Below are 52,610 nucleotides of genomic sequence, written 5' to 3' on the forward strand. Positions count from 1 at the left end.
GCGCAAGGCATTTTCAATGCCGCGGCGGCGGGCGGGAGCGCTTGTTGCCGGCTGGCCTTGCCCTGCCTGCCGCGGCATTCCAATGTGCTTTGAAACATCCCTCAGGAGGTCTTGATGCTGCGTTCTGCCCTGATCGGTTCCCTGCTGCTGGCCAGCGCCTGCACCGGGGATGAGAGCCTGTCGGCCTATGGTGCCGCAGGCAAGGTGTGGCGCCTGCAGAGCGTCGATGGCGCGGCCTTTCCAGCCTCCGCCAGCCTCAGGTTTCCGGAACCGGGCAAGATCGCCGGAAGGGGGCCTTGCAACAGCTTTAGCGGCATCCAGACTGCCCCCTACCCCTGGTTTGAAACCGGGCCGCTGGCGGTGACGCGCATGGCCTGCCCGGGATTGGCGGCGGAGGACGCGTTTCTGCAGGCACTGCAGGAGATGACACTGGCGGAAGTGTCGGGTGACGTGCTGATCCTCAGCAATGAGGCAGGCCGCGAGATGCTGTTCACAGGCGGCGGCTGAGCAGGTCCATGAGCCGGCCGCGCGCCTCTGGCAGCGGATGGTTGCCCAGCGAGGGCGCCAGATGCGCCTCCAGAAAATGGCCCGTTGTGCGCAGGGCCTGGACGATTTCGGCGTCTCCGGCATCACCGTGGCCCAGCATCACCGGCGGCAAGGGCAGCAGCCGGTCCGCCCACTCCCCCGCGCCTTCACGTGAAACAGCCCGGCCCGTTTTCGGCGACACAAAGGCAAGCCCGAAACGGCTGCCGGTCACGGCGCAGGCCGACAGGTCGAGGCCAAAGCCCATTTCCTCCAAGAGCGCCAGTTCCCAGCGCAGATAGGCGAGCGGCCAGAGGTCTTCATTCGCCAGAAGGTCCAGCAGCTGTTCGCTGCGGGTAAAGAGGTCCGGATGCGGCTCCCGTTCGGGCAGGCAAAAGGACAGCAGCGCGGTAACCGTGTTGAGCCCGGAGAGTGCCAGCCGCCCCGAAAGCGCCGCAGCGGCCCGGCTGCGCAGGGGTTCTGCGTGGTAGCTGCCCAGGTGATCCTCCAGCCGCGCCCGCCAGGTCACGTCCAGCTGAGCGCCGGGTTGCAGGATCGGGGCCATTCTGCGGCCGGCGCCGCCGCGGACTACACCGGCATGGCGGCCGTGTTCTTCGGTAAAGACGTCGATGATGGCCGAGCTTTCGCCATGGCGGCGCACCGAAAGCAATATGCCGTGATCACGCCACTCCAACACCGGGCCTCCCTGTCCTGCGGTCCGCCCTACCAGACCGCATTGCCGGAGGGGCTGCAAGCCGCGGGATCATTCCAGGCCGGGTTCGTCCAGCAGGTGGCGGCCCTGCCGGTCCTCGACCTCGATCACCCAGAGGTCCGGGTCAAAGCTGCGCTGGCGGCTGATCGAGGCATCGACGTCAGTCTCTGCCCCGGTGGCCAGCTCATCCCATTTGCGGTCGCCGCTCATCAGGTCATAGGTGCGGTGAAAGGCACGGGCCTGGCCGTCCAGGGTGTTGAGCTTGACCAGAACCGCGCCCGCGGTGTCGTCGCCGTGGGAAGTGATGAAGGCCGGGATATCCTGAAACCGCAGGCGGGTCAGATATGCGTCGACCCAGAAGCGGGCGGTGAGGCGGGTCATGCCGCGCACCTGCCAGCTTCGGCGCCCATGGGGAGTGCGGGAGCCTCCGGCGGGAGTATTTCCACAAAGGTGAAAAGCATGGGGGGCTTCAGTTGCCGTCTTTGAAGTCGAGGCCCATTTCCGAGTAGCGCTCTGCCTCTTCCAGCCAGTTCGGGCGCACCTTCACCTGCAGGAACAGGTGCACCTTGCGGCCCAGGAACTCCTCCAGCTCGGCGCGGGCGGCTTGGGAAACGGATTTAATGGTCTCGCCGCGCTTGCCCAGAACAATGCCCTTGTGGCCGTCGCGGACCACATAGATGATCTGATCGACGCGGGCAGAGCCGTCCTTGCGCTCTTCCCATTTCTCGGTTTCGACGGTGAGCTGGTAGGGCAGTTCCTGATGCAGGCGCAGGGTCAGCTTTTCGCGGGTCATCTCCGCCGCGATCATCCGCATCGGCAGATCGGCGATCTGGTCTTCGGGGTAGAGCCAGGGGCTTTCCGGCAGCTTGCCTGCCAGCCACTGGCGCAGGTCGTCAACACCATGGCCGCGCTCTGCCGAGATCATGAAGGTTTCGGCAAAGCCGTAGCGGCTGTTCAGCTCCTGGGTAAGGCCCAGCAGTTTTTCAGCGGGCACCTTGTCGATCTTGTTGATCGCCAGCGCCACGGTGCGGCCCTTGCCGATTTCCTCAAGACCTTCCAGGATGGTTTCGACGCCTTCGGTGATGCCGCGGTGGGCCTCCACCATCAGCACAACGACGTCGGCGTCTGCAGCGCCGCCCCAGGCGGCGGCGACCATCGCGCGGTCCAGGCGGCGGCGGGGCTTGAACAGGCCCGGCGTGTCGACAAATACCAGCTGCGCGTCGCCCTCCATCGCCACGCCGCGGATGCGGGCGCGGGTAGTCTGCACCTTATGGGTCACGATCGAGACCTTGGCCCCGACCATGCGGTTCAGAAGGGTGGATTTGCCCGCATTGGGCTCTCCGATCAGGGCAACGAATCCGGCGCGTGTGGTCATCAGTACTGGTCCTGTTTGCAGAGCCGATCCCCTACAGGATTTTACCCACAGGGGCCAGAGGTGTTTTCTTGGGCGCTTGGGGCAGCGTTGCACAGCCTTGCCCTATGTCAAAGACCTGTGGCAGATCCCGTGTGAGAACCGCAGCGCCAAGCCAGTCCCGCAGCCAGGCCTTTCTTTGATTGCATGACAGGAGGCCTGCCTGATGAACCGACGTGATTTTCTGCTTGGGAGCGCTGCTACCGCCGGGGTGCTTGGCGGAGGCGGATGGAGCTTGGCCGGTGCCGCAGCGGCGCAGCAGCTGACAATTCAAACCGCAAGCTTCAGGTTCCGGGACCAGCCGACGAAGGGCATGGTGAGCCTGTCGCCGGATGCGCCGCCGCCGGTTCTGTACGGCACCCAGGGCAAACCCATGCAACTGCAGGTCGTCAATGGCACCGAAGATTACACCGCAATGCACTGGCACGGGCTGCGGATCGGCAACGCAATGGACGGGGTGCCTTACCTGACCCAGATGCCAATCGCGGGCGGCGAGGCGTTTGAGTATGAATTCACCCCGCCGGATGCGGGCACCTATTGGTATCACCCGCACTGCATGACCATGGCGCAGATGGCGCATGGGCTGACCGGGGTGATGGTGATCAAAGAGGCGGAAGATCCCGGTTTTGACGCCGATCAGGCGGTCAACCTGCGGGATTTCCGGCTGTATGAGGATGGCGCCTTCCTGCCCTATTACACCGCGCGCGGGGCGGCCCGCGCCGGGACCCGCGGCAATGTGCTGACCGCGAACTGGCTGCAGGCGCCGGTGTACGATCACCCGGCAGGCGGGCTGGTGCGGCTCAGGGTGGTGAACACGGACACCACGCGGATCTACAAGCTGCATCTAAGCACAGATCAGGCGCGGATCATTGCCCGGGACGGGCATCCGGTGGAGTTTGAGCTGCCCCTGCCCTCTGCCGGTGAACCGCTGCTGGTCGGCCCTGGCCAGCGGGTGGATTTCGCGGTGCGGATGCCCGCGGAGGAAGGGCAGACGGCGGGTCTGCTGGCGGAGCTGCCGGGGCAGCCCACGCGCACGATGGCAACACTACGCTCGGTTGGTGCGGACCTGGCGCGGGAATTGCGGGAGCTGAAGCCGCTGCCTGCCAATCCGGTTGCCCGGCCGGACCTATCAAAGGCAGAGGTGCATGATTTCGTGTTTGGCTGGGCGCCGGAGGGCGGGCCGCCGAATGACGGCTATTGCGGCTCTATGGGGTACAGTTTCTGGTCGATCAACCGCACGCCTTGGGCTGGAGACGCGGCCAAAGGGACCGGGCCGCTGGCCGTGTTGAAACAAGGCAGGAGCTACGTGCTGCGGCTGAGGAATGAATCGCCGAACCTGCACCCGATCCACCTGCACGGGCTGGCATTTGTGCCGATAAGCTCAAACCTTCGGAAATTGCCGCCGCTGGTGACGGACACCATGCTGCTGATGAAGGACGAGGTGGCCGAGATTGCGCTGGTGGCCGACAACCCCGGCGACTGGGCGTTCCACTGCCATGTGATCGAGCATCAGAAAACCGGGCTCGCGGGTTACATCCGGGTGGTTTGAAACCTCAGCCGATCTGTTCCAGCAGCGCCCTCGCCGCCGCTTGTTCCGCTTGCCGTTTGGAACCCGCCGTGGCCTGAGCTTCAGTGCCGTCCTGAAGCCTTGCCGCAATGGTGAAGACCGGCGCGTGGTCGGGGCCGCTGCGGGACACCTCGACATAGGTGGGCACCTTCTGCCCGCGGGCCTGCGCCCACTCCTGCAGCGATGTCTTGGCGTCGCGCGCGTCGCTTTCGACCTTGTGGATGCGGCTGCCCCACAGGCGCAGGATCATCTCGGCAGCGGCGTCAAAGCCTGCGTCCTTATAGACCGCGGCAATCACCGCCTCCATCGCGTCGCCCAGGAGTGCCTGTTTGCGGCGGCCGCCGGACATCATCTCTGAGCGGCCCAGCTTCAGCACAGCGCCAAGGTCGATCTCCTTGGCGACATCGGCGCAGGCTTCCTTGCGCACCAGCGCGTTGAAACGCGGCGCCAGCTGGCCCTCGGTGGCGGTTTTGTCATGCTCCAATAGGGCGGTGGCCATCACCAGCCCCAGTACCCGGTCGCCCAGAAACTCCAGCCGCTGGTTGTCCTGGCGGGTAGCGGAAGAGACGGAGGCATGGGTCACGGCGCGCTGCAGCAGGTCGGGGCGGGCAAACTTATGCCCGATCCGATCCTCGAACGCGCGCAATTCCTTGGACAGTTTCACTCGATCCCCTTGAAGAAACGGTCGCCGCGCCAGGTCCAGAAGTAGAGCATGGACCGCCCGGCGGAGGAGAACATAATCCGGTCGGCCCGGCCGATCAGGTTTTCGTAAGGCACAAAGCCAACCCCGCCGGCAGACTGCGGCAAGCGGCTGTCGGAGGAGTTGTCCCGGTTGTCGCCCATGAAGAAATAGTGCCCTTCCGGAACCTGGTAGACGCCGGTGTGGTCCATGCCCTGGTTGGTGATGTTAAGCACGATATGCTCATTGCCGCCCGGCAGGGTCTCCAGCTTGCGCGACTTCTTGCAGACGGCGCCCTGGCCGACAGGCGCATTTTCACAGCGCGGGAAGGAGCCCTGCGGCCCCTGGCGTTCCATCACTTCCTCGAACTGGCCCGCATCCTGCAGCTTGACCGGCGCGCCGTTGATGAACAGCACGCCGTTCTTCATCTGAATCTTGTCGCCCGGCAGGCCGACCAGCCGCTTGATGAAGTCATTGCCGTTGACCGGGTGGCGGAACACCACCACGTCGCCGCGTTCCGGCTGTCCGCCCATCAGGCGGGTGTTGTCACCGTCCAGAAAACCGCAGATGTCCTTGGCGTCGATGTTCAGCCCGACCGCCCCGATACGCACGCTGGGGCAAGAGGCATAGGAATAGCCATAGGCCATCTTGTTGACGAACAGGAAATCCCCGATCAGCAGGGTTTCCTTCATCGATCCGGAGGGTATCCAGAAGGGCTGAAAAAACAGGGTGCGGAAGACACCGGCGATCAGCAGCGCGTAGACGATCGTTTTGATCGTCTCAAGGATCGAACTGCCGGTCTTTGCTTTGGCCGTCATCAGGCTCTCCGGTTTGGAAACAAGGTCCGGGGCTACATGCGGGCCTGAGGGGGCCAAGTCAAGTTCCCGAAGCCGATTCCGCCGGGTCGCTGGCGATCGGACGCGCTTCGATCACCACAAAGGCCTGCGCCCAGGGGTGGTCGTCGGTCAGTGTCACGTGGATCACCGCCTCATGGTCGGGCGGGGTCATCTCGCGCAGCCGGTCGGCGGCCCAGCCGGTCACATGCATCACCGGCTGGCCGGTGCGCAGGTTGGAGACCGCCATGTCCTTCCAGGCGATCCCCATGCGCAAGCCGGTGCCCAGCGCCTTGGAGCAGGCTTCCTTGGCGGCCCAGCGCTTGGCGTAGGTGCCCGCCACATCGCGGCGGCGCTCAGCCTTGCGCTGCTCTATTTCGGTAAAAACCCGGTTGCGGAACCGGTCCCCGAACCGGTCCAGGGTGCGCTGGATCCGCTCGATATTGGCAAGATCGGTTCCGACGCCCAGGATCATTCTTGCAGCCGTTTCAAACCCAGCTTGATGCCATGGCCCAGAAACAGCCGGTTGACCATCAGGATGACCGCCAGCAGCAGCACACAGACACCCGCCAGGAACAGGACCGGAACCGTCTGCCGCGCCTCCACCACCACCGGATTGTCCCAGTAAAGCGGCAGCTGCACAACCGTCAGCACTGCCACAACCCCGGTCATCGCTGCCGCGTTGACCCAAGCTGCCTTGCCTGACAGCGGCGCCCGGGTGGCTTGCGCAATGCGCATCCCCTCCAGCACCGAGGCAAACATCGGCGGCAGCACGGTCGCGAGCCCGGTCGGCAATTCAACACCGAATTGCGCCAGCAGCAGTCCCAGCAGCAGCATCGCGACAGAGGCCGCCATCCACAAGAGCCCGTAGCGGATCAGATTGACGTGCATGGCTCCGTCACCCCCGCGCTTCATCCATCAGGCGGCGCATCTCCTGCACTGCCGGGGGCAGGCCGCGAAAGATTGCCTCGCCGATCAGGAAGTGGCCGATGTTGAGCTCCTTCACCTCCGGAAAGGCCGCAACCGGCTTCACCGTGTCATAGGTGAGGCCATGGCCTGCATGCACCTCCAGCCCCAGCGAATGGGCATAGGCAGACATGTCCCGCAGCGCCTCCAGCTCGCGGTCGCGGTCCTCGAACCGGCCTTCGGCGTGGAAGTCGCAATAGGCGCCGGTGTGCAGCTCGATCACCTCGGCACCGATCCGGTGCGCGGCCTCGATCTGCTTCTTGTCGGCGGCAATGAAGATCGACACCCGGCATCCCGCATCCCGCAGGGGGGCAATGTAATGCGCCAGGCGATTTTCCTCGCGGGCCACTTCCAGCCCGCCTTCGGTGGTGCGCTCCTCGCGCTTTTCCGGCACGATGCAGACCGCATGCGGCTTGTGGCGCAAAGCAATCCTCTGCATCTCCTCGGTTGCTGCCATCTCGAAGTTCAGCGGCACCGTCAGCGCCTCCATCAGCGCGTCGATATCGGCGTCGGTGATGTGGCGGCGGTCTTCGCGCAGGTGCGCCGTGATGCCGTCGGCGCCCGCCTCCTCCGCCAGCTTCGCGGCGCGGACCGGGTCCGGATAGGCGCCCCCGCGGGCGTTGCGCACCGTGGCAACATGGTCGATGTTCACGCCCAGGCGCAGTTGGTTCTGTGTCATGACAGCTGTCTCATCCGTCTGAAGTCAAAGCCTTAACCCAAAGACTAGACAGACAGCGGGCAAGAGCAAGCCTGCAGGCGATAATGGTACAATCCGGCAGCCCCGCTCAGGAGCCGGTGCTGACCTCGGCGCGCTGCTTGATCGCCTCGAACTTGGCCTTGATCTTGGCCCGGCGGCGCTGCTGGTAGACCCGGATCACCGGCAGGCTGAGCATGTAGCAGACCGTGGCGCAAATGATGCCCGGGATGATGCCGCCGATCATGTAAGGATAAAACACCTCGTTATAAAACAGATGCAGCCCCTGCCAGTCGGCGGGCTTGTCCATGAAGAGCGCAAACAGGTTGTCCTTCAGGTCGCCGCCAGCGGCAAGGAACTTGCCCACCAGGGATTTGTCGACCTCCTCGTCAAACTCGGTGCCCAGCAGCCAATGGCCGGTCTGCAGGCTGGCCACCCCGATCGGCACATAGGTCAGCGGGTTGCCAAAGAAGGTGGCGCTGAGCGAGGCCAGGATATTGCCGTTCATCATCCGGGCGATGATTGCCGCCACCAGGAAGTGCAGCCCGTAGAACGGCGTGAAGGTGGTGAACACCCCGGCCCAGATGCCGCGGGCGATGCGTTCGGGCGAATCGGGCAGCCGCCGCACCCGGTGTTTCACGTACAGGAAGGCCCGGCCCCAGCCGCCGCGCGGCCAGACAAAATCCGCCAGCGCCCGGAGGGGCGAACGTCTGTCCCGGCGCCTGAATACCAAAGCTGTCCGTCCTTCCCAGTTCCGGCTCAGAGTTTCAGCGGCTTACCCCGGAAAATGGCGCTCTTCCGGCTTATTCCGGAACCGCGCCACCGCGGCAACATCGCTTTCCGCCTCAAGCGTCAGCATCAGCGAGTGCAGCTGCTCCACATCCCGCAGCTCCACATTGATCATAAGCCGGTAAAAGTCTGGTTTCCTGTCAACAAATTCAAGGTCCGAGATATTGGCCTTTTTCTCGCCGATCAATGTGCAAATGCGCCCCAGCACCCCGGCATCGTTGCCGATGGTCAGCTCCAGCGTGGTGCCGTAGACAGCCGGGTGGGTGCCGCTGTGCCACTGCACGTCCATCCAGCGCTCCGGCTGCTCCTCGAATTCGCCGAGCTTGTCGCAATCGGCGGCATGCACCACCACGCCGCGGCCGCGGTAGGTGATGCCGATGATGCGCTCGCCCGGCAGCGGTTGGCAGCAGGGCGCGCGCTCGAAGCTCTGCCCCGGCTCCAGGCCGATCACCGCCCGGCGCGGCGAGATTTCGTCGCCATCGCCAGAGGTGGTCAGTTCAGGATAGACAGACTGCACCACGTCATGCGCGGTGATCTCGGCCGCGCCCAGCCTTGCAAGCAGCTCATTCACGCCGCTGGCGCGCAGCGCGCGGGCTGCGGTTTCCAGCGCCTTGTCAGTCGCCTTCTTGCCGACGTGCTCAAACGCCGAACGCGCAAGCTCATGACCCAGTTTCACAAACCGCGCCCGGTCCGCCTCGCGCAGGGCGCGGCGGATGGCGGTGCGGGCCTTGCCGGTGGTGGCGATCTCCAGCCAGCTGACCTGCGGGGTCTGGCCCTCGGCAGTGATCACATCCACCGACTGGCCGTTGCGCAGCCGGGTCCACAGCGGCACCCGGATACCATCGACCTTGGCCCCTACACAGGCATGGCCGATGCGGGTGTGGATGGCATAGGCAAAGTCGATCGGCGTGGCGCCTTTGGGCAGCTTGATCACATCGCCTTTGGGAGTGAAGCAGAACACCTGGTCCGAATACATCTCAAGCTTCACGGCTTCGAGAAATTCGTCGTGATCATCCTCGGCATCGAACTGTTCGGTCAGCGAGGCGATCCACTTGGCCGGGTCTACGGCGAAGGGGTTTTCCGAACGCACGCCATCGCGGTAGGACCAATGCGCTGCGACGCCGGTTTCGGCCACGTCATGCATCTGGCGGGTGCGGATCTGCACCTCCACCCGCTTGCCGTCTCGGCCCGACACCGTGGTGTGGATCGACCGGTAACCGTTGGATTTCGGCTGGCTGATGTAGTCCTTGAACCGGCCCGGCACCGCCCGCCAGCGCTGGTGAATAGCGCCCAGCGCGCGATAGGCGTCTTCTTCAGACCCGGTAATCACCCGGAAGCCGTAAATGTCCGACAGCCGGGAGAAGCCCTGGTCTTTGGCCTGCATCTTGCGCCAGATCGAATAGGGCTTCTTGGCGCGGCCAAAGACCTCTGCCTCGATCCCGGCTTTTTCCAGCTCCAGCCGCATGTCGCCGGTGATCCGGTGGATTACGTCGCCGGTTTCGCGCTGCAGGGTCACAAAGCGGCGGATGATCGACTGGCGCCCTTCCGGGTTCAGCACGCGGAAGGCCAGATCCTCCAGCTCCTCGCGCATCCACTGCATGCCCATGCGGCCTGCCAGCGGCGCATAGATATCCATCGTCTCGCGGGCCTTCTGGGCCTGCTTCTCGGGGCGCATCGCCTTGATGGTGCGCATGTTGTGCAGACGGTCGGCGAGCTTAACCAGGATCACCCGCAGGTCCTTGGACATCGCCATGAACAGCTTGCGGAAGTTTTCCGCCTGCTTAGTCTCGCGGCTGGACAGTTGCAGGTTGGTCAGCTTGGTGACGCCATCGACCAGCATCGCGACCTCGCCGCCAAAGCGGCGGGCAACTTCCTCGTACGAGGCCTTGGTATCTTCGATGGTGTCGTGCAGCAGCGCGGTGATGATGGTGGCATCATCCAGACGCTGTTCGGTCAGGATCGCGGCAACTGCCACCGGATGCGTAAAATAGGGCTCGCCCGAGTGGCGGAACTGCCCCTCATGCATCCGTTCGCCAAAGGCATAGGCCTCGGCGATCCGTTCCGCATTGGTCTTGGGATTGTAGTTGCGGACCAGAGCAATCAGGTCGTCAGGGGAAATCATGTCCGGTCCGCAGCCTCAAATTCCAGACGCGCGCCTCAGCCCTGGCCTTGGGCCTCCATCAGCGCGCGCAGCAGTTTCTCTTCCGACATGTCGTCTTCGGCGGGCTTGTCGCCATCCGCGCCCATCAGCAGAGCCATGGAATCCTCTTCCGGCTCATCAACCTCGATCTGGGTCTGGTTGCTCTCGATCAGACGCTCGCGCAGCTCGTCGGCGCTCTGGGTCTCTTCGGCAATCTCGCGCAGGGACACGACCGGGTTCTTGTCGTTGTCACGCTCAACGGTGATCGGGGCACCAGCCGAGATCTCGCGGGCACGGTGCGCTGCAAGCATCACCAGCTCAAAGCGGTTGGGCACCTTGTCTACGCAATCTTCAACCGTCACGCGGGCCATCAGCGACTCTCCAATTCATTCCTGGTCCAGAAGGCAGACATTTACGCCCAAATCTTTCTCTTGACAAGGGCGGAAAACACCGCATCGCGCGGGTTACAGAGGGACAACCTCCGCCACCTCTTCCGGCGGCAGGTCTGCCAGCATCTGCGTCACGGTTTTCTGCAGCACCGGATGCCGCCAGCGCGGTGCGATATCCTTGAGCGGCACCAGCACAAAGGCCCGGTCCTGGATGCGCGGATGCGGCAGGATCAGCTGCCCCGGCGCCTCCTGCATCTGTCGCTCCAGCGGCAGCCCCTGCCAGCGGGCATACCCCGCGGCGTCCGGCAGAACCGCGCCGCCGTGATCCAGCAGATCCAGATCCAGCGTGCGCATGCCCCAGCGCTGCTCCCGCACCCGGGCAAACTGCGCTTCAACTTCATGCAGCCGCGCCAGCAGATCGCCCGCGGACAGGGCTGTTTCGACCGCCACCGCGGCGTTCACATAATCAGGACCTGCACCGGCCGGAAAGCAGGGCGTGCGGAAGAACCGCGAGACGCTGCGCAGCCTCACATCCTCCGCCTGCAGGGCAGCGATGGCCTTTGACAAGGTGACTTGCGGCGCATTAGCGTCAACTGGCAGGTTACCGCCAAGTGCGATTAGCGACAGTTTCCGGTTTGCGGCCATTTTTGACCCTATTTCAGAATGGCAGTATACTTGCGGCAGATGACAAATAACTTACATTAAGTCCACCCGTTTCGCCGATTTCAAGCTCACACTCACGGAACTCAAGGCTGAGGCGGATATACCGGAAGGAACATTTGATGTTTTACAAAGACGAACGGCTTGCGCTGTTCATAGACGGGTCAAACCTGTACGCCGCGGCCAAGGCGCTCGGGTTCGACATCGACTACAAGCTTCTGCGGCAGGAATTCATGCGCCGCGGCAAGCTGCTGCGCGCCTTTTATTACACTGCCCTGCTGGAGAATGACGAATATTCTCCGATCCGGCCACTGGTTGACTGGCTGCATTACAACGGCTTCACCATGGTCACCAAGCCTGCCAAGGAATACACCGACAGCCTGGGCCGCCGCAAAGTCAAAGGCAACATGGATATCGAGCTGACCGTCGACGCCATGGAACTGGCGCCGCGGGTGGACCATATCGTGCTGTTCTCGGGCGATGGCGATTTCCGGCCGCTGATTGCCAGCCTGCAGCGCCAGGGCGTGCGGGTTTCGGTGGTCTCGACCATCCGCAGCCAGCCACCGATGATCTCTGACGATCTGCGCCGCCAGGCCGACAATTTCATCGAGCTGGAAGAGCTGCGCGACGTGATCGGCCGCCCGCCGCGCGAGCAAAGCGATCAGCGCTCGGCAACCGTCGCGCACGGCTAAGCAGGTCCAACTGCTTCATATCCGGAGCAAGGCGCCAGATGGGGCGGCGCCTGTTCCGGAGCAAATCAATCGCCTGCCTGGCTGTTTAACTGGTTGTGACGGGCGATTACCTCAGCGGGCCAGCGGCTTTTGATATAGGCCAGCACCGCCAGCATCTCCTCCTCAGTCAGCACACCGGCATAGCCGCCCATGCGGCTGCGGTAGCCATTGCCGACCAGCTGCGCAACGCCGTGCCTAGTGATCTGCAGCAGCTGCGCGTCCGTGTGATGCCAGGTGTGGCCGCTTTCGTCCTGCGGCGGCGCAGGCAGATAGCCCTCGCTGTCCCGCTGCTGCCAATTGGGCTCGCCTTGCAGGTCCGCTCCGTGGCAGCTGGAACAGTGGTCCAGATACACCGCCTCGCCCAAGGCCACCGCTTCCGGATCCTGATAGGGAAGGATCCCGGCGGCCTGCGGATCGCTCTCCGCCAGCCAGTAATATGCAGCTGCCGCTACCGCGGCCGCAGCAGTAAAGGCAATCATCTGCTTCATGCTGCCCTCATGCCTGTTGCTGTCCCTGTTGCTGTCCAAGGCGGGCTTTTGCCGCCTTCCCCCGCGGGAACCTCCAATCACAAACCTGTGATGCCGCCCGGGCACTGGACCTTGCCGCCTGAACCGCTTACCTCTGGCGCGCAAGGAGACGCCTATGACCAAGCCAGCCCTGACCCTCTACCTCGCCGCGCCGCGCGGCTTTTGCGCCGGTGTGGACCGCGCCATCAAGATTGTCGAAATGGCGATCGGCAAATGGGGTGCGCCGGTCTATGTGCGCCACGAGATCGTGCACAATAAATACGTGGTCGACAGCTTGCGGGAAAAAGGCGCGGTGTTTGTCGAGGAGCTGGACGAATGCCCGGACGACCGGCCGGTGATTTTTTCCGCGCACGGGGTGCCGAAATCGGTGCCTGCCGCGGCTGAGGCGCGCGAGATGATCTATGTCGATGCCACCTGCCCGCTGGTCTCCAAGGTGCATATCGAGGCCCAGCGCCACGCGGAAAACGGCCTGCAGATGATCATGATCGGCCACAAGGGCCACCCGGAAACCATCGGCACAATGGGCCAGCTGCCGGAGGGCGAGGTACTGCTGGTGGAGACCGTCGCGGACGTGGCCACGGTGGAGGTGCGCGACCCGGACAGTTTGGCTTATGTGACTCAGACCACCCTGTCGGTCGATGACACCAAGGGCATCGTCGCGGCGCTGGAGGAGCGTTTCCCAAACATCATCGGCCCGCACAAGGAAGACATCTGTTATGCCACCACCAACCGCCAGGAGGCGGTGAAGTCGGTAGCCCCCAAAGCAGACGCCCTGCTGGTGGTCGGCGCGCCGAACTCCTCCAACTCGCGCCGCCTGGTTGAGGTCGGCGCCAAGAACGGCTGTGATTATGCCCAGTTGGTGCAGCGCGCCGAAAACATTGACTGGCGCGCCCTGGAGGGCATCCGCTCCGTCGCCATCACCGCCGGCGCCTCCGCCCCCGAACTGCTGGTCAATGAAGTGATCGACGCCTTCCGGGCACGGTACGACGTGACCGTGGAAATCGTGGAGACCGCGGTGGAAACGGTGGAATTCAAGGTGCCGCGCGTCTTACGGCAGCCTGCGTAAACGCACGCACCCTGAAAGCGACCCAGGTTACAGAAAACACTCCCGCCGCGGGCTAATCGTGTTACGCATTAGTCCCGGGGCATTTTCTGGAGCCGCATACATGGTCACTCTGCACTTTCTGATTACCGCCTTTGTCGTCGTCCTAGCGCCCGGCACGGGTGTCATCTACACGCTGGCGTTGGGACTTGGCCAAGGCTGGCGGGCCTCCATCTGGGCCGCCGCCGGCTGCACATTCGGCATCGTCCCGCACTTGGCCGCTGCCACGCTGGGGCTGGCGGCGGTGCTGCACAGCTCTGCGCTGCTGTTCCAGATCGTCAAGGCCGCAGGCGTTGCCTATCTGCTGTACCTTGCCTGGCAGGCCTTGCGCAGCGGCGGTGTGCTGGCGGTGGATTCGAAACGCACCAGCCAGCCGGGCTGGAAAATCGCCTGGCGCGGCGCGCTGATCAACATCCTGAATCCCAAGCTGTCGGTGTTCTTTCTGGCGCTGCTGCCGCCGTTCCTGAGCGGCAACCCAGCCAGCGCCACGCTGGAAATGTCCGTCCTGGGGCTGGTGTTCATGGCGATGACCTATGCCATCTTTGTGCTCTATGGGCTGTTTGCATCCCAGGCCCGCACGTACTTCCTGAGCAGCGAACGGGCGCTGAAGTGGATGAGCCGCGGCTTTGCCGCCGTGTTTGCGGGCCTTGCCGTCCGGCTTGCGGCAGAACGCGCCTGACAGCTAAACGCGGAGATGGCAGATGAGCGACCGGCAAACACTGGAGGTCTATGCCCAGGCAGCGCAGGCATACGCGGATGGTTTCGCGCGGTCCGATGACAGGTTCCACGATCCGGATTTTGAAGCCTTCACTTCCCTATTGCCGGCCGCCGCCCGTGTCCTGGATCTGGGCTGCGGTCCGGGCCATTGGGCGGCACGCTTCAAGGCGCAGGGCTTTGAGGTTTCGGCCATGGATGCCTCCGCTGAAATGGCCGAACTGGCAAAATCGGATTTCGGGATTGAGGTGGAAGTTGCCGAATTCGAAGCGCTGGAGAGCAAAAGCGGCTTTGATGGCATCTGGGCCAACTTCAGCCTGCTGCATGCGCCGCGGGCCGATCTCCCCGGTCATCTGACCCGCATCCATCGTGCCTTGAACCCCGGTGGCATCTTCCATATTGGCATGAAGCTCGGAGACAGCGAGGGGCGTGACAAACTGGGACGTTTCTACGCCTATTACAACGAGGACGAATTGAAAAATCTGCTTCAAAACGCGGGCTTCACCGTGACCCGGTCCCGCCGCGGCAATGGCCAGGGCCTGGCCGGCGGAATGGAAACCTACGTGATCCTGACCGCCCATGGCTGAGCTGTTTGCCTATACTGACGGCGCCTGTTCCGGAAATCCCGGCCCCGGCGGATGGGGTGCACTGCTGCGTGCGATGGATGGCGGCACCGTCGTCAAAGAGAAAGAGATGAAGGGCGGCGAGGCCGAGACCACCAACAACCGGATGGAACTCTTGGCGGCGATCAACGCGCTGGAGAGCCTCGCGCGGCCTTCCACGATCACCGTGGTTACCGACTCTGCCTACGTGAAGAACGGCGTCACCGGCTGGATCCACGGCTGGAAGAAGAACGGCTGGAAGACGTCCAGCAAGAAACCCGTAAAAAACGTCGAGCTGTGGAAGCGCTTGGATGAGGCCCAGCGCCGCCACAAGGTGACATGGGAATGGGTCAAGGGCCACGCAGGACACCCTGAAAACGAGCGCGCCGATGAACTGGCCCGCGCCGGCATGGCCCCCTTCAAGAGGAAAAGCGCCTGATGCGCGGGGCTGCCGCATGAGCTTTCTGACCCTGCTCGATTACGCCTCGGTGCTGGTCTTTGCCCTGACCGGAGCGCTGGTCGCCAGCCGGGCGCAGCTCGACATCGTGGGCTTTGCCTTCGTCGCCTGCCTGACGGCGGTCGGCGGCGGCACGGTGCGCGATCTCCTCTTGAACCGGGATCCGGTGTTTTGGGTCGGTGACCCCAATCACATCCTGCTCGCAGCCAGTGCCGCAGTGGCGGTGTTCTTCACCGCGCATCTGGTGGAAAGCCGGATGCGCTGGGTGATCTGGCTGGACAGTTTCGCCTTGGCGATTGCGGTGTCGGCAGGCACTGGCGCAGCGATTGCGCTGGGTAAGGAGCCGGTGATCGTGGTGCTGATGGGCATGGCCACTGGCTCGCTGGGCGGGCTGATGCGCGATGTGGTCTGCAATGAGGTGCCGCTGGTCCTGAAACAGGGCGAGCTGTACATCACCTGCGCAATGGCAGGCGCCATCACCGCCGTGCTGGCAATTTCAGCGGGGCTTGAGCTGCGGTTTGCCCTGCTTGCCTGCGCCGGTGTCTGCTGGACCCTGCGTGCGGGCTCCATCCTGTTCGGCTGGCACCTGCCGGTTTACAAAAGCCGCCCGCCGCGCAGCTAAGCTGGTTCAGGCGTCTTTACGGCTGTCCTCCATGGCTTTCAGAAACGCCTGCCCTTCTTCGCTGATCCGGGCCTTGCGGCCGCGGCGGCGGTGCCAGACCAGCGCCGATTCATGATACTCGCGCAAGCTGGCGTCGCGCAGCAGGTCTTCCTTGATCTCCAGCGCGGCAGAGAAATTGTCAGCCAGCCGCCGGTCCTCTTCCTCGTTCCGGTCAAACTTGTGCCAGTAGCCCGGTTCGATAGAGGCTGTGAAATGGTTGGCCCGGCCGCGGGCTTTCTTGTTCAGGAACCCATCGCGCGAGCGCAGCGCATAATGGTTGAGCTGAGCTGCCGAATATCCATAGCTGCCGCGCACATACAGCGCGCCTTCCAGCTCATTCTGCGGCAGACGAGTGCCATCGGCCAGCTGCCAGTTCACTTCCTCCGGCGGAACGGCCAGAAAGGGGCGGTGAACGCCCATCCGCTCAAACTTCCCGTTGTTGCGGAAAGCCGTTTTAAAGAACCGGTGCTCATCCGACTGGCCTGCCTCCGGCTCAGCCCGAACAAAAGCCTGCGGCACGGCAGGGTGGTCCGCAGTCCCGACGCCCGCGTTGCCGAATATCCGCCAGACAAAGGAGACAGCGTCCGCGTCCTCCCGCACCGCCAGCAGCCCTGGCAGCGTGCCGTCAGCGGCGTTGATCTGCAGAAATTCGTCGACATCCGCCACCAGCACCCAGTCGGCCCCGGCCACCTTGGGCTCGTACTCTGCCCACATCAGCGCGCTTTTGTGCGGCCCGCGCCGCATCACCCGGTTAAAGCGGTGCTCAACCACCCCCATCCGGTGCAAGCAGCGCAGGATGTGGTCGGTCGGATCAGAGCAATCATTGGTGAAAACCACAAAGTCACTGACACCGATGGACTTGTAGTGGCTGATCCAGTCGAGAATATAGGCGCCTTCGTCCTTCATGGTGGTCACAATCACCACATTCGGCGTGCCGCTCCGGCCGGTGTCCTGTGTCATTCTCTGATGCTCTCTGCCTCGGGTCCCGCCGCATTTTGCTGCGATTGCGCTATCTTATCGAACAAGCTTCGCTGCGCAGCATGAATTGCGCTTTCCCGCTCCGGCTGTGTCCCGCGCGCCTCAGCCCCGGTTATCTGCTTACGTAGCGCTGCCAGAGCCAGATCAGCACCAGCGCCCCCAGCACCGCGCCGACGAACCCCGCCATGAACCCCATCACTGCAAGCAGCCCGCGCAGCACAAGCCCGCCGACCAGCGCGCCGGCCATGCCGATACAGACCGTGGTGATGATATCGGTTTCCAGCCGCATCAGCCGCGTGGCCAGGAAGCCTGCCGCGGCACCGATGATGATCAGGGCAATTATGGGCATGCCGGCCTCCGGTTACAGGCGGCTGCCCTTCGGAACAGGGAAGCCGCGCAGGAATACATCCGGATCCTGCGCGCTTTTGCCTGCCCGTTGCAAGCGCAACAGCTGCACCGCACCGGTCCCGCAAGCAATGGTCAGCGCGTCATCCAGCACCTCGCCGGGCGCGCCCTGGCCTTCCGCCAGGCGCGACGCCAGCAGCTTGACACGCTGGCCTTCGATCTCGCACCAAGCGCCGGGGAAAGGCGACAGACCGCGGATCTTGCGGTCCACGTCCGAGGCCGGGCGGGACCAATCGATCTGCGCCTCGCCCTTGTCGATCTTGCCGGCGTAGGTGACGCCCTCTTCGAGCTGCACCTGTGGCGTCAGCTCCGGCAGGCGCCGCAGCGCCTCGACGATCAGCCCTGCGCCCATGTCCGAGAGCCGGTCATGCAACTGGGCAGTTGTTTCCTCAGCCCCGATTTCCGTCGCCTCGCGCAGCAATACCGGGCCGGTATCCAGCCCCGCCTCCATCTGCATGATGCAGATGCCGGTTTCGGCGTCGCCCGCCATGATCGCCCGGTGGATCGGCGCCGCACCGCGCCAGCGCGGCAACAGGCTGGCGTGGATGTTCAGGCAGCCGTGCTTTGGCGCATCCAGAATGGCCTGCGGCAGGATCAGGCCGTAGGCGACAACCACAGCGATATCAGCGTTCAGCGCCGCAAAAGCCGCCTGTTCCTCCGCGCCTTTCAGCGAGACCGGGTGGCGCACCTCGAGCCCCAAGGCCGCGGCGCGGGCGTGGACAGGGGTTGGACGGTCCTTCTTGCCGCGGCCCGCAGGCCGGGGGGGCTGACAGTAGACGGCGGCAATCTCGTGCCCGGCCCCCACCAGCGCGTCCAGCACCGGCACCGAGAAATCAGGGGTTCCCATGAAGATAATGCGCATATCGTGCTCCTGCTCCCATCAAGGTCCCGCTATTGAGCACAAAGGGCTGCGCAGGCCTGCGGGGTGGCGCAATCGTGCTGCCCCAAGGGGCGGGTCATGCCGGAGGCATGCTTCCAGCATGACGCGGCCCGGCCTGCGGCCGGGCGGTGTTGTCTATCAGCCGGTCAGCTTCTTCGCCTTGCGGATCAGCATGTCGCGCTTCACCTTGCTCAGGCGGTCAAAATACATCCTGCCGTTCAGATGCTCGATCTGGTGCTGCACCGAGGTCGCCTCGATCCCGACAAAATCGCGCCGGTCAATCATGCCCTGCTCGTTCAGGTAGCGGACGGTGACAGCCCGCGGCCGTTTGATCCTGGCGGACACACCCGGCAGGTTGGGGCTTGCCTCGTCATGCTCGCGCAGCTCAATCGAGGCGTGCAGAATCTCCGGGTTGGCAAGCTTCACCGCCTTGCCGCGCTCCGTGGAGCCATCGACAACGGCCAGCCGCAGCATCACGCCGATCTGATTGGCAGCCAGCCCCACGCCCGGCATCGCGTCCATGGTATCGACCATGTCATTCCAGATTTCGCGGATTTCATCGGTGATCTCTGTCACCTCTTCAGCCTTTGTGCGCAGGCGCTTGTCAGGCCAGGGCAGGCAGGTGCGGACGGTCATGTCTGTAGGTTTCCTCAGGCGCGGGCGCGTTCGCGTTTCAGCTTCTGCATCTTGCGGGTGATCATCTGGCGCTTCAGCGGCTTCAGGTAATCAATGAACAGCTTACCGTTCAGATGGTCGATCTCATGCTGCACGCAAGTCGCCCACAGCCCGTCAAAGGTCTCGCGCCGCGCATTGCCGTCGCGGTCCATCCATTCGACGTCCACCACCTTGGGGCGGGTCACCTCGGCATACTGGTCCGGGATCGACAGGCAGCCTTCCTCATAGACATTTGTTTCATCCGAGGAGGAGATGATTTCCGGGTTGAACATCACCAGCGGGCGCGGGTCGCCGTCCTCTTCCTTGACGCAATCCAGCACGATCAGCCGTTGCATAATACCGATCTGCGGCGCCGCCAGGCCGATGCCGGGGGCTGCATACATGGTTTCCAGCATGTCATCCGCCAGCACGCGCAACTCGTCGCTGAGGTCCGGCACAGCCGCACAGACCTTTTTCAGGCGGGGATCGGGATGGATCAGGATCTGTCGTTTCATGAGGTTCATGTATGCGATCAGCCGCCCCATCGCAACGCCCCCCTTGCGCATGCCGCTGCAGCGATTAGCTTCGCTGCCAACCACAGGGGAGTTCACCATATGGATTTTGACACGATCATCGACCGCCGCGGCACCCACAGCTCGAAATGGGACAAGATGGAAGCGCTGTTCGGCGTCTCCCCGCAGGACGGCCTGGCGATGTGGACTGCGGACTCCGATTATCAGACCGCGCCTTGTGTGATCGAGGCCGTCAAAAAGGCCGCTGAGCATGGCGTCTTCGGCTACTCCTGGCAGCATCCGGAGTATCTGCAAGCGGTGCAGTGGTGGATGAAAAACCGGCACAGCTGGGAGATTGAGACCGATTGGGTGCTGACCACCCAGGGTTTGGGCAACGCCATCGCCCTGAGCCTGGATGTCTGGAGCCAGCCCGGCGACGGCGTGGTGATCTTCTCGCCCGTCTACCATGAGTTTGCCCACAAGGTGAACAAGGCCGGGCGCAAGGTTACCGAGTGCCCGCTGGCGCGGGACGGCGACACCTACAACCTGGATCTTGACGATGCGCAGTCGCGCCTGAACGGGAGTGAAAAACTGCTGCTGTGGTGCTCGCCGCAAAACCCCTCGGGCCGGGTCTGGACCCCGGAGGAGCTGCGTGCGGTGGCCGCGTTTGCCAAGCGCAACGATCTGATCCTGGTTTCTGACGAAATCCACCACGATCTGGTCTATCCCGGCAGCACCTTCGTGCCGATGGATGTGGCGGCGCCCGAGGCGCGCGCCTGGACCGTTACCCTGACGGCGCCCTCCAAGAGCTTCAACATAGCGGGCCAGCGCACCGGCAACATGATCATACCCGACCCGGACCTGAGGTCCGCGATGCGCCATCGCCAGGCGACACTGGACTATGACCCCAGTGCCCTTGGCGTGGCGATGATCACCGCCGCCTATTCTCCCGAAGGCGCCGAGTGGGTCGACGCCCAGATCGCCCATCTGCAGGGTAACCGCAAACTGTTCGACGAGGCGGTCAACGCCCTGCCCGGTCTGAAATCCCTGCCGCTGCAGTCGACCTATCTGGCCTGGGTCGATTTCTCCGGCACCGGCATGAGCCGCGCGGAATTCATCAAGCGCCTGCGCGAGGACGCAAAAATCGCCACCTCGCCCGGCGACGGCTTCGGCACCGGCGGCGAGTTCATGGAACGCTTCAACCTGGCCACCCAGCGCGCCCGGGTCGAAGAAGCCTGCCGCCGCCTGACCGCAGCCTTCTCGGACCTGCAGTAACAATGAAACGCCTGCTGCGCCTGCTGGCGCTGGTTTTTCTGACCGGCGCCGCCTGGGCCGCCTGGCAGGCCTTTGCCCCGCGCCCCGTACCGCCGCAGGCCACGGCGGTGGACCGGATCGACCGCATCCTGATCGAGAAATCCGCCCGCCGCCTGACCGCCAGCCGCGGCGGCGAAACGGTGCTGGAATTTCCCATTGCTCTTGGGTTCGAGCCTAATGGTGATAAGGAACAGGAAGGCGACGGCAAAACCCCTGAGGGCACTTTTCAGATCGACCGGCGCAACCCCAACAGCGCCTATCACCTGTCATTGGGGATCAACTATCCCCAGCCCGAAGACCGGGCCCGCGCACAGGCCGCTGGGGTCAGCCCCGGCGGCGATATCTTCATTCACGGACAGCCGAACGCGGCGGGCAATCTGAGCACCCTGCCCGGCGACTGGACCGCCGGCTGCATTGCTGTCAGCAATCAGCAGATGGAAACGCTCTGGCGTCTGACGCAGGTCGGAACTGAGGTGGAAATCCGTCCCTGACCTGCCGCCTCAGATCTTGCCCTGCGACTGGTCGAAGGGGATCAGCCCGGCAGGCGCGTCCGGCGACTTATAGAAATCCAGCGGCGCTTTGTCGGAGGCAAGCGTCGAGCGCTTGAACTCATACCGCATCTCGCCGCCATCTTCCTCACTGGCGACAATCAGACATTGCGACAGATGGCGTGCGCCTTCGTAGATATCGACCAGCCCGCGCAGCATCGGTGCGGTTTCCGCCTCGACAGAGAACCCAGTCTTCCAGATCCGCAACACCGGATACAGCTCATTATCCGCCATCACCCGCAGCCGGCTCTTCTTTCGCATCCCCCGCAGGCGGGCTGTATCGAGCGCTTCCTGCACGGCTTTGGGAACGTAGGTATTCATAGCGGCAGCCTTCCAAATGCTTGGGTTTCCACGGATCTATTTATTCAACGGTGCGTCACAAAAAGATAAAATCAAGTGAACTTTTTCGGAAATTTCACGGCAGCGCAATTTTGTTGCGCCTGTGCAGTGGCGCAGAGGCCTTGCGCGCTGCGCTGCATAGGCGCAAGGCCCCGCCGGGCCTATGTTTGAACCGCACAGCAGCAGGAGCAGATACGATGGGCCTTTTGATCGACGGAAAGTGGCGCGACCAGTGGTATGACACCGATTCCACCGGCGGCGCCTTCAAGCGCAGCGAATCGCAGTTCCGCAGCTGGATTACCGCCGATGGCAGTGCCGGCCCCTCGGGCGAGGGCGGCTTTGCGGCGGAAAGCGGGCGCTACCACCTGTACGTGTCGCTCGCCTGCCCCTGGGCCCACCGCACCCTGATCTTCCGCAAGCTGAAGGAACTGGAAGACCATATCTCCGTTTCTGTTGTGCATCCCGACATGCTGGGCGAAGGCTGGACCTTTGAGACCGACAGCCACGGCGCCACGGGCGATACCCTGTTCGGCAGCTCGCATCTGCACCAAGTCTACACCCGGGCCGACTCCGTCTACACCGGCCGGGTGACTGTGCCTGTGCTGTGGGACAAGTTGCAAAACACCATCGTCTCCAACGAAAGCTCCGAGATTATCCGGATGTTCAATTCAGCCTTCGACGGGATCACCGGCAACACGGATGACTACTGGCCGGAAGAACTGCGCGAGCCAATCGAGGCGGTGAACGCCCGCGTCTACAGCACCATCAACAACGGCGTCTACAAATGCGGCTTTGCCACCTCGCAAGAGGCCTATGACGAAGCCGTTGTGCCCCTGTTCGAAAGCCTGGACTGGCTGGAGGACCTGCTGTCGCAGCACCGTTACCTGCTGGGCGGCCGCATCACCGAAGCCGATTGGCGCCTGTTCACCACCCTGCTGCGCTTCGACCCGGTCTACCACGTGCATTTCAAATGCAACCGCAAGCGGCTGGTGGATTACCCGAACCTTTGGGCCTACAACCGCGAGCTGTACCAATGGCCCGGCGTGGCGGAAACCGTCGGGATGGACCACATCGTGCGCCACTATTATTACAGCCACGACACCATCAACCCGCACCGTATCATTCCGGTCAATCCCGCGATCGACTGGATGGAACCGCACCGCCGCGGCTGACGCCTGCGACGTGACGCCGCCTGGCGTCAGATCCGCCTCTCCTGCATCAAATAGGGAGTTCACGCACTGAACCGGTTGCGTTAAGAAACGGGGAATCTCATATGGCATTCAACCAGCCTGGAGAGAAATATCCACCGGTGACAACCGCGATGCCTGAACGCCCGCTTGATAACGCATCACCGCCCCGCGACCACGGCGGCAACCTCAGCGCAGCGATGGCCGAATTCGGCGGGACACGCAGCGGCTGGATGGACCTGTCCACAGGCATCAACCCGCATCCCTACCCGCTGCCGGAGTTTGCCGCAGGCGATTGGCGCGCACTGCCTGACGCCGATGCCCTGGCGGACCTCGAACAGGCGGCCCGAGCGTTCTGGAACATCCCCGGCGAGGCGGCGGTCCTCGCCGCGCCGGGCGCTTCTGCGCTGATCGCAGCCCTGCCCGCCCTGGCCGCGCCGCGCTGGGTTCAGATCACCAAACCCACGTACAACGAACACGCCGCCGCCTTCGAAGCCCGCGGCTGGAAAATTCGCGTCGACGGACCGGCCGAGGCCCGTGTCGTGGTCCACCCGAACAATCCGGACGGCCGCCTGTGGAGCGAAGAACATCTTTCCTCTCCGCTCACCATCGTCGACGAAAGCTTCTGCGACGTCTGCCCCGGCCAGAGCCTGATCCGCGCGGCTGAACGCCCGGGTGTCATCGTGCTGAAAAGCTTCGGGAAATTCTGGGGTCTTGCCGGCATGCGGCTGGGGTTTGCCATCGGTGACCCCAAGCTGATTGCCAATCTTGCCACCTGGCAGGGCCCCTGGGCCGTATCCGGCCCTGCTTTGCGCACCGGGGCGCTGGCCCTGCAGGACCGCCCCTGGGCCGAAGCCACCCGCACCCGCCTGAAACAGGATGCCGCCCGGCTGGATGAGCTGGTTCTGGCCAAGGGCGCCAGCCTGGCCGGCGGCACCGACCTGTTCCGGCTCTACACCGTGGAGGATGCTGCCGCCTGGCAGCGCCGGCTGGCCCGTGCCCATATCTGGAGCCGCATCTTCCCCTATTCCCGAACCTATCTGCGCCTGGGCCTGCCGCCTTCGGACGGCTGGGACCGGCTGGAGGCGGCGCTATGAGCACGGCCGCTATGCTGTCCCTGGCCCTGCTGCTGGATGCCGTCTTCGGCGAGCCGGAATGGCTCTGGTCCCGCCTCACCCACCCCGCGGTGCTGATGGGCAAGGCGGTCGGGTACCTGGACCGCAAGCTCAACACTGGCGGCAACCGCCGCGGCAAGGGCGTGCTGGCAGCTCTGGCGCTGGTTCTATGCGGCTATTTCGCGGGCAAGCTGCTGGCGCTGCCGGGGGCGCTGGTGGAAATACTGGTGGCTGCCGTCCTGATCGCCCAGCGATCGCTGACCGAACATGTCGCCGCGGTCGCCAAGGGGCTGCGCAGCAGCCTGGCGGAAGGCCGCGAGGCGGTGGCGATGATCGTCAGCCGCGACACCGCTGCGATGTCCGCACCGCAAGTTGCCCGCTCCGCCATCGAAAGCGGGTCGGAGAACCTGTCCGACGGCGTCATCGCGCCTGCCTTCTGGTTCCTGATCGCCGGGCTGCCGGGGCTGATCATCTACAAGATGGTCAACACCGCCGACAGCATGATCGGCTACCGCAATGACTGGTACAAGGACTTTGGCTGGGCCGCCGCCCGGCTGGACGACCTGCTGAACCTGATCCCGGCGCGGCTGACCGGCCTGCTGATTGCGCTGCCCGGCGGCCAGCTGCGCCACTGGAACGCCATCGCGGCAGATGCCCGCAAACACCGCTCCCCTAACGCCGGCTGGCCCGAGGCCGCCATGGCGCGGGCGTTGAACACCGCTTTGGCCGGCCCGCGCTCCTATGACGGACAACTGAGGGACTTCCCCTGGGTTCATGCCGACGGAGCCAAAAGCGCCAGCGCCGAAACCATCAGCCGCGCCGTCACCCTGCTTTGGCAGACCTGGGCAATTGCCCTGGCACTGACCATTGCCATCGCCGTGTTTTTCTAGCACATAAGACCCTGTGGGAGCGGAATGACAAGGAGCGCCAGAGTTATGCGCCTATTGCCCTTTGCCCTCGCGGTGAGCCTGCTGCCAGCAGCGGCGGCGGCCCAATGCGGCGGCGGCTTTCAGAATTTCGTCAACCTCTTGAAAGACGAGGCGGTGCAGGCCGGCTATGGCGTCACGACGGTCAATGCCTTCTTTGACGGCACCCGCCAGGACCGCCGCGTGCTCAAGGCCGACCGCGCCCAAGGTGTTTTTCAGAAACCCTTCGTCGACTTTTCCCGCCGCCTGATCTCGCAGAGCCGCCTGCAGCGCGGCTTGCAGATGTCGCAGAAGCACGACAGCACGTTCCAGCGGATCGAGAGCACATATGGCATCAACCGCGGCGTTCTGCTGGCCTTCTGGGCATTCGAGACCGACTACGGCGGCTATCAGGGCGATTTCAACACCCGCGACGCGCTGGTGACGCTGGCCCACGACTGCCGCCGCCCTGAGTTGTTCCGGCCGCAGGTCTTTTCTGCGCTGGAGATGTACCGGCAGGGCAATTTCGACCCCAAGCGCACCACAGGCGCCTGGGCGGGGGAAATCGGCATGGTGCAGATGCTGCCCAGCGACATTCTGGAACACGGCGTGGATGCCGATGGCGACGGCAAGGTCAGCCTGAAAACCTCTGCCGCCGATGCGCTGATGTCCGGTGCGCGGATGCTGTCGCACCTGGGCTGGCAGCCCGGGCAGCCCTGGCTGCAGGAAGTCACCATCCCTGAAGGCTTGGACCTGACGCTGTCCGGCACCGCCCGCAAAAAAACCGTGGCCCAATGGCGCGCGCTCGGCGTTTCAGCGCGTGACGGCAGCCTGCCCGACCCCTCCATGCGTGCCTCCCTTCTGCTGCCGCAAGGGCATAAGGGGCCGGCCTTCCTCGCTTACCCCAACTTCGATGTCTATTTCGAGTGGAACCAGAGCTTTACCTACGTGCTGACTGCCGCCTATTTCGCCAACCGGCTGGAAGGCGCGGACGTCTATAAGGCCGGCCAGCCCGACAGCGGACTGACCGGCACTCAGATGAAGCAGCTGCAACAGAAACTGCAGGCACGCGGCCACAATGTCGGCGATATCGACGGTATCCTCGGCGCCCGCACACGGCTTGCCGTGCAGAAAGAGCAGCAACGCCTCGGCCTGCCTGCCGACGCATGGCCCACTCCAGCGCTGCTGAAGAAGCTCTAACGCACCGGGAACCGCTCGCCCTTCTGGGTGATCAGGATTACCCGGCTTCCGTTGCGGACATACAGATCGCAGCGGCCAAACCCGTTTGGGAAATCCACGCAGATACTGCCGTCCCCGGCAATCCGGTACGTGCCCCAGGCGGTGCCGCCGCCATTTTCCCGCGAGTAGGTGTAGGAATAGGCGCCGTCACGGCCATAGAGCGACTCGCCGCCGTCATAAAAGCGGAAGGACTGCCCCGGCAGCGCCTCCAGCTCGGAGAGCGCAAATGGGGCGTCGCCCGGGCGCAGTTCCCAGTCCGCGGCTTGGGCTGTGCCCGCTGCCAGGCTTAGAAAAAGGGGCATGATCCATTTCATGCCCCTACTCTAGCGTCTGTATTTTGAACCTGCCGTCACGATGCGGTGACAGCGCCACTTACCAATCGATGAAAGTCTCGAAATCCTGCATCGCCCGGGTCCACAGGCTGACAGCCTGGGCAAAGTCATCCGGGCTCATGCCGTCATCGCCAAGGAACAAATCCATTTCGATCCGCGCCGAGCCTTCCTCGGAGATATAGCCGCGGGCAAAGCGGTTTTCATTGTTCCACTCGTTGATCTTGGCCAGGCGCACGCTGCCATCTGTCTGATATCCCGAGAAAAACTGGATCGCGTTGCAGTTGGTGTTGTTGTCGCAGCCGTAGTAGTAGACCGAGAAGTCATTGCCGTAATACTCGACCTTGACGTTCGGATCGCCGACGCTGTCAGTGGTCAATTCCACCGTCGCGCCCTCATCCTTAAAGAAATCAGCCACGCTGTCGCCGGTCGTGGCCACAACATTCTGGGCCGCAGCCGCCCCCGGCAGCATCAGCGCCGCGCAGGCGGCAATTGCCTTGATAATATTCATTCGTGTCTCCACCAATAGTTTCGCGCGCCCCTGCACCGATCCCCCCGGCGCAGAAACTCAGGCCACCATCGCCTCTGCTTTCTTCAGGTCAACTGAAACCAGCTGGCTGACTCCCTTTTCCTGCATGGTGACTCCGAAAAGCCGGTCCATCCGCGCCATCGTCACCGCGTGGTGGGTGATGATCAAAAAGCGGGTTTCGGTCTGGCGGCACATCTCGTCCAAGAGGTCGCAAAAGCGGGTGACGTTTGCGTCGTCCAGCGGCGCGTCGACCTCGTCCAGCACGCAGATCGGGGCCGGGTTCGACAGGAACACCGCAAAGATCAGCGCCATCGCGGTCAGCGTCTGCTCGCCGCCCGACAATAGCGACAGGGTCGACAGCTTCTTGCCCGGCGGCTGGCACATGATCTCCAGGCCTGCATCCAGCGGGTCGTCGCTTTCGACCATCACCAGGTTGGCCTCGCCGCCGCCGAACAGATGGGTGAACAGCATGGCAAAGCTGTTGTTCACCTGTTCGAACGCCGTCAGCAGCCGCTCGCGCCCCTCGCGGTTGAGGCTGGCGATACCGTCGCGCAAGGTCTTCACCGCGCCTTCCAGATCCAGCTTTTCGGCGACCAGCGTGTCGTGCTCCTCCTGCACGCTGCGGGCGTCTTCCTCCGCCCGCAGGTTCACAGCACCCAAAGCATCGCGCTGGCGCTTGTAGCGGTCGACATCCGCCTCCAGGCTTTCCGAGGCCGGCATTTCGTCCGGCGACACGCCCAGCTTCTCCAGAAGGGCCTGCGGGGTGATCTGCTGCGCCTCAATGATCCGGCCCGCGGCCTGGGTCACCGCCTCCTTGGCTGCATCGCTGCGCGCCTCGGAGCGCGCCCGTGCTTCGCGGGCCTCGGAGGCCAGACGCTCGCATTCCCGCTCTTTGTGCACCGCCTCGCGCAGTTCGGCTTCCGCGGCGATCAGGGCTTCTGTGGCCGCAGACTTGCGTGCCTCGGCCTCGGAAATCGCCTCGTTCAGCTCTTCCCGCTTCTCCGCAATCTCCGCCGGGACCGCATTGGCCTCTTCCAGCTCCTCCTGCGAGGCCTCGCGGCGCTCCGCCAGCTCCTCGATCCGCTGCTTGGCGCTTTCCAGCCGGTGGCGCCAGCCCGACAGCTCCTTGGTCACCTCCTGCGCGCGCTTGGTGCGCGCCTCGCCCTCACGGCGCAGCTCGTCATGGCTGGAGCGGTGGGTCAGCATGGTAATCCGCGCGGCTTCGACCGACTGCTTGATCTCCTCGACGGCCCCGCGCGCCTGATCCAGGTCGCCCAGCTCGCCCAAGGCCTTCTGCGCCTCTTTCAGCTGCAGGCGGGCATTCAGCGCATCTTCCTCATGGCGGGAGACCGCAATGCCGAGTGTCTCCAGTTTGGCCTCCGCGAGGTTGCGGTCCGCCTCGGCCCGGCTCAGCGCGCGGGCCGCATCGGCCACCCGCTGATCCGCCACCCGTCGCGCCTGGCGGGCGTTCTGGTCGGCCAGCGTCACCTCGTCCAGCTTGCGCAGCAGCATTTCATGCGCGTCGCGGGCACCATCGGCCTTGGCGCTGACGCGCTCCATGTCCTGCTTCAGCGCTTCCAGCTTGTTGAGCTGCTCCAGCCGCAGTGCAGCGGCACTCGGCGCATCCTCGGCCCAGGCGCGGTAGCCGTCCCAGCGCCACAGGTCGCCCTCGACTGTCACCAGCCGCTGCCCCGGCTTGAGCTGCGCCTGCAGCCCGGCGGCAGCATCGCCATCCACCAGCCCGATCTGCGCCACCCGGCGTGACAGCGCCTCCGGCCCGGAGACAAACAACGCCAACGGCTGCACGCCGTCCGGCAGCGCCGCATCGTGGTCATAACCCGGCAGCAAGACCCAGCCAGTCGGCCCGTCCGCCTCTGCCAGCGGCGCCCGCAGGTCATCGGCCAGCGCCGCCCCCAGCGCCTTCTCGTATCCTGGCGCCACGGTCAGCTCATCCAGGATCTGGCCGCCCTCGGCGGTGTCGCGCTCCACCAGCTTGGCCAGCGCGGTGACCTCGGCACGCAGCGCGCCGAGCTCGCCTTCGGCCTCGGACCGCTGGGAGCGTGCTTCTGCCTCGAGGCTCTGGGTCTCCGTCCGCAGCTCGTCCGCGGCAGCCAGCGCCTCTTCGGCCGCCTCAGAGGCCTCGCGGGCCTCCTCCTCGGCCGTCACAGCGGCTTCGAACCTCTCTGCCGCAAGCTCCAGAGCCTTCTGTGCCTCGCCCTGCGCGGCGCGGGCTTTCTCCGCCTCGCCCTCAGAGCGGCCAAGCGCCCGCTGGCAGTCCTCGACCGCGCGCCGTGCGGACTGGTGCCGGGCCGCCAGGCGGGCGACATCCTCGGTCACCTGCGACAGGTGTTCCTCGCGCGCCTGCAGGATCGAGCCCGCATCGCGCGCCAGCTCCGCCACCTCGGCCAGCCGGCCGTCGTGCCCCTCGCCGGCCTTGGACAGCTCGCGCTGCTCCCATTCCAGCCGCTCGATGGTTTGACCGGCGTCGTTGTTCAGCCCGGACTCGCGTTCGATGTCATTGCCCAGCTGGAGAATCCGGCTGCTAAGCCGCTCAATGGCCTGGCGCGCCTGCGCCTCCTGATCGCTCAGGGAATCCCGCTGCACCACCAGCCGCTGCAGAACGGCGGCAGCAATCGCCTCCTCCTCGCGCAGAGGAGGCAGTTTTTCCTCAAACGTGCCGCGCTGCGCCGCCGCCGCGCGCACCAGCGCCTCAGCCTTTGACGCATGTTCGACCCGCACCCGCAGCTCATCCTCGGCCGTCAGCCGGGCCTCATCAGCCTCGCGCCAGCGTCGGTACAGAAGCATCCCCTCAGACAGCCGCAGCTTTTCGCCGATCTCGCGGTAGCGCTGCGCCTGGCGCGCCTGCTTGGCCAGCTGCGACAGCTGTGCCGCCAGCTGTTCAATCACATCGTCGACGCGCAGCAGGTTCGCCTCGGTATTCTTCAGCTTCAGTTCCGCCTCATGACGGCGCTGATAGAGGCCGGAAATCCCCGCAGCCTCTTCCAGAATGCGGCGGCGCGCCTTGGGCTTGGCGTTGATCAGCTCGGCAATCTGCCCCTGCCGGACCAGCGCCGGCGAATGCGCCCCTGTGGAGGCATCGGCAAACAGCATCTGCACATCGCGCGCCCGCACGTCCTTGCCGTTGGACTTATAGGCGCTGCCGACATCGCGGGTGATCCGGCGCACGATCTCCAAAAGGTCGCTGTCGTTGAACCCGGAGGGCGCCAGCCGTTCCGAGTTGTCGATCTGCAGGCTCACCTCGGCAAAGTTGCGCGCGGGCCGTGACGAGGTGCCGGCAAAGATCACATCTTCCATGCCGCCGCCGCGCATCGCCTTGGCGCGGGTCTCGCCCATCACCCAGCGCAATGCCTCCAGAAGATTGGATTTGCCGCAGCCGTTTGGACCCACAACCCCGGTCAGCCCATCGGCAATGACCAGTTCGGTAGGATCAACAAAGCTTTTGAAGCCGTTCAGCCTGAGCTTGGAAAACCGCAAAGCTGCCCCTTCGTGATTCCGTATCGAGAAAGTTCAGCGGGTCTTATCGCGTGTGTCAACGCTCCGCACCCCCAAATCGGGGCAGGAACGTTTCAATTCACACTATATCTTGTGGATAACCTGCAAGATCCGGCGGTGTTTTGCCAAGCCGGAGCCGTTTGGCAGTCAGACAGACCGCAACAACCGTCCCAGCCGGGCGATCCCGTCCTCAATCGCTGCATGGTTGGAGTTGGAAAAGCTCAGCCGGATCGTGTTCTGGCCGCTGCCATCGGCAAAAAACGCCTGCCCGGGAACAAAGGCCACCTTCTCCGTCTCCAGCGACCGTGCCAGCAGGTCCGCCCCGTTCATGCCTTCCGGCAACGTCACCCAGACAAACATTCCGCCCTCAGGCCGGGTCCAATCCACGCCTTCCGGCATGTGTTCCTCCAGGGCCGCCAGCATCACATCCCGGCGGCGCTGATAGACAGCGCGCAGCTGCTCCACGTGTGCGTCGAAACAGGTTTCTGCAACGCCATGCACCGCCATCTGGTTGATGGTCGACGTGTGCAGGTCCGCCGCCTGCTTCAGCAGCACCATCTGCGAGATCACCGGCTTTGCCGCTACCGCCCAGCCGATCCGCAGCCCGGGCGCCAACGTCTTGCTGAAGGTGCCGCAATAGACCGTCCGGCAGTCCTCGATCGAGCCCTTCTGCTCCAGTTCCAGCGCCAGCACCGGCGGCACCGGCTCGCCGTCAAAGCGCAGCGACTGATAGGCGGCGTCCTCAATAATGGCACAGTCCAGCGTGTCCGCCAGTTCTAGCAGCCGCAGCCGCCCGGTGCGATCCAGCGTTTCCCCGGTCGGGTTGGCAAAGTCCGGCGACAGATAGGCAAATTTCACCGCACTTCCCGCCGCAGCCGCGCCCTCGGCATAGCTTTCCGCCGTTCGGTTGCCTTTCAGCGACAACCGGTCATACCGCGGTTCATAGGCGTTGAAAGCCGCCAGCGCCCCAAGGTACGTCGGCCAGCCCACCAGCGCGGTGTCGCCCGGCGACAGAAACAGCTTGCCCAGGTAGTCCAGAGCCTGCTGGGAGCCGGAGGTGATCAGCACATTCTCCGCCTCGCAGACAATCCCGATCGTCGCCATCTCCCGCACAATCCATTTGCGCAGCGGCAGGTAGCCCTCGCTCACCGAATATTGCAGCGCCAGCGCCTGACGCTCCGGCGTTAGCGCGGCCTGAAAGGCTTCGGCGAATCCATCCGCCGGAAACAACGCCGGATCCGGGATGCCGCCGGCAAAGGAGATGATGTCCGGCTGATCCAGCAGCTTCAGCAGCTCGCGGATTTCCGACGCCTTCATCCGCGCATTGCGGGTGGCAAAGATCTGGTTCAGCTGCATGCCTCTCTCCTCGCGCATGATCTAGGACCACGGTAGGAGAGTGCAAAACAAAGTCAACAAAGCTGACCTTTTGTTACAGCCATCGTGATCCCTGCCCGCCCTTGCAGCCGCCCCTTGCGCGTGGTCATATGTTTTGACCAATTCAGCAGAGCGCCAAGATGCCCTTCCAAAAAGTCCAGCCCGAGAAACTCTCCGCCTCCGTCGTCAAGCAGATCGAGCAGCTGATCCTGCGCGGTATTCTGTCGCCTGGCGAACGGCTGCCTGCTGAACGGGAACTGGCGGAACGCCTGGGCGTCTCCCGCCCCTCCTTGCGCGACGCCATCGGCGAGTTGCAGGCGCGCGGCCTGCTGGCGTCCAAGGCCGGCTCCGGCGTGTTTGTGGCGGATGTTCTGGGCTCCGCATTCTCGCCTGCCCTGATCCAGCTCTTCGCCACCCATGACGAGGCGGTGTTCGACTACCTCTCCTTCCGCCGCGACATGGAGGGCCTCGCCGCCGAACGCGCCGCCCGCTTTGGGTCCGACTATGACCTGCAGGTGATCCAGGCAATCTTTGAAAAGATGGAGGCGGCCGGCAACCCGGCGACCTCCGAGGAAGCCGCCAAGCTCGACGCCCAGTTCCACTCCGCCATCATGGACGCCAGCCACAACGTGATCATGCTGCACATGATGCGCTCGATGTTCGATCTCCTGCGCGAAGGCGTTTTCTACAACCGCCGCATCATGTTCCAGCAACACACCACCTATGAGGCACTTCTGGAACAGCACCGCGCCATAAACGCCGCCCTGCAGGCCCGAGACCCGCAGGCCGCGCGCACCGCGGTCGAGGCGCATCTGGACTATGTGAAACAGGCCCTCACCGACCACCAGCGCGCTGAGCGCAACGCCGAAGTGGCCCGGCAGCGGCTGGAGCATGAGACCGGGAAGGGATGAAACCCCACGGTGGGCAGATTGCCCGCCCTGCAACTGCGCTTACCCGGTAGGGTGGGCGATTCCGCCCACCGTGCCCGCAGCCACAACAAAAAACCCGGCCACTCGGACCGGGTTCTTTTAACTTGCCTGTATCAGCTCAAGGCTTAGTGCAGCTTGGCGTCCACATCCGCGATGGCGGCGTCGATCAGCTTGTTGGCCTCGGCGGCGGTCATCTGCTTGGAGATCACCTGATCCGCAGCCGCAACAGCAATCGAGATCGCCTGGTCGCGCACTTCCTTCACAGCCGAAGCTTCCGCCGAAGCGATCTGCTCCTCGGCAGCCGCCAGACGGCGGGCGATGGAGGTTTCCAGATCCGCCTTAGCAACGTCCGCTGCACGGGCAGCCTCGTCACGGGCGGCAACAACAATCTGATCGGCCTGGGCCTGAACTTCCTGCTGCTTGCGCTCATAAGACGCCAGGATGGTCTGGGCCTCCTCACGCAGCGCGCGGGCTTCGTCCAGTTCCTTCTGGATGGCCTCGGCACGGTTGTCCAGCTGGTTGCCCAGCAGGCCCGGCACCTTGGCCAGCAGCAGGATGCCGACGAACAGAAGGAAAGCCAGCAGAACAACGAAATCGGTGTTGCCCAGCGACAGGAACGGGCCTTCTGCCGCCAGCGCCGGGCCGGCTGCGCCAAAGGTCAGGGCAAGGGCGAGAATATTGCGCATGTCCTTATCCTTTCGTCCGCTGTGCAACTGCCGAAGCAATTGCGTCTTTGTCTGCCGAACCGCCCAGCGCGGTCACCAGCGCCTCTGCGGTTTCGGTGGCAACAGCCTTCACGCTTTCCAGCGCGCCGGCCTTGATTTCGGCGATCGCCTTTTCGGACTCGGCGGCCTTGGCAGCGATCTGCTCGTCTGCTTTGGCGATGGCCTCGTCCAGCCCGGCCTGGATTTCTGCACGGGTCTCAGCAGCGATGCGCTGAGCTTCCGCACGGGCATCCGCCAGAGCTTTGTTATATGCGTTTTCGGCCTCGACAGCCTTGGCTTTCAGGTCTTCAGCCGCGGCGAGGTCGTTGGTGATGGTCCCCTGACGCTCGGCCAGCACCGCAGAGATGCGGGGCAGCGCGACGCGCGACAGAATGAGGTAGATCACGACCAGGGCGACCACGAGCCAGAAGATCTGGTTCCCGAAGGTCGAGAAGTCCAGCTGCGGCATGCCCGGAGCAGACCCGTGCGCTGCGTCTGCGGCGCCGTGTGCTGCGTCTTGCGTATTAGATGCCATGTCGTCCTCCTTGGGAACTTGCCGTTACACCGGGCAGCGCAGGGTTTTGCCGCACTGCCCGGCCGTAAGGAAATAGGTTCCTAAGGTCTTAGACGGCGAACATCAGCAGCAGAGCGACCAGGAACGAGAAGATGCCCAGTGCTTCTGCAAACGCGATGCCGATGAACAGGGTTGCGGTCTGGCCGGCAGCTGCCGAAGGGTTGCGCAGAGCGCCTGCCAGGAAGTTGCCAGCCACGTGGCCCACACCGATTGCGGCTGCGCCGGAACCGATTGCTGCCAGGCCTGCGCCGACGAACTGACCGAGTTGTGCGATATCGCCTTCCATGATTTCTCTCCTTACGATGGAATGTGGTGATTTCTAGGGTGGGCAGGCCCAGTCCGGGCGCGCCCGCTTAGCTTTCAGATCCTGGCCTTAGTGGCTCGGGTGCAGTGCATCCTTCAGGTACACGCAGGTCAGGATGGTGAACACGTAGGCCTGGATGAAGGCCACCAGAACTTCGAGGGCGTAGACTGCGGTGATCGCGAAGATCGGCAGAAAGCTGAACAGGCCCAGGGCGCCAGCAAAGCCTGCGAACACTTTCAGAACCGCGTGGCCGGCCATCACGTTACCGGCAAGACGGATGGAGTGGCTGACAGGGCGCACGAAGTAGGAAATCAGTTCGATGATGGCCAGGATCGGGCGGAGCGCCAGCGGTGCGCTCGACACCCAGAACAGGCCCAGGAAACCGGCGCCGTTCTTGACGAAACCGACGATGGTCACGGTGAAGAACACCAGCGCCGCCAGGATCGCGGTCACAGCGATGTGCGACGTGGTAGTGAATGACATCGGGATCAGGCCCAGGAAGTTGGCCATCACGATGAACATGAACAGGGTCATGATGTAGGGGAAGAACTTGACGCCGTCCTTGCCGGCCACGTCTTCGACCATCTTGTAGATGAAGCCATAGGCCAGTTCCGCCACCGACTGGGTGCGGCCCGGCACGATGGCGCGGCGGGAGGAGCCCAGCACCAGCAGGGCGAACACCGCCAGAACCGCCAGGCCCATCCACAGGGTCACGTTGGTCGGGGTGTACCAGGAGACGTGGTCACCGCCGAACAGCGGCTTCACGATGAACTGGTCCATCGGGTGGATCGCCAGCTTTGATTCCGCCGGAGCGAAAATCAGGCCCGACACTACGACCAGTGCCAGAACTGCGAAAAAGAATATTTTGCCCATCGGTCCGCTTCTCCTGTCGCCGGCAGCCGATCCCGTCGGATCAGTCCCGGTCTTGCGCATTTTTTTCGGCCTCATCGGCCAGTTTCTTGTCCTGGATCTCCTGCGCGCTGCGAAGCATCGTCTTCACCCCGGCCGCAAGACCCAGCAATACAAACAGCACCATGAATATCGGGAGCGTGCCAAACAGCAGGTCGAGCCCGTATCCGATGCCAAAGCCGATCGCGAGACCGGCCACCAATTCGATCACCATCCGCCAGGCCATATTGGCCATCGAATAATGCTCATCCGCGCGCGGCTTGGGCTCCTGGGCCTTACGCGCCGCTGCCAGCTTCTCCTCCAGCTGCGCCATGCGCTGCTTTTGGTCGTCGTTGGTCACGGGCGCCATCCTCACGCGAAATTCTGTGAAGGGTGCTAAGGCCAAGGGGCTGAGGAGTCAATTACAAGGATTGAAGATTAAAATTCGACCCAAGCCGCTGAAAACAAACGGACAAAACTGCAACAGATCAGGCCGCGCCGCCTTGCCGCAGGCGCCGGTAGCGCAAAACCGCCCCGGATTCCATATTCAACCGAAAGGTTGATATTAACGGACGGGCCGCCGCGGCATCCGAAAGCGCACGATCCGCCCGTCGATCAGCAGCAGCCCCACCAGGATCGCCGCCATGCCCCACAGATGCTCCGCCAGCAGCTGCTCCTTCAGGATATAGGTGCCCAGGAACAAGGCTGAGACCGGCGCGATCAGCGTTGGCAGGGTGATGTTTGTCGGCCCCACCTTGGGCAGCACCCAGTAAAATGCGATGAAGGCCGCCGAGGTCAGAACAAAGCCGATCACGAACAGGGAGGCCCAGGTCTCCATCCGTGTGACATGCGGCAGCCCTTCGCTCCAGATGGCCAGCGGCGCAATCGCGGCGGTGGCGCCGGTCAGCGCAATCGCCACCAGCACTACTGGCTCCATATCCCGGAAGCTGCGCGCGAAGTTGACTGAGAAGGCATAGCACAGCGGCGCGCACAGGGTGATCAGCACCGCCCAGGCCTCCGACGACTGGCCGCCCTGCAGCAGCGGCAGAGACAGCAGCACGATGCCAAGGAAGCCGCACAGCACCCCCAGCGACTTCAAAAGCGTCGCCCGCTCGCCGCTGGGCCAGAAATGCGAGACAACAACCGCCATCGCCGGGGTTGTGGCGTTGACGATCCCGGCCACGCCGCTGGCGATATGCTGCTGGCCCAGCGCATAGAATGCAAAAGGGCCGGCATAGCTGAGCACGCCGAAGCCGAACAGCGCCAGCCATCGCCCCGGCGCCGCGGGCACAGGCTTGCGCGCCGCCAGCACATAGATCCAACAGCCCAGCGCGCCAAACCCCACCCGCCCCATCGAGACGGACAGCGGCCCCAGCTCGCGCAGAAGGATGGCGTTGAACATGAACGACATGCCCCAGCCAATGCCAAGGATGAAAATCACCAGCCAGTATTTCAATGCCATGCCATCAATCCCCGTGCGCCTGAAAGGCGCTACCATGACGGCTCAGGACCGATTGTCAAACCCCCGGGCTGTGGATAGGAGTGAAGGCATGAGCGATCCCCTCGACATTGTCTTTGCAGCCCTGGCCGACCCGACCCGCCGGGCGATCCTTACCATGCTTCTGGAGGACGACATGGCGGTGACCGATGTGGCGGAGCCATTCGAGATGTCGCTGGCGGCCATTTCCAAGCACCTGACGATCCTGACCAGGGCAGGGCTGATCGCGCAGGAGAAGCGCGGCCGGGTGAAATGGTGCAAGCTGCAACCCGACGCCATGCGCGGGGCATCGGTCTGGATGCAGGGGTTCGGCCAGTTCGAACCGGTGAACCTGGATGCGTTCGAGCGCTTCCTGGAAGCGGAGCTCAACGCCGGAGATCCCCAGCCAGAAGGCTAGCGCACGACAAACACCGAGGCTTTGGAATGACGCACCAGATACCCGGCATGGGAGGTTGTGATATAATCCAAGAGCCGCGGCGCATGGCTGCCTGCGATCACCAGGTCGGCGCCTGTTTCGTCGACCGTGCGGGCCAGAATGCCGTCCACCTCCGCCGCGACGTCGTTCGAGTGGACCGTGATGCCCTCAACTTTGACCCCGTCGGCTTGCCCGGCAATCTTGCCTTCTATCTTTTTGGCCAGCGAGGTGATGACCTCCTCTGCCGCGTCGTCGTTGTAGGTCTCCCCGGAAGTGCCGCCGGACACGTTGACCAAGGTCATGCGCGCCCCTTCGATCCGGGCCATCTCCATCGCCACGTCCAGTGCCTTGGACACCGGGTCAGGCAGTCTCAGGTCCACCGGGACCAAGATGTGTTTGAACATGTCACGCTCCTCGTTACCTGAGCGCGTTTCCAGCGACTGTCATGGTATCCGGGCCAGCCGCGGGCGCCTTGACCTCCATCAAGCGCCGCCGCCGGGGCCGCAGCGGTCACGCAGGCTGCCGCTCCCGCACACCCTCCAGCAGCATCACCAGCGCCACCACCGACATCGCCACCCCGATCAGCACCATGCCCGGCGGCATGCCGCGGCCCAGCGCGATCTCCCACAGGATCACCCAGCTGGGGGTGAGGTATGTATAGGCCATCACCTTGGCCGATGGCAGCCGCAGCGTTGCGTATTGCAGCAGCACAAAGGTGGCCGAGCTGGCACAGACCGCGAGGTAGAACAGACCGATCCACACGATGCCGGGCAGCTGCATCCAGTCTGTGGCCAGAATGTCCCGCCAGCCGAAGGCAGCCAGCAGCGCACCGCCTGCCAGCAGCATTCCGAAGGTAAAGACCACGGCCGGCTCGCCCCGGTTCAGCTTGCGCACCATCGGCGTATAGATGGCATGCAGCACGCAGCCCCAGAAGTAGATGATCTCGCCCTGGCCGATCTCAAACGCCGCCAGCGCGCCCAGGTCGCCGCGCACGATCACCCAGACCGCCCCGGCCGCGCCCAACGCCAGCGCCAGCGCCATCCAAGGGGTGGTGATCTGGCGCAGCAGCAGCCAGCCGAACAGCGCACTCATCACCGGCACCAGCGTGAACACCGCCGCGGCGCTGACCGGCGCTGCGGTTTGCAGCCCATAAAACATCAGCACGAAATAGCCGCCGAACAGCCCGCCCAGCACCGCAAACCGCCAGGGCGCGCGGAAATGGACGCGCCGCAGCCCGGTGGTGGCCAGCGCCGCCGCGCCGATGACAACAGCGGCAATGCCAAAGCGCGCCGCGTTCAGCGCCGCGGGCGCGATCTCATTCGCCACCATGACGCCCAGCGAAAACGACCCCGCCACCAGCGCCGAGAACGTCAGCATCGCAAGATGCCCGCGCAGTTCCTCGCTCACAGCTGCCAGTCCTTCACCTGCTCCTTCAGGAACTTCAGGAAAGCCTGCACTTTGGTGGTCCGGTGCAGATCCACATGGGTGACCAGCCACAGGGTGCCCTCCCAGTCTTCCTGTGGCGCCATCATCTCCACCAGGTCCGGTTGCTGCCGCGCCTCCCAGGCCGCCATGAACCCGATGCCCGCCCCGCTGCGCACCGCCGCCTTGAGGGTAGAGCCGTCAGTGCAGCGGAAGGCAATCGCCTCTGCCGGGGCATTGGCCCGCAGCCAGCGCGAAAACGGCGCCCGGCTGCTTTCATCATCCTGGCCGACAAAACGGTGATTGGGGATATCCTCCACCCCCTTCAGGATCCCGTATTTTTCAGCATAGGACTTGGCGGCATAAAGGCCGATCTGCTGCTTCATGAAGGGCTGCACCACGTTGTCCGGCTGATCCGGCGCATTGCCCGCGCGGACCGCCACATGCGCCTCGCCGTATTCCAGCCGGAACAGCCGGTCGCCGGTCAGATAGCGGATGATCAGCCCGGGGTGCATGTCCTGAAACTGCTTGAGCGCCGGAACCATCATCGGCGCAAAAGACGCCAGCGAAGTCACCACCAGCTCGCCCGAGACATCATCGCCTTGCCCCTTCAGCCGCCCGACCAGCTGGCTGAACTGATCGTCGGTGGCCTGCGCCACCCGCAGCAGGTCCTGCCCGGCCTCCGTCGGCGTATAGCCGCGGGCATGGCGCTGAAACAGCTTCACCCCGAGCCGCGCCTCAATCGCGTCGATGTGGCGGATCACGGTGGCATGATGCACCCCCAGCACCTCCGCCGCGCCGCTGACCGTGCCCATGCGGGCCACCTGATAGGCGGTGCGCACTTCATCCCAGTTTTCCATGCCAGTCTCCCTGTCAGCCCAGCTGCGCGCCAGTGCACAAATGATGTGATTTCATCGGCGTTGCGTTCAAATTTGCAATACCCCAAATTCCTGACAGCAACAAGCTCAGGAACTTGAAAATGACCCGCACCGTTCTCCATATCGACTCTTCTGCCCGCATCGAGGGCTCCGTCACCCGCGACCTCTCGGCCCGGATCGTCAGCCGCCTCGGCGCTGACCAGGTGATCCGCCGCGACCTGGCCGCGCCGCTGCCGCTGCTGGACGGCGCCTGGGTGGGGGCCAACTTTACCCCGGCAGACCAGCGCACCGACGAGCAGAAACAGCTGCTCGCCCTCTCCGACTCGCTGGTCGAAGAGCTGAAACAGGCCGATACCATCGTGATCGGCGCGCCGGTCTACAACTTCTCGGTCCCCTCCACGCTGAAGGCCTGGATCGATCTGGTCGCCCGCGTGGGCCTCACCTTCCAATACACCGAAAACGGCCCCATCGGCCTGCTGGAAGGCAAGCGCGCCATCATCGTTATGGCCTCCGGCGGCACCCAGGCGGGCTCCGACATCGACTTTGCCACCACCTACCTGCGCCACGTGCTGGGCTTCATCGGCATCACCGATGTTGAGGTCGTGGCCGCCGACGCGATGTCCATCGACGCCGACGGCGCCCTGGCCAAGGCCAAAACCCAGATCGAAGCCCTGGCCGCCTGATCCCCTGCACCAAGGCGACGCCGCCAGCCCTCCCCGCGGAGAGCTGGCGGCTTTTTGCGTTTGGCAGGCCCCCGCCGCCGTGCCAGTCTGCCCGCATCGGCATTTCAACGGCGGGCAATTTGATGAAGAAGATCGGCATTCTCGGCGGCGTCGGCTGGGCCTCCACCCTCGATTACTACCGCGCCATCTGCGAAGGCGCCGGGCGGTTCTTTGCAGACCGCGGCGCGGGATCACCACTGCCAGTGCCGCCGATCACAATCGAATCCGTGGTGCAGGCGCAAACCCGGTCCTTGCGCGGCCGCCCGGGGGATGAGGCCAGCTGGGCCGCTTTTGATGCCGTTTTCCGCGAGGCGATTCTGACGCTGGAACGTGCGGGCTGCGACTTCGCCCTGATCGCCTCCAACACGCCGCACGCCCGGCTGCATGCGATCCGCGAGGGTGTGATGATGCCGATCCTCAGCATCTTCGACACCACAGCTGAAGCCACCGCCGCAACCGGCGCCACCCGCGCACTGGTGCTGGGCACCGCTGTTACCATGCAGGCCCGCAACTACGCCAATGTGCTGGCTGAACACGGAGTCAGCGCCAACGAAACCCTGCCGGACACTGACATTGCCGAAATGCAAGCCATGATCGACGAGGATTTCCACGGCGGCGCCTCCGCCAGCGCGCAGGACCGCCTGCTGCGCTTCTGCGCCAGACACGCGCAGCCCGGCACAGCTATCCTGCTGGCCTGCACCGAACTGCCACTGGCCTTCCCCGATTATATCGATGACGTCAGCTTCGAAGCCGGCGGCTTCTTGTTCGTGAACCCCTCCGCCGCCCATGTGGCCGCCGCGCTGGATCTGGCGCTGGAGGACGAAAGGATCGGTTAGACCCAGTTCACCTGGACACCTGCCTTCTCAAAGAACGCCATCAGATGGTCACGCTTCATCGCCACGGTGCGGTCATTGACCAGCGGGTGCATGTAAATCACGTCCGCCTCCAGCGCCTGCGCATCCATGTAGAAGGTAACCCCCTTCTCCACCCCGGTGATCATCGCCAGCGGGCTGACCGCGCCAGGGCGGATGCCGAGGTTCTCCAGCAGACGGTCAGCGGAACCGAAGGACAGGTTGCCGATCCCCAGCTCTGCGCCCAGCGCCTTCAGGTCGATCTCCCGGTCCTGCTGCAGCGTCACCAGATAGCTCCGCTTCTTCTTGTCCCGCAGATACAGGTTTTTCAGCCGCAGCGCGTTTTCGCCCGGCACCATGAACTGCGCCTCGACACCTTTAGCGTCCTCCACCGTGCGCAGCGGCACATGGGTGTGCAGCTGATAGGCAATGCCCCAATCGTCCAGCTGCCTCAGCAGCGCGTCCGAGGTGATGGGCAGGCTGTCCTGATAGGCCGATGACGCATCCATGATCCTACTCCGCAAGTCAGTCCGGGTTGCTGTGCAGATCACAAAAAACAGCTGCGGGGCGCAAGAGCTGTTCCGCCCCCTGCGCCCCGTTTTGCGCCATAGCACTGCAGGACGGGCGTGTCCGCCCGCCGCCCTGCCGCATCAAGCCTCGGCGAAATCCGCCCGCCGCGCCTCCTCGTAGTGGTCGAAATCGGTGCTGAACCAACCGGTGCCGCGGGTGGCACTGGCCAGCGTGTTGCACAAGTCATCCTGCGCCGACATCGGCAGCAGCGTCTCGAACACATCCCAGCCTGCGACGCCAACTTCGGCCTCGAACCCCAGGATCTGGCCCTTCATCCCGCTCACCACCGGCACCAGCCCGCCGGTGAACACCGACGGCACATGGATATGCACCCGCATGATCGGCTGCAGCAGCACCGCGCCGGCCTCTGCCAGCGCTTCACGCACCGCATTCTTGCCCGCGGTGCGGAAAGCATAGTCGGAGCTGTCCACCGAATGATGCTTGCCATCCTTCAGCGTCACGCAGACATCCACCACCGGGTGGCCGTTCAGGCCCTGCGCCAGCGCCTCCCGCGCGCCGGCCTCGACCGAAGGGATGTAGTTCTTGGGCACCGCGCCGCCTTTCACGGTTTCGTCGAACACAAAGCCGCTGCCCCGCGGCAGGGGCTTCACCTCGATCACAACGTCGGCAAACTGCCCGGCGCCGCCTGATTGCTTGCGATGGCGGTGATGCACCTTGACTGGTTTCTTGATGGTTTCCCGCAGTGCCGGCGGCACCGGCCCTTCCTCCACCTCGACGCCGAACTCGTCCTTCAAAGCCTGCTTGATGCGGCGCATGTGCAGCGGCCCCTGCAGGTTCAGTAGCACATGGCCGCTGGCCTCATCCTGGCCCACCACCAGCGCCGGGTCGATCTCCGCCAGCCGCTCCAGCGCCCCCGACAGGCGCGCGTCGTCCCGCTCATGCACCGGGGTGATCACACGCCGGAAGGTCGAGGGCCGCGGCTGCGCCCAGTCCGGCAGCGGCGCCGCCCCGTCCGGGCCATAGGCGTAACCCAGGTTCAGATGGTCAGACTTCACCACCTGCCCCATGTCCCCAGGTGTCAGGCTGGTGATGGCCGCCGAACCGACACCGGTCAGCGACCCCAGAGTCGCGCCGCCGACCGGCAGGCCGTTTCCGACCCTGCCGTCCATCGCGCGCACCATCAGCGTCTTGCCCAGATGCTTGACCAGATCCGCCATGCAGCCGACCGCCATCACCTTGCCGTCCTGCGACAGCCGCTCCAGCGCAACGCCCACATCCGGCGCTTCATGCCGCAGCGATTTCATCAGCCGCAGGATGCCGTTCTTGTGCTCCGCCGATCCCATCAGCGCCGGGATCAGGTCGTTATGCTGCAGCACCTTGGTGGCCACGTCATAGACCTCCTCCGGCATCACTTTCTGATCCTCGATCAGCTCCTCCAGCAGGGTGTCGTCAAAATCCGCCAGCGCCTCCAGCAGCTCGGTCCGCGCTTCTTGCTCGCGCGCATACATCGCCACCGGCAGCTCGATCAGCGCCGAGGGCTTGCCCTCCTGATACTGCCAGGCGCGCTCCGAAATCAGATCCACAGCACCCACAACCTGCCCATCCTCGCGGATCGGCACCTGCCGCAGGATAATGTTGTGGCTGCAATAGGCCTGCAGCGCGGCCACGATTTCCGCCACCCGGTCCGTTGCCTGGTCCATGCGGTTGACAAAAATAAAGGCGGGGATCCCCGCCTCCTCCAGCTTGCGCAGATACGGCGCACTCAGCACCGCAGCGCCGGCGTCGGCCGGAACGCAAAGGACGGCAGCGTCGCTGGCGGCCAGCGCCGGGCCGGCCTGCGCCAGATTGTCGGCGCCGCCCGCGATGTCGATCGCGGCCCAGTCCTCTCCCATGAATAAAAAAGGCTGCAAAGCGGCGACGCCTGCAACCTCCTGCCTCTTGCCGGCGGCGCTGTCCAGATTGGCGAGCGCCGTAGCCAGCGTTGATTTGCCGGACTGCGACGGTCCCAGAATAGTGAAAACGCGCATGTTCTCAGATCCTCCCTTGGCTGATGCGGCTGCCCGGTAAGGAGCGCGAACGGTCAGGTTCGCGTGACATGCCTGTGCTGAAGATCTGCCTCGATGCCCGTGCGGGCAGGCCCCGCCGGTGAGTGGGCGGCAAAAGGGCCAACCTCCCGATGTTGGCCAGGCCCGCCCCCCTGAGTCAAGCGCGCAGGTGGTGCAGCTGCGCTGGTTGCCGGTCATATGTGACGGCCACGCCGCCAGTTTCCCCTGAATGGCAGCATTCCCCAGGGTAAACTGACTGCATGAAAATCACCCGCAACACGCCCGGGCAGCTGATCCTGTCCGACACGCCGTGGTTCATCGGTATTGCACTCGCCCTGTTCATTCTGGCTTTCGCCGGCGCCGGCCTCGGCGCTGCCAGCTCCGGCGGCGAGAATCTCTGGTTCGGAATCATCTTTGCGCTCATGGGCGGCGGCATGGGCTTTGCCGCCTTCTGCCTGTTTGTGCGCCGGGTGCAGGTGATCCTCGACCGGTCCGAGGGCAGCCTTGTGATCCGGCGCCAGTCGGTATTCGGCTACAGCCGGGTCGAGCACCGCCTCGCCGACCTCTCCCACGCCGAGGTGGAAAGCACCACCAGCCGCAGCGAGGGCCGCAGCCGCACGCTCTACCGCACGGTGCTGATCCTGGACGGCGGCATGAGCGCAGGCCGCCACCCGGTGGACGAGGCCCACACCAGCGGCCGCGGCCCCCACCAGCTGGCAGAAGCGGTCAACGCCTGGCTTCCCGCTGCCGGCCCGTCAAAGGTTGACTCCGGCGGCCAATCCGCGTAACGCCTGCCCAAACATCCGGGAGATCTGAGTCTTCCGGTCCCTGCCCGTGCCAGGGATCGCCCCCCACCAGCGTGTTACGCCCGTGGGGGCATTTGCGCATGGACCGCTTGTCGCCTACATACGGGGCGCCACACATTGAAACCGGCATCAGGAGGCCGCAGGCATGTTTGAAAATCTATCCGAACGCCTTTCCGGCGTCTTTGACCGGCTCACCAAACAGGGCGCCCTCAATGAAGAGGACGTGAAATCCGCCCTGCGCGAAGTCCGCGTCGCGCTGCTGGAAGCCGACGTCTCGCTGCCGGTTGCCCGCGACTTCGTCAAGAAGGTGCAGGAGCAGGCCACCGGCCAGGCCGTCACCAAGTCGGTCACCCCGGGCCAGCAGGTGGTCAAGATCGTCCACGACGCGCTGGTCGACGTGCTGCGCGGCGACGAAGACCCCGGCAAGCTAAAGGTCGACAACCCGCCCGCCCCCGTCCTGATGGTCGGCCTGCAGGGCTCAGGTAAGACCACCACCACCGGCAAGCTGGCAAAACGGCTGAAGGAAAAAGAGGGCAAGAAGGTCCTGATGGCCTCGCTCGACGTCTACCGCCCGGCGGCGATGGACCAGCTGGCCGTCCTGGGCGCCCAGATCGGCGTCGACACCCTGCCCATCGTGCCCGGCCAGAAACCCGTCGACATCGCCAAGCGCGCCAAGCAGCAGGCAACGCTCGGCGGCTATGACGTCTACATGCTGGATACTGCCGGCCGTCTGCACATCGACGAAACCCTGATGCAGGAGGTCGAGGACGTCCGCAACGTGGTCTCCCCACGTGAGACGCTCTTGGTGGTCGATGGCCTGACCGGCCAGGTTGCGGTTGAGGTGGCCGAGGAATTCGACGCCAAGATCGGCATCTCCGGCGTGGTCCTGACCCGAATGGACGGCGACGGCCGCGGCGGTGCGGCGCTGTCGATGCGCGCCGTCACCGGCAAGCCGATCCGCTTTGTCGGCCTGGGCGAAAAGATGGACGCCCTGGAAACCTTCGAGGCTGACCGGATCGCCGGCCGCATCCTCGGCATGGGCGACATCGTGGCGCTGGTCGAGAAGGCCCAGGAAACCATCGAGGCCGAACAGGCCGAGAAGATGATGAAGCGCATGATGAAGGGTCAGTTCAACATGAACGACCTGAAGATGCAGCTTGAACAGATGCTCCAGATGGGCGGCATGGAGGGCATGATGCAGATGATGCCCGGCATGGGCAAAATGGCCAAGCAGGTGCAGGACGCGGGCATGGACGACAAGGTGCTGAAACGCCAGATTGCCATGATCCAGTCGATGACCAAGAAGGAGCGCGCCAACCCCGCTCTGCTGCAGGCCAGCCGCAAGAAACGCATCGCGGCCGGTTCCGGCATGGAAGTCTCCGACCTCAACAAGCTTCTGAAGATGCACCGGCAGATGGCCGATGTGATGAAGAAGATGGGCAAGATGGGCAAAGGCAAGATGCTGAAACAGGCCATGAAGGGCATGTTCGGCAAGGGCGGTATGCCGGATATGGGCGGCATGGATCCCAGCCAGATGGACCCCAAGGCACTGGAAGCCGCGGCCAAGGCAATGGGCGGCAAAGGCGGCCTGCCCGGCGGCCTCCCCGGCCTTGGCGGCGGCATGGGCCTGCCCGCGGGCCTCAGCGGCTTCGGCAAGAAGAAGTAAGCCATGCAGCTCCCCGTCATCCCTCAGCTTGAAACTGATCGCCTGGTCCTGCGCGGACCGGAGGCGGCGGATTTCGGGCCGGTGGCAGCGTTCTTCGCCGACGAAGCACGCTCCTGGGGGTTTGGCGGGCCACTCGACCGCAACGAGGCCTGGCGCTGGTTCACCATGTCGGTGGGCCACTGGGCAATGCGCGGTTTCGGCTTTTGGACCATCACCAGCAAAGAGACCGGCGAGACGCTTGGCATCACCGGCATCTGGCAGCCCGAAGGCTGGCCCGAACCGGAACTGGGCTGGGTCGCCTTCCCGGCTGGTGAAGGCCGCGGTATCATGGCCGAAGCCGCACTGGCCGCCCGCACCCATGCCTATGAGGTGATGGGCCTGCCGGCGCTCTGCTCCAATATCTTTCCGGGCAACACCCGGTCGGTGGCCCTCGCCGAACGGCTGGGCGCGGTGTTCGAAAATGAGTTCGACAACCCCAAGCACGGGCGCGAGCTGGTTTACCGCCACCCTGCCCCTGCAGCGCCCTGCGACGGCGGGATGGAGGCCTACGCATGAGCTTTCATCAAATTTGCGCCAACCAGGCTTGTCCGGCCGCGGCAGGCGCGGCCCGTTTAACTGAAAATTACGCAGTCTCCCCGATACTCCTTCACCGGATGGGTGAAAATTTTGCCGGGCGGCCCGCCGCCCGGGCAGAGGGGTATAAGATGACTGATGCGCAAAAACCGTATCCGCGGCTTGTTTCCAAACGGCTTATGCTGATTTCTCCGGCCGATCCGGAATTTGACGCCAACGCTGCTTTCCTTGATCCGGGCGCGCCCCGCTTCATTGATGCGGCGGACGATCCCGACTCCCTGTGGTGGTCGATTGCCACCATCATCGGCCACTGGCACCTGCATGGCTACGGCCTGTTTGCGGTTGTCGAACGCAGCACCGGAATGACCGTGGGCCTCGTCGGCCCCTGGTTCCCCAAGGGCTGGCCGGAGCCGGAACTGTCCTGGCACCTGATGGAGCCGGGCCGCGGCAAGGGCTATGCCAGCGAAGCCGCACAGGCCGTCCTGGACTGGCTGTTCACAGAGGCCGGCTGGAAGTCTATCGTCTCCTACGTGCCGGAAGAAAACGACGCCTCCATCGCGCTGGCCCGCCGCGTCGGCGCGCGGCCGGAAAAGCCGGTTTCCTTCCGCCTGCAGCCCGCGCCCAACATCCGCGCCTGGCGCCACATGCCGCCGGTCCGGGTTTCCGGCCCGCAGGCTGCACGGGGCCTGCTGCACTGATGCGCCTGAACGGGGTCATATCCCGGCCCGGCCGCGCCCTTCCCATGGAAGGAGCGCGCTGATGCCGTTTGACATCCCGGTGATCGAAACCCGCCGCCTGGTGCTGCGCGGCCCCGAGCCGCAGGACTACCCGGACTTCAAGGCCACCTTCAGCTCCTACCGCTCCCGCTTCATGGGCGGGCCGCTGAACCCTTACGAAGCCTGGATGCTCTATGCCGCCGAGATCGGCCATTGGCAGGTCCGTGGCTTCGGCATGTGGATGATCCACGACAAGGCCACGGACGAAACCTACGGCATGGCCGGCGGCTGGCAGCCCGCAGGCTGGCCCGAACGCGAGATCGCCTGGATCATCTGGCCCGGTGCGGCCGGCAAGGGCTATGCGCTGGAGGCTGCGCACGCCGCACGCCGCCATTTTTATTCAAATCTGGGCTGGGAGACCGCGGTCAGCTATATCGACCCCAAGAATCTCGACTCGATCCGGCTTGCGGAACGGCTGGGCGCTAAGAAGGACCGCGAGGCCGCCACCATCGACGGCAATGATGCGGTCTACCGCCACCCCGCGCCGGACGCCCTGAAGGACAGCCAGATCGCGCATGGCATCGACATGGAAATTGCCCATTACGCCGACCCGCTCTTCAAACCGGAGGGCTGGGCCATTGACTGAACGGCGTTCGGATACCATGTCGCTGCACTGCGGCGGTGCACAGCTGTTGCACGCCCGCTGCACGCGCGGCACCCTCTTGACGACACCCCGGCCTGCTGCATTGCGGAGAACCTGATGACAACAGATATCCAAGATCCCGTTGCCCGTGCAGCCCAGCTGCTGAAGGGCCACCGCGAAAGCATCGACCGCCTGGATGCGATCCTCGTCTATACCTTGGGCGAGCGCTTCAAACACACCCAGGCGGTGGGCCGGCTCAAGGCCGAACACGACCTTCCCCCGTCCGACCCCACCCGCGAAGCGGCGCAGATCGCACGGCTCGAAGACCTGGCGCAACAGGCCGATCTGGACCCTGAGTTCGCCAAGGCTTTCCTGAACTTCATCATCGGTGAAGTTATCAGGCATCACAAGAAACACCAAGAATAACAAAGACAACAGGAACAACCGGGGCATACCCCGGACAACGCCATCAAAGGAGATGTACCCATGGCAATGAAAATCCGTTTGGCCCGCGGCGGCTCTAAAAAGCGTCCCTTCTACCGCATCGTGGCTGCTGACAGCCGCATGCCGCGCGACGGCCGCTTCATCGAGAAGCTGGGCACCTACAACCCGCTGCTGCCGAAAGACTCGGAAGACCGCGTGAAAATGGACATGGAGCGCGTGCAGCACTGGCTGGACCAGGGCGCGCAGCCGACCGACCGTATCGCCCGTATGCTGGAAGCAGCAGGCGTCCGTGCCAAGGCCGAGCGCAGCAACCCGAAAAAAGGCACCCCGGGCAAGAAAGCCCAGGAACGCGCCGAAGAGAAAGCTGCAAAGGCTGCTGAGGCTGCCGAAGCAGCTGCAGACGCGGAATAATTCCGTGGAGCTGCGGGGCGCTTTTCCCGAAGAGTTCCGCAGCCAGCTTGATCTGCTGATGCGGCTCCGGCGCGACGTGCGCCGGTTCCGCAGCGATCCGGTGGAGGAGGCAGTGCTGATGCGCTGCCTCTCTGCCATTCCGCTTGCCCCGTCTGTGGGCCTAAGCGAACCCTGGCGCATCCTGCGGGTAGAAAGCGAAACCGCCCGCGCTGCTGCGCTGAAGAATTTCGAAGCCGCCAATGCCCAAGCGCTGACTGGGTATTCCGGTGAGAAAGCAGAGCGTTATGCAGAGCTGAAACTGTCCGGCATGCGCGAAGCCCCGGTGCAGCTGGCGATTTATTGCGACGATGATACCGCACAGGGCCACGGGCTGGGCGCGGCCACCATGCCAGAGATGCGCCGCTATTCGGTGGTCACCGCCATCACCCTGTTCTGGCTCGCCCTTCGCGCCGAGGGGCTGGGCCTGGGCTGGGTTTCCGTTCTGGATCCGGAGCAGCTGAACCACGACCTGAACGTGCCAGCAGGGTGGCAGCTGATCGGCTACTTCTGCATCGGCTATCCGGAACGGCTGTCGGACACGCCGGAACTGGAAGAAACCGGATGGCAAAGCCGGATGGCGGACCTGCCGCTCGAAACCCGCTGAGACCGCCCATGGGACGGTTGATAAGGCTTGTGTTTTTTGTTGCAGTGGCCTTTACCGCGGGCATCTTCTTTGAACGCAACCATCAAGTGGAACTCTGCGAACAATCCGGCGGCCAGTGGCTGCGCGCGGGGTTCTGTGCAAAGGACTGACACCATGAGCGATCTGATCTGCGTTGGCGCAATTGCCGGATCCTTCGGGGTGCGCGGCGAGGTGCGGCTCAAGAGCTTCTGTGCGGTCCCGGAAGAGATCGAGGATTACTCGCCGCTCAGCAATGAGGACGGGTCCAAAACCTATTCCCTGACCATCACCCGCCCGATCAAAAACGGCTTTGCCGCACTGCTGGAAGGCGTGGAAACCAAAGAGGACGCCGACGCCATCAAGGGCCTGCGCCTGTTTGCCCGCCGTGATCAGCTGCCGCAGCTGCCGGATGACGAGTTCTACCACGCTGACCTGATCGGGCTGGAGGTTTATGACACCGGCGGCACCCTTCTGGGCACGGTGAAATCGGTGCAGAACCATGGCGCCTCGGACCTGCTGGAGGTCCACGGACCGGGGCTGAAGTCGGCGGTGCTGCTGCCCTTCACCCTGGAGGCTGTGCCGACCGTGGACCTATCCCAGGGCCGGGTTATCGCCGATCCGCCCGAGGGGCTGCTCTGAGACGGCTGCTCAGTCGTCTTCATCGGCCAGCAACGCCTCAAGAACCTGAACCGCCTTAGCCGCGACCTGCGCGCTTTTCAGGCGCTGCTCCGGCGGTTTATGGCACAATCCCACCCAGCATCTGAACAGGCGATGAGCATAGAAGAAGCGGAACACAGGGTCATTCACCAGCTCCGCGCCATAGCCGTCCTGAAACGCCTCCCAATCGGCCTGCGCAACCAGCCCGAAGCCGGGCGTCTCGCCCTCCGCGGCCAGATGGTCCGGGCAGTTGGCCAGCCAGATGTTGGCGAGATCGCGCTGCGGGAAGATACCATCATGGTTTGAGAAATCGATAAAGGAGACGGTTGTTTCCGACATCAGGATATTGCGCAGATGCAGGTCGCCATGCTCGACCGCGGCGCGAAAGGGTTGCCCCCGCGCACGCCGCCCTGCCCGGTGCAGGTAAGCACAAAGACCCAAGAACTTGTTGGGTTTCGGCACCGGCAGCTGCCCGTCGCGCACCGCCTGAGCCTGGTTTGCAACACGGGTCAGGAACGGCTTCGGCCAAAATTGCCGGTCTCCGGCAGCGGAAACCTCATGCAATGCGGCCACTGCAGACCCAATCCGCCGCAAAATACTGCCCCGGTCTCCGAACCCGTATTCTGCGACCGCCAATTCGCGATGTGCTGTGTCACCCCGGACAAATTCCATCAGGACAAAGGGGTTTCTCGTGTCCCGCCACAGGAGCGCTGGTGCAGACACGCCCGGCATCGCCTCCAGACTGACTGCAGCGGCCTGATGCCGGCTCAGAATCCTGGCCTGCCGAAGCGGATCGGACGCCTCAAAATCGGCACGCAAGACAAAGCTCCGGCCATCCGCGATCCTGACCTTCAAGACACAGCGGCGATGCTCAACACCGCTGTTGACCTGCATCCTGCGGAACACAGCCCCATCTTCGGGCAGGCCGGCTTCAGCGGCCGCCCTGGGCCAAAGCGCCAGCGCACGGCCCTCTACCGCGTCCATCGCGGCAAACGGATCGTGCCGGGCTGCCGCAGGCGGCTGTTCTGAATTCATCGAAACACCAAAGCTTTTTATTGCGTGGAAATCTGACTGCACTAAACAGCACCATTATGACAGCACCAAGCAAATCTCATGGCCGCAAGGCGATCCGCCCCACGCTGAAGCCACGCGAGCTGATGACGCCAACGCCGGATCTGGCGGGGGTGTGGAAAGCCAAAATCATAACGCTGTTCCCCTCGGCTTTTCCTGGCGTGCTGGGCGAAAGCCTGACCGGCAAGGCGCTGCAGGAAGGCCTTTGGCAGCTGGAAACCGTGGACCTGCGCGAGTTCGGTGTCGGCAAGCACCGCAATGTCGATGACACGCCCGCCGGCGGCGGCGCCGGCATGGTGCTGCGCGCCGATGTTCTGGGCGAGGCGATTGAGCACACGATGGCGGATGCCCGGGGCAACTGGCCACTGGTCTACCTGACCCCGCGCGGACGGCCGATGAACCAGCAGATGATGCAGAGTTTTGCCCGGTGCGACGGCATCACCCTGCTGTGCGGCCGCTTTGAGGGCGTCGACGAGCGCGTGCTGGAACACTACGGCATCCAGGAAGTCTCCCTGGGCGATTTTGTCATGACCGGCGGCGAACTGGCCGCCCAGGCGCTGATCGACGCCACCGTGCGCCTGATCCCCGGGGTGCTGGGCAACCAGGCCTCCACCGAGGAGGAAAGCTTCTCCTCCGGCCTGCTGGAGCACCCCCAGTATACCCGCCCTGCCGAATGGAAAGGCCGGGAAATCCCCGAAGTTCTGATGTCCGGCCACCACGGCAAGATTGCCGAGTGGCGGCATGATATGAGCGAAGAAATCACCAAGACCCGCCGCCCGGATCTGTGGGACGCCTATTGCCGCAAGAGGCAAAACGAAGGCTGAACGGCAGGCCGGATATGCGGCCCAGGGGGCGCCAGCTGCGCCAGACCGTTGCCGGACGCCCCAAGCCGTGCTTTAGTCCGCTCATATTCATGAAGAATTAGGAGTGAACAGGGTGGCTGCTAAATTTGAACTTTATACCGACAACGCAGGTGAATTCCGGTTCCGCCTGAAAGCAGGCAACGGCGAGAACATTCTGTCCAGCGAAGGCTACAAGCAGAAGGCCAGCGCCGAGAACGGCATCGAGTCGGTCAAGAAAAACGCGGGCGACGATGCGCGCTATGAGCGCAAGGAGACTTCTGCGGGCAAGCATATGTTCAATCTCAAGGCCACCAACGGCCAGGTGATCGGAACCTCCCAGAGCTATGCCAGCGCATCGAGCCGCGATGGCGGCATTGAGTCA

Annotated in this window: 64 protein-coding genes (1 of these 64 running past the window's edge); 29 read left to right on the forward strand and 35 right to left on the reverse strand. The window is 64.2% G+C overall.

Annotated elements, in window-relative coordinates; all coding sequences use genetic code 11:
- Positions 1–114 precede the first annotated feature (114 nt).
- On the forward strand, positions 115–507 hold the full coding sequence (locus ACTRWG_RS10410) for an META domain-containing protein (protein ID WP_027235574.1): 393 nt from the start codon (positions 115–117) through the stop codon (positions 505–507).
- Here the strand turns inward: ACTRWG_RS10410 and recO are convergent.
- The 3 genes from recO to era all read right to left on the reverse strand — a co-directional run bounded on the left by recO (position 491) and on the right by era (position 2,609).
- Positions 491–1,216 carry a DNA repair protein RecO gene (gene recO / locus ACTRWG_RS10415; RefSeq protein WP_462829295.1) on the reverse strand — a complete coding sequence of 242 codons (726 nt, stop codon included), beginning with the start codon at positions 1,214–1,216 and terminating at the stop codon, positions 491–493. The genes ACTRWG_RS10410 and recO overlap by 17 nt on opposite strands.
- A gap of 69 nt (positions 1,217–1,285) precedes the next feature.
- Positions 1,286–1,615, reverse strand: a complete 330-nt coding sequence (locus tag ACTRWG_RS10420; protein ID WP_027235576.1) for a DUF1491 family protein — start codon at positions 1,613–1,615, stop codon at positions 1,286–1,288.
- An 88-nt stretch (positions 1,616–1,703) separates the two neighbouring features.
- Entirely contained in the window at positions 1,704–2,609 is a 906-nt protein-coding gene (era, locus tag ACTRWG_RS10425) for a GTPase Era (RefSeq protein ID WP_027235577.1), read from the reverse strand.
- A 202-nt stretch (positions 2,610–2,811) separates the two neighbouring features.
- Between era and ACTRWG_RS10430 the strand changes: the two genes are divergently transcribed.
- Positions 2,812–4,194, forward strand: a complete 1,383-nt coding sequence (locus ACTRWG_RS10430) for a multicopper oxidase family protein (protein WP_027235578.1) — start codon at positions 2,812–2,814, stop codon at positions 4,192–4,194.
- 4 nt (positions 4,195–4,198) lie between these two features.
- Here the strand turns inward: ACTRWG_RS10430 and rnc are convergent, their stop codons facing one another.
- From rnc to folK, 9 genes are all read right to left on the reverse strand, one after another.
- Complete coding sequence (gene rnc / locus ACTRWG_RS10435) at positions 4,199–4,876, reverse strand: ribonuclease III (RefSeq protein WP_027235579.1); 678 nt, start codon at positions 4,874–4,876, stop codon at positions 4,199–4,201.
- Positions 4,873–5,709, reverse strand: coding sequence for a signal peptidase I (gene lepB / locus ACTRWG_RS10440; protein ID WP_027235580.1), 837 nt, complete (start codon positions 5,707–5,709; stop codon positions 4,873–4,875). Before lepB ends, rnc begins: the two co-directional genes overlap by 4 nt.
- 58 nt (positions 5,710–5,767) lie before the next feature.
- Entirely contained in the window at positions 5,768–6,199 is a 432-nt protein-coding gene (gene acpS, locus ACTRWG_RS10445; RefSeq protein ID WP_027235581.1) for a holo-ACP synthase, read from the reverse strand.
- Complete coding sequence (locus ACTRWG_RS10450) at positions 6,196–6,615, reverse strand: ABZJ_00895 family protein (RefSeq protein ID WP_154667768.1); 420 nt, start codon at positions 6,613–6,615, stop codon at positions 6,196–6,198. Before ACTRWG_RS10450 ends, acpS begins: the two co-directional genes overlap by 4 nt.
- A gap of 7 nt (positions 6,616–6,622) precedes the next feature.
- Positions 6,623–7,369 carry a pyridoxine 5'-phosphate synthase gene (locus ACTRWG_RS10455; protein ID WP_027235583.1) on the reverse strand — a complete coding sequence of 249 codons (747 nt, stop codon included), beginning with the start codon at positions 7,367–7,369 and terminating at the stop codon, positions 6,623–6,625.
- A gap of 106 nt (positions 7,370–7,475) precedes the next feature.
- Positions 7,476–8,117, reverse strand: a complete 642-nt coding sequence (locus tag ACTRWG_RS10460; RefSeq protein WP_027235584.1) for a DUF2062 domain-containing protein — start codon at positions 8,115–8,117, stop codon at positions 7,476–7,478.
- Positions 8,118–8,159: 42 nt separating this feature from the next.
- Positions 8,160–10,295, reverse strand: a complete 2,136-nt coding sequence (locus ACTRWG_RS10465) for a RelA/SpoT family protein (RefSeq protein ID WP_462829296.1) — start codon at positions 10,293–10,295, stop codon at positions 8,160–8,162.
- 35 nt (positions 10,296–10,330) lie between these two features.
- Positions 10,331–10,684, reverse strand: coding sequence for a DNA-directed RNA polymerase subunit omega (gene rpoZ, locus ACTRWG_RS10470; RefSeq protein WP_027235586.1), 354 nt, complete (start codon positions 10,682–10,684; stop codon positions 10,331–10,333).
- Between the two features lie 93 nt (positions 10,685–10,777).
- Positions 10,778–11,347 carry a 2-amino-4-hydroxy-6-hydroxymethyldihydropteridine diphosphokinase gene (folK, locus tag ACTRWG_RS10475; protein ID WP_462829297.1) on the reverse strand — a complete coding sequence of 190 codons (570 nt, stop codon included), beginning with the start codon at positions 11,345–11,347 and terminating at the stop codon, positions 10,778–10,780.
- Positions 11,348–11,484: 137 nt separating this feature from the next.
- Here folK and ACTRWG_RS10480 point away from each other — a divergent pair, with 137 nt between their 5' ends.
- Entirely contained in the window at positions 11,485–12,054 is a 570-nt protein-coding gene (locus tag ACTRWG_RS10480; RefSeq protein ID WP_008555764.1) for a LabA-like NYN domain-containing protein, read from the forward strand.
- A 65-nt stretch (positions 12,055–12,119) separates the two neighbouring features.
- Here ACTRWG_RS10480 and ACTRWG_RS10485 read toward each other — a convergent pair whose 3' ends face one another.
- Positions 12,120–12,581 carry a c-type cytochrome gene (locus ACTRWG_RS10485; protein ID WP_462829298.1) on the reverse strand — a complete coding sequence of 154 codons (462 nt, stop codon included), beginning with the start codon at positions 12,579–12,581 and terminating at the stop codon, positions 12,120–12,122.
- A 154-nt stretch (positions 12,582–12,735) separates the two neighbouring features.
- On the opposite strand from ACTRWG_RS10485, the gene ispH reads away from it, so the two are divergent.
- From ispH to ACTRWG_RS10510, 5 genes are all read left to right on the forward strand, one after another.
- Positions 12,736–13,686 (forward strand): 4-hydroxy-3-methylbut-2-enyl diphosphate reductase, encoded by a 951-nt coding sequence (ispH, locus tag ACTRWG_RS10490; protein WP_027235589.1) that lies wholly within the window; start codon positions 12,736–12,738, stop codon positions 13,684–13,686.
- A gap of 100 nt (positions 13,687–13,786) precedes the next feature.
- Positions 13,787–14,401 carry a LysE family translocator gene (locus ACTRWG_RS10495; RefSeq protein WP_027235590.1) on the forward strand — a complete coding sequence of 205 codons (615 nt, stop codon included), beginning with the start codon at positions 13,787–13,789 and terminating at the stop codon, positions 14,399–14,401.
- Positions 14,402–14,423: 22 nt separating this feature from the next.
- Positions 14,424–15,023 carry a class I SAM-dependent DNA methyltransferase gene (locus ACTRWG_RS10500; protein ID WP_027235591.1) on the forward strand — a complete coding sequence of 200 codons (600 nt, stop codon included), beginning with the start codon at positions 14,424–14,426 and terminating at the stop codon, positions 15,021–15,023.
- Positions 15,016–15,477 (forward strand): ribonuclease HI, encoded by a 462-nt coding sequence (gene rnhA, locus ACTRWG_RS10505; protein ID WP_027235592.1) that lies wholly within the window; start codon positions 15,016–15,018, stop codon positions 15,475–15,477. The genes ACTRWG_RS10500 and rnhA overlap by 8 nt, the downstream gene beginning before the upstream one ends.
- Before the next feature lie 16 nt (positions 15,478–15,493).
- On the forward strand, positions 15,494–16,117 hold the full coding sequence (locus tag ACTRWG_RS10510) for a trimeric intracellular cation channel family protein (RefSeq protein WP_027235593.1): 624 nt from the start codon (positions 15,494–15,496) through the stop codon (positions 16,115–16,117).
- A gap of 6 nt (positions 16,118–16,123) precedes the next feature.
- Here ACTRWG_RS10510 and ACTRWG_RS10515 read toward each other — a convergent pair whose 3' ends face one another.
- The 5 genes from ACTRWG_RS10515 to def (ACTRWG_RS10535) form a co-directional block, all read right to left on the reverse strand.
- Positions 16,124–17,116 (reverse strand): glycosyltransferase family 2 protein, encoded by a 993-nt coding sequence (locus ACTRWG_RS10515; RefSeq protein ID WP_051357775.1) that lies wholly within the window; start codon positions 17,114–17,116, stop codon positions 16,124–16,126.
- A 130-nt stretch (positions 17,117–17,246) separates the two neighbouring features.
- Positions 17,247–17,483, reverse strand: coding sequence for a GlsB/YeaQ/YmgE family stress response membrane protein (locus ACTRWG_RS10520; RefSeq protein WP_027235594.1), 237 nt, complete (start codon positions 17,481–17,483; stop codon positions 17,247–17,249).
- A gap of 12 nt (positions 17,484–17,495) precedes the next feature.
- Complete coding sequence (fmt, locus tag ACTRWG_RS10525) at positions 17,496–18,401, reverse strand: methionyl-tRNA formyltransferase (RefSeq protein ID WP_027235595.1); 906 nt, start codon at positions 18,399–18,401, stop codon at positions 17,496–17,498.
- Positions 18,402–18,557: 156 nt separating this feature from the next.
- Complete coding sequence (def, locus tag ACTRWG_RS10530; RefSeq protein WP_027235596.1) at positions 18,558–19,055, reverse strand: peptide deformylase; 498 nt, start codon at positions 19,053–19,055, stop codon at positions 18,558–18,560.
- Positions 19,056–19,069: 14 nt separating this feature from the next.
- The gene (def, locus tag ACTRWG_RS10535; RefSeq protein ID WP_027235597.1) at positions 19,070–19,588 is read right to left on the reverse strand and encodes a peptide deformylase; all 519 of its coding nucleotides are present in this window, start codon (positions 19,586–19,588) and stop codon (positions 19,070–19,072) included.
- 99 nt (positions 19,589–19,687) lie between these two features.
- On the opposite strand from def (ACTRWG_RS10535), the gene ACTRWG_RS10540 reads away from it, so the two are divergent.
- Both ACTRWG_RS10540 and ACTRWG_RS10545 read left to right on the forward strand, forming a co-directional pair.
- Positions 19,688–20,860, forward strand: coding sequence for a MalY/PatB family protein (locus ACTRWG_RS10540; RefSeq protein ID WP_027235598.1), 1,173 nt, complete (start codon positions 19,688–19,690; stop codon positions 20,858–20,860).
- Between the two features lie 2 nt (positions 20,861–20,862).
- Positions 20,863–21,390, forward strand: coding sequence for a L,D-transpeptidase family protein (locus tag ACTRWG_RS10545; protein ID WP_027235599.1), 528 nt, complete (start codon positions 20,863–20,865; stop codon positions 21,388–21,390).
- A 9-nt stretch (positions 21,391–21,399) separates the two neighbouring features.
- Here ACTRWG_RS10545 and ACTRWG_RS10550 read toward each other — a convergent pair whose 3' ends face one another.
- Positions 21,400–21,768 carry a hypothetical protein gene (locus ACTRWG_RS10550; protein WP_027235600.1) on the reverse strand — a complete coding sequence of 123 codons (369 nt, stop codon included), beginning with the start codon at positions 21,766–21,768 and terminating at the stop codon, positions 21,400–21,402.
- A gap of 215 nt (positions 21,769–21,983) precedes the next feature.
- On the opposite strand from ACTRWG_RS10550, the gene ACTRWG_RS10555 reads away from it, so the two are divergent.
- From ACTRWG_RS10555 to ACTRWG_RS10570, 4 genes are all read left to right on the forward strand, one after another.
- A complete protein-coding gene (locus ACTRWG_RS10555; RefSeq protein ID WP_462829299.1) occupies positions 21,984–22,958 on the forward strand; it encodes a glutathione S-transferase family protein in 975 nt (324 codons plus the stop codon).
- A 149-nt stretch (positions 22,959–23,107) separates the two neighbouring features.
- Complete coding sequence (cobD, locus tag ACTRWG_RS10560; protein WP_027235602.1) at positions 23,108–24,070, forward strand: threonine-phosphate decarboxylase CobD; 963 nt, start codon at positions 23,108–23,110, stop codon at positions 24,068–24,070.
- Positions 24,067–24,978: an adenosylcobinamide-phosphate synthase CbiB gene (gene cbiB, locus ACTRWG_RS10565; protein WP_027235603.1), complete on the forward strand. Its 912-nt coding sequence runs from the start codon at positions 24,067–24,069 to the stop codon at positions 24,976–24,978. Before cobD ends, cbiB begins: the two co-directional genes overlap by 4 nt.
- A 45-nt stretch (positions 24,979–25,023) precedes the next feature.
- Positions 25,024–26,193, forward strand: a complete 1,170-nt coding sequence (locus ACTRWG_RS10570; protein ID WP_027235604.1) for a lytic murein transglycosylase — start codon at positions 25,024–25,026, stop codon at positions 26,191–26,193.
- Here the strand turns inward: ACTRWG_RS10570 and ACTRWG_RS10575 are convergent.
- From ACTRWG_RS10575 to ACTRWG_RS10590, 4 genes are all read right to left on the reverse strand, one after another.
- Positions 26,190–26,546 (reverse strand): hypothetical protein, encoded by a 357-nt coding sequence (locus tag ACTRWG_RS10575; RefSeq protein ID WP_027235605.1) that lies wholly within the window; start codon positions 26,544–26,546, stop codon positions 26,190–26,192. The genes ACTRWG_RS10570 and ACTRWG_RS10575 overlap by 4 nt on opposite strands.
- A gap of 58 nt (positions 26,547–26,604) precedes the next feature.
- Entirely contained in the window at positions 26,605–27,072 is a 468-nt protein-coding gene (locus ACTRWG_RS10580) for a YbjN domain-containing protein (RefSeq protein WP_027235606.1), read from the reverse strand.
- 57 nt (positions 27,073–27,129) lie between these two features.
- Positions 27,130–30,585 (reverse strand): chromosome segregation SMC family protein, encoded by a 3,456-nt coding sequence (locus ACTRWG_RS10585; RefSeq protein WP_027235607.1) that lies wholly within the window; start codon positions 30,583–30,585, stop codon positions 27,130–27,132.
- Positions 30,586–30,750: 165 nt separating this feature from the next.
- Positions 30,751–31,959: an aminotransferase-like domain-containing protein gene (locus ACTRWG_RS10590; protein WP_027235608.1), complete on the reverse strand. Its 1,209-nt coding sequence runs from the start codon at positions 31,957–31,959 to the stop codon at positions 30,751–30,753.
- Positions 31,960–32,117: 158 nt separating this feature from the next.
- On the opposite strand from ACTRWG_RS10590, the gene ACTRWG_RS10595 reads away from it, so the two are divergent.
- Positions 32,118–32,888 carry a FadR/GntR family transcriptional regulator gene (locus ACTRWG_RS10595; protein ID WP_027235609.1) on the forward strand — a complete coding sequence of 257 codons (771 nt, stop codon included), beginning with the start codon at positions 32,118–32,120 and terminating at the stop codon, positions 32,886–32,888.
- 143 nt (positions 32,889–33,031) lie between these two features.
- Here the strand turns inward: ACTRWG_RS10595 and ACTRWG_RS10600 are convergent, their stop codons facing one another.
- From ACTRWG_RS10600 to ACTRWG_RS10625, 6 genes are all read right to left on the reverse strand, one after another.
- Positions 33,032–33,592: a F0F1 ATP synthase subunit B gene (locus tag ACTRWG_RS10600; RefSeq protein WP_027235610.1), complete on the reverse strand. Its 561-nt coding sequence runs from the start codon at positions 33,590–33,592 to the stop codon at positions 33,032–33,034.
- Positions 33,593–33,596: 4 nt separating this feature from the next.
- A complete protein-coding gene (locus tag ACTRWG_RS10605) occupies positions 33,597–34,145 on the reverse strand; it encodes a F0F1 ATP synthase subunit B' (RefSeq protein ID WP_027235611.1) in 549 nt (182 codons plus the stop codon).
- Between the two features lie 88 nt (positions 34,146–34,233).
- Positions 34,234–34,470, reverse strand: coding sequence for a F0F1 ATP synthase subunit C (locus tag ACTRWG_RS10610; protein WP_008553903.1), 237 nt, complete (start codon positions 34,468–34,470; stop codon positions 34,234–34,236).
- Between the two features lie 87 nt (positions 34,471–34,557).
- Positions 34,558–35,361, reverse strand: coding sequence for a F0F1 ATP synthase subunit A (locus ACTRWG_RS10615; protein ID WP_027235612.1), 804 nt, complete (start codon positions 35,359–35,361; stop codon positions 34,558–34,560).
- Positions 35,362–35,401: 40 nt separating this feature from the next.
- Positions 35,402–35,737: an AtpZ/AtpI family protein gene (locus ACTRWG_RS10620; RefSeq protein WP_027235613.1), complete on the reverse strand. Its 336-nt coding sequence runs from the start codon at positions 35,735–35,737 to the stop codon at positions 35,402–35,404.
- Positions 35,738–35,941: 204 nt separating this feature from the next.
- Positions 35,942–36,838: a DMT family transporter gene (locus tag ACTRWG_RS10625; RefSeq protein WP_027235614.1), complete on the reverse strand. Its 897-nt coding sequence runs from the start codon at positions 36,836–36,838 to the stop codon at positions 35,942–35,944.
- A gap of 88 nt (positions 36,839–36,926) precedes the next feature.
- On the opposite strand from ACTRWG_RS10625, the gene ACTRWG_RS10630 reads away from it, so the two are divergent.
- Complete coding sequence (locus ACTRWG_RS10630; protein ID WP_027235615.1) at positions 36,927–37,271, forward strand: ArsR/SmtB family transcription factor; 345 nt, start codon at positions 36,927–36,929, stop codon at positions 37,269–37,271.
- Here ACTRWG_RS10630 and ACTRWG_RS10635 read toward each other — a convergent pair.
- The 3 genes from ACTRWG_RS10635 to ACTRWG_RS10645 form a co-directional block, all read right to left on the reverse strand.
- Complete coding sequence (locus ACTRWG_RS10635) at positions 37,268–37,693, reverse strand: universal stress protein (protein WP_027235616.1); 426 nt, start codon at positions 37,691–37,693, stop codon at positions 37,268–37,270. The two genes, ACTRWG_RS10630 and ACTRWG_RS10635, sit on opposite strands and share 4 nt — an antisense overlap.
- Before the next feature lie 106 nt (positions 37,694–37,799).
- On the reverse strand, positions 37,800–38,696 hold the full coding sequence (locus ACTRWG_RS10640) for a DMT family transporter (protein WP_027235617.1): 897 nt from the start codon (positions 38,694–38,696) through the stop codon (positions 37,800–37,802).
- Positions 38,693–39,571 carry a LysR family transcriptional regulator gene (locus ACTRWG_RS10645; RefSeq protein WP_027235618.1) on the reverse strand — a complete coding sequence of 293 codons (879 nt, stop codon included), beginning with the start codon at positions 39,569–39,571 and terminating at the stop codon, positions 38,693–38,695. Before ACTRWG_RS10645 ends, ACTRWG_RS10640 begins: the two co-directional genes overlap by 4 nt.
- A gap of 119 nt (positions 39,572–39,690) precedes the next feature.
- Between ACTRWG_RS10645 and ACTRWG_RS10650 the strand changes: the two genes are divergently transcribed.
- Complete coding sequence (locus ACTRWG_RS10650; RefSeq protein ID WP_027235619.1) at positions 39,691–40,272, forward strand: FMN-dependent NADH-azoreductase; 582 nt, start codon at positions 39,691–39,693, stop codon at positions 40,270–40,272.
- Between the two features lie 122 nt (positions 40,273–40,394).
- A complete protein-coding gene (locus ACTRWG_RS10655; RefSeq protein ID WP_462829300.1) occupies positions 40,395–41,147 on the forward strand; it encodes an aspartate/glutamate racemase family protein in 753 nt (250 codons plus the stop codon).
- Here ACTRWG_RS10655 and ACTRWG_RS10660 read toward each other — a convergent pair.
- Positions 41,144–41,671, reverse strand: coding sequence for a prolyl-tRNA synthetase associated domain-containing protein (locus tag ACTRWG_RS10660; RefSeq protein WP_027235621.1), 528 nt, complete (start codon positions 41,669–41,671; stop codon positions 41,144–41,146). The genes ACTRWG_RS10655 and ACTRWG_RS10660 overlap by 4 nt on opposite strands.
- Before the next feature lie 141 nt (positions 41,672–41,812).
- Positions 41,813–43,720 carry an elongation factor G gene (locus tag ACTRWG_RS10665; RefSeq protein WP_027235622.1) on the reverse strand — a complete coding sequence of 636 codons (1,908 nt, stop codon included), beginning with the start codon at positions 43,718–43,720 and terminating at the stop codon, positions 41,813–41,815.
- Positions 43,721–43,998: 278 nt separating this feature from the next.
- On the opposite strand from ACTRWG_RS10665, the gene ACTRWG_RS10670 reads away from it, so the two are divergent.
- From ACTRWG_RS10670 to rimM, 9 genes are all read left to right on the forward strand, one after another.
- The gene (locus ACTRWG_RS10670; protein WP_027235623.1) at positions 43,999–44,526 is read left to right on the forward strand and encodes a hypothetical protein; all 528 of its coding nucleotides are present in this window, start codon (positions 43,999–44,001) and stop codon (positions 44,524–44,526) included.
- A gap of 163 nt (positions 44,527–44,689) precedes the next feature.
- Positions 44,690–46,210 carry a signal recognition particle protein gene (gene ffh, locus ACTRWG_RS10675; protein WP_027235624.1) on the forward strand — a complete coding sequence of 507 codons (1,521 nt, stop codon included), beginning with the start codon at positions 44,690–44,692 and terminating at the stop codon, positions 46,208–46,210.
- A 3-nt stretch (positions 46,211–46,213) separates the two neighbouring features.
- Positions 46,214–46,765: a GNAT family N-acetyltransferase gene (locus ACTRWG_RS10680; RefSeq protein WP_027235625.1), complete on the forward strand. Its 552-nt coding sequence runs from the start codon at positions 46,214–46,216 to the stop codon at positions 46,763–46,765.
- A 149-nt stretch (positions 46,766–46,914) separates the two neighbouring features.
- Entirely contained in the window at positions 46,915–47,481 is a 567-nt protein-coding gene (locus ACTRWG_RS10685; protein WP_036797674.1) for a GNAT family N-acetyltransferase, read from the forward strand.
- 61 nt (positions 47,482–47,542) lie between these two features.
- On the forward strand, positions 47,543–48,145 hold the full coding sequence (locus ACTRWG_RS10690; RefSeq protein ID WP_027235627.1) for a GNAT family N-acetyltransferase: 603 nt from the start codon (positions 47,543–47,545) through the stop codon (positions 48,143–48,145).
- A 114-nt stretch (positions 48,146–48,259) separates the two neighbouring features.
- Positions 48,260–48,568 carry a chorismate mutase gene (locus ACTRWG_RS10695; protein ID WP_027235628.1) on the forward strand — a complete coding sequence of 103 codons (309 nt, stop codon included), beginning with the start codon at positions 48,260–48,262 and terminating at the stop codon, positions 48,566–48,568.
- A 60-nt stretch (positions 48,569–48,628) separates the two neighbouring features.
- Positions 48,629–48,997, forward strand: coding sequence for a 30S ribosomal protein S16 (gene rpsP, locus ACTRWG_RS10700; protein ID WP_027235629.1), 369 nt, complete (start codon positions 48,629–48,631; stop codon positions 48,995–48,997).
- 4 nt (positions 48,998–49,001) lie between these two features.
- Positions 49,002–49,640, forward strand: coding sequence for a 5,6-dimethylbenzimidazole synthase (gene bluB, locus ACTRWG_RS10705; RefSeq protein WP_027235630.1), 639 nt, complete (start codon positions 49,002–49,004; stop codon positions 49,638–49,640).
- Positions 49,641–49,793: 153 nt separating this feature from the next.
- Positions 49,794–50,297 (forward strand): ribosome maturation factor RimM, encoded by a 504-nt coding sequence (gene rimM, locus ACTRWG_RS10710; protein ID WP_027235631.1) that lies wholly within the window; start codon positions 49,794–49,796, stop codon positions 50,295–50,297.
- Between the two features lie 9 nt (positions 50,298–50,306).
- Here rimM and ACTRWG_RS10715 read toward each other — a convergent pair whose 3' ends face one another.
- Positions 50,307–51,350, reverse strand: coding sequence for a phosphotransferase (locus tag ACTRWG_RS10715; protein WP_462829301.1), 1,044 nt, complete (start codon positions 51,348–51,350; stop codon positions 50,307–50,309).
- Between the two features lie 56 nt (positions 51,351–51,406).
- Between ACTRWG_RS10715 and trmD the strand changes: the two genes are divergently transcribed.
- Both trmD and ACTRWG_RS10725 read left to right on the forward strand, forming a co-directional pair.
- Positions 51,407–52,210 (forward strand): tRNA (guanosine(37)-N1)-methyltransferase TrmD, encoded by an 804-nt coding sequence (gene trmD, locus ACTRWG_RS10720; RefSeq protein ID WP_027235633.1) that lies wholly within the window; start codon positions 51,407–51,409, stop codon positions 52,208–52,210.
- 112 nt (positions 52,211–52,322) lie between these two features.
- Positions 52,323–52,610 carry the 5' portion of a YegP family protein gene (locus ACTRWG_RS10725; RefSeq protein WP_027235634.1) on the forward strand. The gene runs 48 nt beyond the window's last position, so the window shows 288 of its 336 coding nt (coding positions 1–288); it begins with the start codon at positions 52,323–52,325; its stop codon lies beyond the right edge, outside the window.

Source organism: Leisingera sp. G5_S3_59_S7 (assembly GCF_054968485.1).

Bases quoted from the DNA above. Each gene is read 5' to 3' on its own strand.
- def (WP_027235597.1), bottom strand. From the start codon at position 19,588: ATGAAACGACAGATCCTGATCCATCCCGATCCCCGCCTGAAAAAGGTC.
- ACTRWG_RS10610 (WP_008553903.1), bottom strand. From the start codon at position 34,470: ATGGAAGGCGATATCGCACAACTCGGTCAGTTCGTCGGCGCAGGCCTG.
- ACTRWG_RS10625 (WP_027235614.1), bottom strand. From the start codon at position 36,838: ATGGCATTGAAATACTGGCTGGTGATTTTCATCCTTGGCATTGGCTGG.
- ACTRWG_RS10655 (WP_462829300.1), top strand. From the start codon at position 40,395: ATGAAGAAGATCGGCATTCTCGGCGGCGTCGGCTGGGCCTCCACCCTC.
- ACTRWG_RS10630 (WP_027235615.1), top strand. From the start codon at position 36,927: ATGAGCGATCCCCTCGACATTGTCTTTGCAGCCCTGGCCGACCCGACC.
- ispH (WP_027235589.1), top strand. From the start codon at position 12,736: ATGACCAAGCCAGCCCTGACCCTCTACCTCGCCGCGCCGCGCGGCTTT.
- ACTRWG_RS10455 (WP_027235583.1), bottom strand. From the start codon at position 7,369: ATGACACAGAACCAACTGCGCCTGGGCGTGAACATCGACCATGTTGCC.
- ACTRWG_RS10665 (WP_027235622.1), bottom strand. From the start codon at position 43,720: ATGCGCGTTTTCACTATTCTGGGACCGTCGCAGTCCGGCAAATCAACG.
- ACTRWG_RS10615 (WP_027235612.1), bottom strand. From the start codon at position 35,361: ATGGGCAAAATATTCTTTTTCGCAGTTCTGGCACTGGTCGTAGTGTCG.
- ACTRWG_RS10590 (WP_027235608.1), bottom strand. From the start codon at position 31,959: ATGCAGCTGAACCAGATCTTTGCCACCCGCAATGCGCGGATGAAGGCG.
- ACTRWG_RS10600 (WP_027235610.1), bottom strand. From the start codon at position 33,592: ATGCGCAATATTCTCGCCCTTGCCCTGACCTTTGGCGCAGCCGGCCCG.
- cbiB (WP_027235603.1), top strand. From the start codon at position 24,067: ATGAGCACGGCCGCTATGCTGTCCCTGGCCCTGCTGCTGGATGCCGTC.
- ffh (WP_027235624.1), top strand. From the start codon at position 44,690: ATGTTTGAAAATCTATCCGAACGCCTTTCCGGCGTCTTTGACCGGCTC.
- rimM (WP_027235631.1), top strand. From the start codon at position 49,794: ATGAGCGATCTGATCTGCGTTGGCGCAATTGCCGGATCCTTCGGGGTG.
- ACTRWG_RS10500 (WP_027235591.1), top strand. From the start codon at position 14,424: ATGAGCGACCGGCAAACACTGGAGGTCTATGCCCAGGCAGCGCAGGCA.
- ACTRWG_RS10420 (WP_027235576.1), bottom strand. From the start codon at position 1,615: ATGACCCGCCTCACCGCCCGCTTCTGGGTCGACGCATATCTGACCCGC.
- rnhA (WP_027235592.1), top strand. From the start codon at position 15,016: ATGGCTGAGCTGTTTGCCTATACTGACGGCGCCTGTTCCGGAAATCCC.
- ACTRWG_RS10680 (WP_027235625.1), top strand. From the start codon at position 46,214: ATGCAGCTCCCCGTCATCCCTCAGCTTGAAACTGATCGCCTGGTCCTG.
- ACTRWG_RS10685 (WP_036797674.1), top strand. From the start codon at position 46,915: ATGACTGATGCGCAAAAACCGTATCCGCGGCTTGTTTCCAAACGGCTT.
- ACTRWG_RS10510 (WP_027235593.1), top strand. From the start codon at position 15,494: ATGAGCTTTCTGACCCTGCTCGATTACGCCTCGGTGCTGGTCTTTGCC.
- ACTRWG_RS10595 (WP_027235609.1), top strand. From the start codon at position 32,118: ATGCCCTTCCAAAAAGTCCAGCCCGAGAAACTCTCCGCCTCCGTCGTC.
- cobD (WP_027235602.1), top strand. From the start codon at position 23,108: ATGCCTGAACGCCCGCTTGATAACGCATCACCGCCCCGCGACCACGGC.
- rpoZ (WP_027235586.1), bottom strand. From the start codon at position 10,684: ATGGCCCGCGTGACGGTTGAAGATTGCGTAGACAAGGTGCCCAACCGC.
- ACTRWG_RS10550 (WP_027235600.1), bottom strand. From the start codon at position 21,768: ATGAATACCTACGTTCCCAAAGCCGTGCAGGAAGCGCTCGATACAGCC.
- ACTRWG_RS10515 (WP_051357775.1), bottom strand. From the start codon at position 17,116: ATGACACAGGACACCGGCCGGAGCGGCACGCCGAATGTGGTGATTGTG.
- ACTRWG_RS10690 (WP_027235627.1), top strand. From the start codon at position 47,543: ATGCCGTTTGACATCCCGGTGATCGAAACCCGCCGCCTGGTGCTGCGC.
- ACTRWG_RS10545 (WP_027235599.1), top strand. From the start codon at position 20,863: ATGAAACGCCTGCTGCGCCTGCTGGCGCTGGTTTTTCTGACCGGCGCC.
- ACTRWG_RS10495 (WP_027235590.1), top strand. From the start codon at position 13,787: ATGGTCACTCTGCACTTTCTGATTACCGCCTTTGTCGTCGTCCTAGCG.
- acpS (WP_027235581.1), bottom strand. From the start codon at position 6,199: ATGATCCTGGGCGTCGGAACCGATCTTGCCAATATCGAGCGGATCCAG.
- ACTRWG_RS10575 (WP_027235605.1), bottom strand. From the start codon at position 26,546: ATGAAATGGATCATGCCCCTTTTTCTAAGCCTGGCAGCGGGCACAGCC.
- ACTRWG_RS10480 (WP_008555764.1), top strand. From the start codon at position 11,485: ATGTTTTACAAAGACGAACGGCTTGCGCTGTTCATAGACGGGTCAAAC.
- ACTRWG_RS10660 (WP_027235621.1), bottom strand. From the start codon at position 41,671: ATGGATGCGTCATCGGCCTATCAGGACAGCCTGCCCATCACCTCGGAC.
- ACTRWG_RS10695 (WP_027235628.1), top strand. From the start codon at position 48,260: ATGACAACAGATATCCAAGATCCCGTTGCCCGTGCAGCCCAGCTGCTG.
- ACTRWG_RS10555 (WP_462829299.1), top strand. From the start codon at position 21,984: ATGGGCCTTTTGATCGACGGAAAGTGGCGCGACCAGTGGTATGACACC.
- lepB (WP_027235580.1), bottom strand. From the start codon at position 5,709: ATGACGGCCAAAGCAAAGACCGGCAGTTCGATCCTTGAGACGATCAAA.
- ACTRWG_RS10605 (WP_027235611.1), bottom strand. From the start codon at position 34,145: ATGGCATCTAATACGCAAGACGCAGCACACGGCGCCGCAGACGCAGCG.
- ACTRWG_RS10450 (WP_154667768.1), bottom strand. From the start codon at position 6,615: ATGCACGTCAATCTGATCCGCTACGGGCTCTTGTGGATGGCGGCCTCT.
- ACTRWG_RS10580 (WP_027235606.1), bottom strand. From the start codon at position 27,072: ATGAATATTATCAAGGCAATTGCCGCCTGCGCGGCGCTGATGCTGCCG.
- ACTRWG_RS10635 (WP_027235616.1), bottom strand. From the start codon at position 37,693: ATGTTCAAACACATCTTGGTCCCGGTGGACCTGAGACTGCCTGACCCG.
- era (WP_027235577.1), bottom strand. From the start codon at position 2,609: ATGACCACACGCGCCGGATTCGTTGCCCTGATCGGAGAGCCCAATGCG.
- ACTRWG_RS10410 (WP_027235574.1), top strand. From the start codon at position 115: ATGCTGCGTTCTGCCCTGATCGGTTCCCTGCTGCTGGCCAGCGCCTGC.
- ACTRWG_RS10670 (WP_027235623.1), top strand. From the start codon at position 43,999: ATGAAAATCACCCGCAACACGCCCGGGCAGCTGATCCTGTCCGACACG.
- def (WP_027235596.1), bottom strand. From the start codon at position 19,055: ATGACCGTCCGCACCTGCCTGCCCTGGCCTGACAAGCGCCTGCGCACA.
- ACTRWG_RS10645 (WP_027235618.1), bottom strand. From the start codon at position 39,571: ATGGAAAACTGGGATGAAGTGCGCACCGCCTATCAGGTGGCCCGCATG.
- ACTRWG_RS10485 (WP_462829298.1), bottom strand. From the start codon at position 12,581: ATGAAGCAGATGATTGCCTTTACTGCTGCGGCCGCGGTAGCGGCAGCT.
- ACTRWG_RS10540 (WP_027235598.1), top strand. From the start codon at position 19,688: ATGGATTTTGACACGATCATCGACCGCCGCGGCACCCACAGCTCGAAA.
- rpsP (WP_027235629.1), top strand. From the start codon at position 48,629: ATGGCAATGAAAATCCGTTTGGCCCGCGGCGGCTCTAAAAAGCGTCCC.
- trmD (WP_027235633.1), top strand. From the start codon at position 51,407: ATGACAGCACCAAGCAAATCTCATGGCCGCAAGGCGATCCGCCCCACG.
- ACTRWG_RS10570 (WP_027235604.1), top strand. From the start codon at position 25,024: ATGCGCCTATTGCCCTTTGCCCTCGCGGTGAGCCTGCTGCCAGCAGCG.
- folK (WP_462829297.1), bottom strand. From the start codon at position 11,347: ATGGCCGCAAACCGGAAACTGTCGCTAATCGCACTTGGCGGTAACCTG.
- ACTRWG_RS10650 (WP_027235619.1), top strand. From the start codon at position 39,691: ATGACCCGCACCGTTCTCCATATCGACTCTTCTGCCCGCATCGAGGGC.
- ACTRWG_RS10430 (WP_027235578.1), top strand. From the start codon at position 2,812: ATGAACCGACGTGATTTTCTGCTTGGGAGCGCTGCTACCGCCGGGGTG.
- ACTRWG_RS10520 (WP_027235594.1), bottom strand. From the start codon at position 17,483: ATGCCCATAATTGCCCTGATCATCATCGGTGCCGCGGCAGGCTTCCTG.
- ACTRWG_RS10465 (WP_462829296.1), bottom strand. From the start codon at position 10,295: ATGATTTCCCCTGACGACCTGATTGCTCTGGTCCGCAACTACAATCCC.
- ACTRWG_RS10715 (WP_462829301.1), bottom strand. From the start codon at position 51,350: ATGAATTCAGAACAGCCGCCTGCGGCAGCCCGGCACGATCCGTTTGCC.
- fmt (WP_027235595.1), bottom strand. From the start codon at position 18,401: ATGCGCATTATCTTCATGGGAACCCCTGATTTCTCGGTGCCGGTGCTG.